General features: G+C 41.3%; 50 protein-coding genes and 2 pseudogenes (2 of these 52 running past the window's edge). 39 read left to right on the top strand and 13 right to left on the bottom strand.

Annotation, left to right across the window (positions count from 1 at the left end; genetic code table 11):
• The 10 genes from nuoH to F967_RS10660 all read left to right on the top strand — a co-directional run.
• Positions 1–498, top strand: partial view of an NADH-quinone oxidoreductase subunit NuoH gene (gene nuoH / locus F967_RS10705; protein WP_004761907.1) — the 3' portion only. It extends 519 nt beyond the left edge of the window; 498 of the gene's 1,017 nt are visible here — the last part of the coding sequence; its start codon lies off the left edge, out of view; its stop codon occupies positions 496–498.
• 18 nt (positions 499–516) lie between these two features.
• Positions 517–1,059 carry an NADH-quinone oxidoreductase subunit NuoI gene (nuoI, locus tag F967_RS10700; protein ID WP_004663751.1) on the top strand — a complete coding sequence of 181 codons (543 nt, stop codon included), beginning with the start codon at positions 517–519 and terminating at the stop codon, positions 1,057–1,059.
• Complete coding sequence (nuoJ, locus tag F967_RS10695; protein ID WP_171063108.1) at positions 1,059–1,577, top strand: NADH-quinone oxidoreductase subunit J; 519 nt, start codon at positions 1,059–1,061, stop codon at positions 1,575–1,577. The genes nuoI and nuoJ overlap by 1 nt, the downstream gene beginning before the upstream one ends.
• Positions 1,577–1,885 carry an NADH-quinone oxidoreductase subunit NuoK gene (gene nuoK / locus F967_RS10690; RefSeq protein ID WP_004638057.1) on the top strand — a complete coding sequence of 103 codons (309 nt, stop codon included), beginning with the start codon at positions 1,577–1,579 and terminating at the stop codon, positions 1,883–1,885. The genes nuoJ and nuoK overlap by 1 nt, the downstream gene beginning before the upstream one ends.
• A complete protein-coding gene (gene nuoL / locus F967_RS10685) occupies positions 1,882–3,777 on the top strand; it encodes an NADH-quinone oxidoreductase subunit L (protein WP_004663747.1) in 1,896 nt (631 codons plus the stop codon). The genes nuoK and nuoL overlap by 4 nt, the downstream gene beginning before the upstream one ends.
• Position 3,778: 1 nt before the next feature.
• Positions 3,779–5,377 (top strand): NADH-quinone oxidoreductase subunit M, encoded by a 1,599-nt coding sequence (nuoM, locus tag F967_RS10680; protein ID WP_004799814.1) that lies wholly within the window; start codon positions 3,779–3,781, stop codon positions 5,375–5,377.
• 3 nt (positions 5,378–5,380) lie between these two features.
• Positions 5,381–6,877, top strand: coding sequence for an NADH-quinone oxidoreductase subunit NuoN (gene nuoN, locus F967_RS10675; protein ID WP_004799812.1), 1,497 nt, complete (start codon positions 5,381–5,383; stop codon positions 6,875–6,877).
• Between the two features lie 107 nt (positions 6,878–6,984).
• A complete protein-coding gene (upp, locus tag F967_RS10670; protein ID WP_004799803.1) occupies positions 6,985–7,620 on the top strand; it encodes a uracil phosphoribosyltransferase in 636 nt (211 codons plus the stop codon).
• A gap of 117 nt (positions 7,621–7,737) precedes the next feature.
• On the top strand, positions 7,738–8,031 hold the full coding sequence (locus F967_RS10665; RefSeq protein WP_004799801.1) for a cold shock domain-containing protein: 294 nt from the start codon (positions 7,738–7,740) through the stop codon (positions 8,029–8,031).
• A gap of 188 nt (positions 8,032–8,219) precedes the next feature.
• Positions 8,220–8,897, top strand: coding sequence for an excalibur calcium-binding domain-containing protein (locus F967_RS10660; RefSeq protein ID WP_004682946.1), 678 nt, complete (start codon positions 8,220–8,222; stop codon positions 8,895–8,897).
• A 13-nt stretch (positions 8,898–8,910) separates the two neighbouring features.
• Here F967_RS10660 and gigC read toward each other — a convergent pair whose 3' ends face one another.
• Entirely contained in the window at positions 8,911–9,795 is an 885-nt protein-coding gene (gigC, locus tag F967_RS10655; protein ID WP_004799799.1) for a LysR family transcriptional regulator GigC, read from the bottom strand.
• A gap of 90 nt (positions 9,796–9,885) precedes the next feature.
• Here gigC and F967_RS10650 point away from each other — a divergent pair, with 90 nt between their 5' ends.
• Positions 9,886–10,647 carry a ferredoxin--NADP reductase gene (locus tag F967_RS10650; protein ID WP_004682945.1) on the top strand — a complete coding sequence of 254 codons (762 nt, stop codon included), beginning with the start codon at positions 9,886–9,888 and terminating at the stop codon, positions 10,645–10,647.
• Positions 10,648–10,669: 22 nt separating this feature from the next.
• Here F967_RS10650 and F967_RS10645 read toward each other — a convergent pair whose 3' ends face one another.
• Positions 10,670–11,092 carry a hypothetical protein gene (locus tag F967_RS10645; RefSeq protein WP_004682944.1) on the bottom strand — a complete coding sequence of 141 codons (423 nt, stop codon included), beginning with the start codon at positions 11,090–11,092 and terminating at the stop codon, positions 10,670–10,672.
• 207 nt (positions 11,093–11,299) lie between these two features.
• Between F967_RS10645 and F967_RS10640 the strand changes: the two genes are divergently transcribed.
• The 3 genes from F967_RS10640 to F967_RS10630 all read left to right on the top strand — a co-directional run bounded on the left by F967_RS10640 (position 11,300) and on the right by F967_RS10630 (position 13,759).
• Positions 11,300–11,500: a hypothetical protein gene (locus F967_RS10640; protein ID WP_004682941.1), complete on the top strand. Its 201-nt coding sequence runs from the start codon at positions 11,300–11,302 to the stop codon at positions 11,498–11,500.
• Positions 11,501–11,728: 228 nt separating this feature from the next.
• Entirely contained in the window at positions 11,729–13,357 is a 1,629-nt protein-coding gene (locus F967_RS10635; protein ID WP_004799797.1) for a mechanosensitive ion channel, read from the top strand.
• A 222-nt stretch (positions 13,358–13,579) separates the two neighbouring features.
• Entirely contained in the window at positions 13,580–13,759 is a 180-nt protein-coding gene (locus tag F967_RS10630) for a hypothetical protein (protein WP_004675071.1), read from the top strand.
• Positions 13,760–13,805: 46 nt separating this feature from the next.
• Here F967_RS10630 and F967_RS10625 read toward each other — a convergent pair whose 3' ends face one another.
• The 3 genes from F967_RS10625 to metG all read right to left on the bottom strand — a co-directional run bounded on the left by F967_RS10625 (position 13,806) and on the right by metG (position 18,088).
• Positions 13,806–15,002 (bottom strand): BaiN/RdsA family NAD(P)/FAD-dependent oxidoreductase, encoded by a 1,197-nt coding sequence (locus tag F967_RS10625; protein ID WP_004799795.1) that lies wholly within the window; start codon positions 15,000–15,002, stop codon positions 13,806–13,808.
• Positions 15,003–15,055: 53 nt separating this feature from the next.
• Positions 15,056–15,928 (bottom strand): 1-aminocyclopropane-1-carboxylate deaminase/D-cysteine desulfhydrase, encoded by an 873-nt coding sequence (locus F967_RS10620; RefSeq protein WP_004799793.1) that lies wholly within the window; start codon positions 15,926–15,928, stop codon positions 15,056–15,058.
• 90 nt (positions 15,929–16,018) lie between these two features.
• The gene (gene metG / locus F967_RS10615) at positions 16,019–18,088 is read right to left on the bottom strand and encodes a methionine--tRNA ligase (RefSeq protein ID WP_004799792.1); all 2,070 of its coding nucleotides are present in this window, start codon (positions 18,086–18,088) and stop codon (positions 16,019–16,021) included.
• Between the two features lie 483 nt (positions 18,089–18,571).
• Between metG and F967_RS10610 the strand changes: the two genes are divergently transcribed.
• The 10 genes from F967_RS10610 to F967_RS10565 all read left to right on the top strand — a co-directional run bounded on the left by F967_RS10610 (position 18,572) and on the right by F967_RS10565 (position 31,353).
• Positions 18,572–19,108 carry a hypothetical protein gene (locus tag F967_RS10610; RefSeq protein ID WP_004799790.1) on the top strand — a complete coding sequence of 179 codons (537 nt, stop codon included), beginning with the start codon at positions 18,572–18,574 and terminating at the stop codon, positions 19,106–19,108.
• 158 nt (positions 19,109–19,266) lie between these two features.
• Complete coding sequence (gene apbC, locus F967_RS10605; RefSeq protein ID WP_004799788.1) at positions 19,267–20,496, top strand: iron-sulfur cluster carrier protein ApbC; 1,230 nt, start codon at positions 19,267–19,269, stop codon at positions 20,494–20,496.
• Between the two features lie 263 nt (positions 20,497–20,759).
• Positions 20,760–21,353, top strand: coding sequence for a LysE family translocator (locus F967_RS10600; protein ID WP_004799787.1), 594 nt, complete (start codon positions 20,760–20,762; stop codon positions 21,351–21,353).
• A gap of 107 nt (positions 21,354–21,460) precedes the next feature.
• Positions 21,461–22,030 carry a dCTP deaminase gene (dcd, locus tag F967_RS10595; RefSeq protein ID WP_004675063.1) on the top strand — a complete coding sequence of 190 codons (570 nt, stop codon included), beginning with the start codon at positions 21,461–21,463 and terminating at the stop codon, positions 22,028–22,030.
• A gap of 340 nt (positions 22,031–22,370) precedes the next feature.
• Complete coding sequence (locus F967_RS10590; protein ID WP_004799785.1) at positions 22,371–24,731, top strand: hypothetical protein; 2,361 nt, start codon at positions 22,371–22,373, stop codon at positions 24,729–24,731.
• Positions 24,732–24,740: 9 nt separating this feature from the next.
• The gene (locus F967_RS10585) at positions 24,741–25,430 is read left to right on the top strand and encodes a hypothetical protein (RefSeq protein ID WP_004799784.1); all 690 of its coding nucleotides are present in this window, start codon (positions 24,741–24,743) and stop codon (positions 25,428–25,430) included.
• A gap of 33 nt (positions 25,431–25,463) precedes the next feature.
• A complete protein-coding gene (locus F967_RS10580) occupies positions 25,464–27,854 on the top strand; it encodes a DUF6160 family protein (RefSeq protein WP_004799783.1) in 2,391 nt (796 codons plus the stop codon).
• Positions 27,855–27,880: 26 nt separating this feature from the next.
• Positions 27,881–29,482: a hypothetical protein gene (locus F967_RS10575; protein WP_004799782.1), complete on the top strand. Its 1,602-nt coding sequence runs from the start codon at positions 27,881–27,883 to the stop codon at positions 29,480–29,482.
• A gap of 127 nt (positions 29,483–29,609) precedes the next feature.
• Positions 29,610–30,647 (top strand): DUF6160 family protein, encoded by a 1,038-nt coding sequence (locus F967_RS10570; protein WP_004799781.1) that lies wholly within the window; start codon positions 29,610–29,612, stop codon positions 30,645–30,647.
• A gap of 103 nt (positions 30,648–30,750) precedes the next feature.
• Positions 30,751–31,353 (top strand): Uma2 family endonuclease, encoded by a 603-nt coding sequence (locus F967_RS10565; protein ID WP_004799780.1) that lies wholly within the window; start codon positions 30,751–30,753, stop codon positions 31,351–31,353.
• 2 nt (positions 31,354–31,355) lie between these two features.
• Here the strand turns inward: F967_RS10565 and F967_RS10560 are convergent, their stop codons facing one another.
• Both F967_RS10560 and F967_RS10555 read right to left on the bottom strand, forming a co-directional pair.
• Positions 31,356–32,282 carry a tRNA dihydrouridine synthase gene (locus F967_RS10560; RefSeq protein ID WP_212749257.1) on the bottom strand — a complete coding sequence of 309 codons (927 nt, stop codon included), beginning with the start codon at positions 32,280–32,282 and terminating at the stop codon, positions 31,356–31,358.
• Positions 32,283–32,359: 77 nt separating this feature from the next.
• The gene (locus F967_RS10555; protein WP_004799778.1) at positions 32,360–33,169 is read right to left on the bottom strand and encodes a cytochrome C assembly family protein; all 810 of its coding nucleotides are present in this window, start codon (positions 33,167–33,169) and stop codon (positions 32,360–32,362) included.
• A gap of 146 nt (positions 33,170–33,315) precedes the next feature.
• Here F967_RS10555 and ffh point away from each other — a divergent pair, with 146 nt between their 5' ends.
• Entirely contained in the window at positions 33,316–34,722 is a 1,407-nt protein-coding gene (gene ffh / locus F967_RS10550; RefSeq protein ID WP_004682913.1) for a signal recognition particle protein, read from the top strand.
• A 294-nt stretch (positions 34,723–35,016) separates the two neighbouring features.
• Here ffh and F967_RS10545 read toward each other — a convergent pair whose 3' ends face one another.
• Both F967_RS10545 and F967_RS10540 read right to left on the bottom strand, forming a co-directional pair.
• Positions 35,017–35,760 carry a pantothenate kinase gene (locus F967_RS10545; protein WP_004799777.1) on the bottom strand — a complete coding sequence of 248 codons (744 nt, stop codon included), beginning with the start codon at positions 35,758–35,760 and terminating at the stop codon, positions 35,017–35,019.
• 14 nt (positions 35,761–35,774) lie between these two features.
• The gene (locus F967_RS10540; protein WP_004799776.1) at positions 35,775–36,551 is read right to left on the bottom strand and encodes a biotin--[acetyl-CoA-carboxylase] ligase; all 777 of its coding nucleotides are present in this window, start codon (positions 36,549–36,551) and stop codon (positions 35,775–35,777) included.
• 6 nt (positions 36,552–36,557) lie between these two features.
• Between F967_RS10540 and F967_RS10535 the strand changes: the two genes are divergently transcribed.
• Positions 36,558–37,358: a sulfite exporter TauE/SafE family protein gene (locus tag F967_RS10535; RefSeq protein WP_004799775.1), complete on the top strand. Its 801-nt coding sequence runs from the start codon at positions 36,558–36,560 to the stop codon at positions 37,356–37,358.
• Between the two features lie 5 nt (positions 37,359–37,363).
• On the opposite strand, the gene F967_RS10530 is transcribed toward F967_RS10535, so the two are convergent.
• Both F967_RS10530 and F967_RS10525 read right to left on the bottom strand, forming a co-directional pair.
• A complete protein-coding gene (locus tag F967_RS10530) occupies positions 37,364–37,906 on the bottom strand; it encodes a GTP-binding protein (RefSeq protein WP_004799774.1) in 543 nt (180 codons plus the stop codon).
• A gap of 14 nt (positions 37,907–37,920) precedes the next feature.
• Positions 37,921–38,887 (bottom strand): annotated as a pseudogene (locus tag F967_RS10525) (hypothetical protein).
• Positions 38,888–39,234: 347 nt separating this feature from the next.
• Here F967_RS10525 and F967_RS10520 point away from each other — a divergent pair.
• The 5 genes from F967_RS10520 to F967_RS10500 all read left to right on the top strand — a co-directional run bounded on the left by F967_RS10520 (position 39,235) and on the right by F967_RS10500 (position 47,017).
• The gene (locus F967_RS10520) at positions 39,235–39,930 is read left to right on the top strand and encodes a GntR family transcriptional regulator (protein ID WP_004675034.1); all 696 of its coding nucleotides are present in this window, start codon (positions 39,235–39,237) and stop codon (positions 39,928–39,930) included.
• A gap of 24 nt (positions 39,931–39,954) precedes the next feature.
• Positions 39,955–43,404 carry a chromosome segregation protein SMC gene (gene smc, locus F967_RS10515; RefSeq protein ID WP_004799771.1) on the top strand — a complete coding sequence of 1,150 codons (3,450 nt, stop codon included), beginning with the start codon at positions 39,955–39,957 and terminating at the stop codon, positions 43,402–43,404.
• 1 nt (position 43,405) lies between these two features.
• A complete protein-coding gene (locus F967_RS10510) occupies positions 43,406–44,398 on the top strand; it encodes a cell division protein ZipA C-terminal FtsZ-binding domain-containing protein (RefSeq protein WP_004799770.1) in 993 nt (330 codons plus the stop codon).
• A gap of 70 nt (positions 44,399–44,468) precedes the next feature.
• Positions 44,469–46,502, top strand: a complete 2,034-nt coding sequence (gene ligA, locus F967_RS10505; protein ID WP_004799769.1) for an NAD-dependent DNA ligase LigA — start codon at positions 44,469–44,471, stop codon at positions 46,500–46,502.
• Positions 46,499–47,017 carry a DUF6155 family protein gene (locus tag F967_RS10500; protein WP_004799768.1) on the top strand — a complete coding sequence of 173 codons (519 nt, stop codon included), beginning with the start codon at positions 46,499–46,501 and terminating at the stop codon, positions 47,015–47,017. Before ligA ends, F967_RS10500 begins: the two co-directional genes overlap by 4 nt.
• A 61-nt stretch (positions 47,018–47,078) precedes the next feature.
• Here F967_RS10500 and F967_RS10495 read toward each other — a convergent pair.
• Positions 47,079–48,134: pseudogene (locus F967_RS10495) on the bottom strand (SDR family oxidoreductase).
• Positions 48,135–48,486: 352 nt separating this feature from the next.
• Between F967_RS10495 and ftn the strand changes: the two are divergent.
• A complete protein-coding gene (ftn, locus tag F967_RS10490) occupies positions 48,487–48,951 on the top strand; it encodes a heteropolymeric bacterioferritin subunit Ftn (protein ID WP_004663600.1) in 465 nt (154 codons plus the stop codon).
• Between the two features lie 54 nt (positions 48,952–49,005).
• Here ftn and F967_RS10485 read toward each other — a convergent pair whose 3' ends face one another.
• A complete protein-coding gene (locus F967_RS10485; RefSeq protein WP_004799765.1) occupies positions 49,006–49,584 on the bottom strand; it encodes a peroxiredoxin in 579 nt (192 codons plus the stop codon).
• Between the two features lie 122 nt (positions 49,585–49,706).
• Here F967_RS10485 and F967_RS10480 point away from each other — a divergent pair, with 122 nt between their 5' ends.
• The 7 genes from F967_RS10480 to F967_RS10450 all read left to right on the top strand — a co-directional run.
• The gene (locus tag F967_RS10480; RefSeq protein WP_004761859.1) at positions 49,707–50,435 is read left to right on the top strand and encodes an alpha/beta hydrolase family protein; all 729 of its coding nucleotides are present in this window, start codon (positions 49,707–49,709) and stop codon (positions 50,433–50,435) included.
• A gap of 312 nt (positions 50,436–50,747) precedes the next feature.
• Positions 50,748–52,043, top strand: coding sequence for an adenosylmethionine--8-amino-7-oxononanoate transaminase (gene bioA / locus F967_RS10475; RefSeq protein WP_004769686.1), 1,296 nt, complete (start codon positions 50,748–50,750; stop codon positions 52,041–52,043).
• Positions 52,030–53,184: an 8-amino-7-oxononanoate synthase gene (locus F967_RS10470; RefSeq protein ID WP_004682888.1), complete on the top strand. Its 1,155-nt coding sequence runs from the start codon at positions 52,030–52,032 to the stop codon at positions 53,182–53,184. Before bioA ends, F967_RS10470 begins: the two co-directional genes overlap by 14 nt.
• On the top strand, positions 53,181–53,933 hold the full coding sequence (bioC, locus tag F967_RS10465) for a malonyl-ACP O-methyltransferase BioC (protein ID WP_004682887.1): 753 nt from the start codon (positions 53,181–53,183) through the stop codon (positions 53,931–53,933). Before F967_RS10470 ends, bioC begins: the two co-directional genes overlap by 4 nt.
• Complete coding sequence (gene bioD, locus F967_RS10460) at positions 53,930–54,571, top strand: dethiobiotin synthase (RefSeq protein WP_004799764.1); 642 nt, start codon at positions 53,930–53,932, stop codon at positions 54,569–54,571. Before bioC ends, bioD begins: the two co-directional genes overlap by 4 nt.
• A gap of 183 nt (positions 54,572–54,754) precedes the next feature.
• On the top strand, positions 54,755–56,551 hold the full coding sequence (locus tag F967_RS10455; RefSeq protein ID WP_004799761.1) for an ABC transporter substrate-binding protein: 1,797 nt from the start codon (positions 54,755–54,757) through the stop codon (positions 56,549–56,551).
• A gap of 11 nt (positions 56,552–56,562) precedes the next feature.
• Positions 56,563–57,671 carry the 5' portion of an ABC transporter substrate-binding protein gene (locus tag F967_RS10450; RefSeq protein ID WP_004799760.1) on the top strand. Its footprint extends 709 nt past the window's final position, so 1,109 of the gene's 1,818 nt are visible here — the first part of the coding sequence; its start codon is at positions 56,563–56,565; its stop codon lies beyond the right edge, outside the window.

Below are 57,671 nucleotides of genomic sequence, written 5' to 3'. Positions count from 1 at the left end.
GTGGTTGCGATTGCAGGCTCATTCAATCTACGTGAAATCGTTGAAGCTCAACGTGATGTTTGGTTTGTTATTCCACAGTTTTTAGGTTTCTTAATCTTTGTGGTTGCAGGCGTTGCGGTGACGCATCGTCACCCGTTTGACCAACCAGAAGCTGAGCAAGAATTGGCTGAGGGTTATCACGTTGAATATGGTGGTATGAAGTGGGGGATGTTCTTCGTTGCGGAATATGTGAACGTGGTTTTAATCTCTGCACTGATCGTAACGTTATTCTTCGGCGGTTGGCTTGCACCATTTAACTTGGAAATTCCATTTGTTCCACCCGTTTTTTGGTTCGTGATTAAAACAGCATTCTTTGTAATGATGTTTGTATTGGCGCGTGGTTCTTTAATGCGTCCACGTTATGACCAAGTGATGAATTTTGGTTGGAAAGTTTGTTTGCCATTGGCGTTGGTCAACTTGTTAGTGACTGGTGCTGTGATTCTGATGAATCAGGCCTAGGACAGCAGGGAGTACAAAATGTATAAAATTCTAGCTGGATTTGGATCGATTGTCCGTTCGTTGTGGATGGTGTTTAGCCATGTAACACGTAAACGCGACACGATTTTATATCCAGAAGTACCAGCTGAACAAATTGTGCCTCCACGCTTTCGTGGTCGTATTATCTTGACGCGCGATCCAGATGGTGAAGAGCGTTGTGTGGCATGTAACCTTTGTGCGGTTGCATGTCCTGTTGGCTGTATTTCATTACAAAAAGCGGAAAAAGAGGATGGACGTTGGTATCCAGAATTTTTCCGTATTAACTTTTCACGCTGCATTTTCTGCGGTATGTGTGAAGAAGCTTGTCCTACAACTGCAATTCAGATGACGCCTGATTTTGAACTTGCTGAATATGTACGCCAAGACTTGGTTTATGAAAAAGAAAACTTATTGATTTCTGGCCCAGGCAAATATCCTGACTATAACTTCTACCGTGTCACTGGTATGGCAGTAAATGGTAAGGAAAAAGGTCAGGCACAAAAAGAAAGTGCGCCAGTTGATGTACGGAGCTTATTACCATGATGTGGCCATTTTATTTGATGGCACTTGTGGCCATCGTATCGACAATACGTGTTGTGACAAATACGAATCCCGTACATGCTCTTTTAAGTTTAATCGTTTCTTTACTTGCTGTTGCTGGTATTTTCATGATCGTGGGTGCGCCTTTTGCTGGTGCACTTGAGATTATTGTTTATGCGGGTGCAATCATGGTGTTGTTCGTCTTCGTGGTCATGATGTTGAACCTTGGACAAGATACCATTGAACAAGAACGTAAATGGTTAACCTCTGATGCATGGGCTTATCCAGCCATGTTGAGCTTTATTTTAGGCTTGATTTTGGTATGGATGTTGGGTGGAGAATACACCACGATTTCTGCACCATTAGGTACAGCAATTGTAGGTCCTAAAGCAGTCGGTCAAGCATTATTTACGCATTATCTATTATTGGTAGAAGTTGCCGCGATGTTATTGCTTGCAGCCTTAGTTGCTGCATATCACCTTGGCAAACGTGAACCAAGTGCAGAAGAGGATAAAGAATAATGGGACACATCCCTTTAGAACATGGTTTGATCGTTGCAACCATCCTTTTTGCACTCGGTTTTTACGGTGTAATGGTGCGACGCAACCTATTATTTATGCTAATGAGCCTTGAAGTGATGATGAATGCTGCTGCATTGGCATTTGTTTTGGCAGGTAGTGTTTGGGCTCAACCAGATGGACAAGTGATGTTCATTTTGATCCTAACGCTTGCTGCTGCCGAGGCGTGTATTGGTCTTGCGATCGTCCTTCAGTTTTATCATCGCTTCCATCACTTGGATGTGGATGCTGCTAGTGAGATGCGCGGATGAGTACATTATATTTAACCGTTTTATTCCCGCTCATTGGTTTTATCCTGTTAGCGGCAGGGCGTAACAAACTGTCTGAAAATGTCGCTGCCATTATTGGTGTCGGTTCAGTGGGTTTATCTGCCTTATTTGCTTTAATCGCTGGCCTTGCCTTTACCAGCAGTGGCCAAACCGTTTTTGTCCAACACTTATGGACGTGGTTCAGTGTTGGTGGTTTTGAGCCAGGCATCAGCTTGCACCTTGATGGCTTGTCATTATTGATGACAGGTATGATTACAGGTGTTGGTTTTCTGATTCATATCTTTGCATCATGGTATATGCGTGGTGAAGAAGATTACGCACGTTTCTTCTCTTATTTCAACTTATTCGTTGCCAGCATGTTGTTGTTGGTACTCGGCGATAACTTGGCGTTATTGTTCTTAGGTTGGGAAGGCGTAGGTCTGTGTTCATACCTCTTGATTGGTTTCTACTACTCAAACCCTGCAAATGGTTGGGCAGCAATCAAAGCATTCACCGTAACCCGTGTAGGTGATGTGTTCTTACTCATTGCATTGTTCTTGCTGTATCAACAGTTTGGTACATTGAATACACAGTACATTGTTGAACATGCAGCGACTGTGATGACGCAAAGCTCATCATTGTCGATTTGGACAGCATTGATGTTGTTCTTGGGTGCGGCAGGTAAATCAGCACAAATTCCATTACAAACTTGGTTAGCGGATGCGATGGCGGGTCCTACACCAGTATCTGCATTGATCCACGCTGCAACAATGGTGACAGCGGGTGTGTACTTATGCTGCCGTATGTTCTCTGTGATGGAAATGGCACCAGAAGTAATGCAGTTCATCTCGATTACAGGTGCAGTAACCTTACTTGTAGCTGGTTTTGCCGCATTGGTGCAAACCGATATCAAACGTATCTTGGCTTACTCAACCATGAGTCAGCTCGGTTATATGTTTATGGCGGTGGGTGCTGAGGCGTATCAAGCTGGTTTATTCCATATGCTTGCTCACGCATTCTTCAAGGCGTTATTGTTCCTTTCTTCAGGTGCAGTGATTCTTGCATGTCATCACGAACAAAACATTTTCAAAATGGGTGGATTACGTAAAAAGATTCCATTTGTATTCTGGTGTTTCGTCATCGGTGGTGGTGCGTTAGCTGCACTTCCAATCGTAACAGTTGGCTTCTTCTCTAAAGATGCCATCTTAGGTGCAGTATATGCACAGTCTACGATCGCAAACCTTCCACTTTATAATACGTTGTATTGGGTGGGTGTAGCGGGTGCATTCTTAACGTCTATCTATACGTTCCGTTTAATCTGGGTGGTATTCTTTGGCGAAGAAAAAACCCATGCACATGCCATTCATGGCGTGACTTACTGGGCACCGCTTGCAATTCTTGCGACCTTATCAACAGGTGTTGGTTATTTCTTGCAAGCACCTGTTGCAAAATTATTGACTGCTGCAAGTATTCCAAGCTTTGTTGTTCCTGAAGCTTTAGAAGAAGCGGTTGCACATGCAGAACATTTAGCAAGTGGTGTTGCCCTTGTTGGTTTAGTTGTTGGTATTTTCTTATTTGCCTTTGCGTATGGTGCGGTTAAATCATTTGCTCAAACATCTTTGGGTTCTGGTTTAGCACATATTTGCCGTACCGCATTTGGTTTTGATGCTTTGTATGACATCGTTTTTGTAAAACCATATTTATTGATTGCGAAAATCTTAGGTCGTGATCCAATTGATGGTTTATGGTTAGTGCTACCTGCACTTGTGAAAGGTGGGAATAGCTTTACAAGTTCGCGTCAAACAGGTTCATTGCGTGAATACGCATCAAGCATGTCACTCGGTGTAGTGGTATTATTGATGATCTTGATCGTGATTCAGGTTGTGGGGAAATAAAATGGAAAATAATTTAATTTTACCCGCACTGATTTTAGTTCCTTTCATTGCTGGTTTTATTTGTTGGTTGGTTGATAAATTTGACCAACATTTGCCACGCTGGATTGCCTTGATTGGTATGCTCATTACCTTTGGTTTGGGTATTGCACTATGGCAAACTGGTACATATAGCTATGAGTTGGGCGGAAAGGTTCCAACCTGGGCAGCTGAATTCCATCTTCCATGGATTCAGACTTTAGGGATTAGTATTCACTTGGCTGTGGATGGCTTATCTTTACTCATGGTTTTACTGACTGCATTACTAGGTGTGATTGCTGTTGGTTGTTCATGGGGTGAAATTCAAAAGAATGTTGGTTTCTTCCACTTAAACCTCCTTTGGAGTTTGGGTGGGGTCATTGGTGTATTTCTTGCAATTGACCTGTTCCTGTTCTTCTTCTTCTGGGAGATGATGTTGGTGCCAGTCTACTTCCTGATTGCACTATGGGGACATTCAGGTTCGAATGGTCGTTCACGTGTTTACGCTGCAACCAAGTTCTTCCTGTATACGCAAATTGCTGGCTTGATCATGTTGATCGGTATCTTAGGCCTGGTGGTCTATGGATACATGATGACAGGTATGATTGGTTTCGATTACAACTATTTATTGGCTGTTGCGAACCACTTGCCGCCTGAAGTTGCCTATGCATTCATGCTGTGTTTCTTCATTGGTTTTGCGGTGAAATTACCAGTATTCCCATTACACGGTTGGTTACCTGATGCGCATGCACAAGCACCAACAGCGGGTTCTGTGGACTTGGCGGGTATTTTGATTAAAACCGCAGCGTATGGTCTGCTTCGTTTTGTGATTCCATTCTTCCCAACAGCATCAGCACAGTTTGCTGATATTGCAATCATTTTGGGTCTGATTGGTATTTTCTACGGTGCATTCTTAGCCTACCAACAAACAGACATGAAACGTCTGCTTGCGTATACGTCTATTTCACACATGGGTTTCATTTTACTTGCAATCTATGCAGGTAATATTCTGACTTTCCAAGGTCTGATGATCATGATGTTGGCACATGGCTTGTCATCTGCTGCATTGTTCATTATGTCTGGTCAGGTCTATGAACGTTTACATACCCGTGATTTACGTTTAATGGGTGGTCTTCGTGGCCAACTGCAATACTTGCCATTCTTCCTGATGTTCTTTGTTGCAGCGCTTGTCGGTGTACCAGGTCTAGGTAACTTTATTGGTGAATTCCTGATTCTTATGGGTTCATTTAAAGCTTTTCCAGCCTTCACCATCATAGCTGCAGTCAGTTTAGTATTTGCAGGTCTTTACGGTCTGATTCTGATTCACAAAGCACTTTTTGGCGAACCAAATGCTGAACAAAAGCAACACTATACGAGCCCACTGAAAGATTTATCACTACGTGAAGTGAGCATTTTGATGATCTGTGTGATCGGTTTACTTTGGTTAGGACTTTACCCACAAACATTCTTGGATGTATCGCATTCAAGCATGCAATGGTTAGTCAATAGTTATATGCCAGTACAAGAAGTTGTCGAAACTGTTCAACAGACTGCGACTCAACTTGAACAAGTGGAGATGCGATAAACCATGAACTTCACACTTTCTTTTTCTGAGCTTATGCCACTTGCCCCTGTGATGATTGTGGCATTGACTGCAGTTGTTGTGATGTTATTGATTGCGATTAAACGTAATCATAATCTGATTGCAACAACGACAGTTGTGGGTCTAAACCTTTCTGTAATTCTAATTGCATATACCATGTTTAGCGGGCACTTTGTCCCTGCGAACGTGATGGGCATGTTTATGGTTGATCCATTTACCATGCTCTACCAATTCCTGATTTTGATTGCTGCTTTGGCTTGTAGCACACTTTCACATGCGTACATTGAAACGTATAAAGATAATCGTGAAGAACTTTATATCTTGTTACTTTGTTCTGTAGCAGGTGCAATGCTATTGGTTGCAAGTTCTCATTACGCTGCTTTCTTTATTAGCTTAGAGTTAATGTCAATTCCTGTGTATGGTATGTTGGCTTATACGCATCAACGTAGCCAATCTTTAGAAGCGGGAATTAAGTATCTTGTACTTTCAGCAACTGCATCTGCGATGTTGTTGATGGGTATGGCATATATCTATGCGTATACAGGTTCATTGTCATTCTATGATTCTGTTCAAACTTTGATGACTGCGATCAAGCAACCAATGGTGCTATTAGGTCTAGGTCTCATTATCTTTGCCGTTGCATTTAAGCTTTCACTTGCACCATTCCATAAATGGACGCCTGATGTGTATGCGGGTGCACCAGCACCTATGGCGACATTCCTGGCAACGGCGGCGAAAGTTGCAACGATTGGTTTGTTTGTACGTTACTTATTAAGTTCTGGTGCAATCTTAGTTGAACCAATAGTGACTGTTTTGACAGTTATTGCTGTGTTATCAATTTTGGTCGGTAACTTACTTGCAGTACGTCAAGTTAACTTAAAACGCATCCTTGGCTATTCATCAATTGCACACTTTGGTTATTTGTTGATTGCTTTGATTAGTATGACGTATGCAAGTTTAGGCAGTGTAACGGTTTATGTGATTACTTATGTATTTACAACAATCGGTGCATTTGGTGCAGTTGCGTTAATGTCTAGTCCATATAACAATGTTGATGAAGCACAAAGTCTTGCAGACTACCGTGGTTTGTTCTGGCGTCGTCCGATCTTGACTGCAACATTGACCGTGATGATGTTGTCATTAGCAGGGATTCCATTAACTGCAGGTTTTATTGGGAAATTCCTTGTGATAATGGCTGCTGTAACAACTCAACATTGGTTCTTGGCTGCAATGGTCGTTGTAGGAAGTGGTATAGGCTTATACTACTACTTACGTGTGATGGTGGTGATGTATATGACACCGCCAGATGTTCCACGTATTGATGCTGATGCACATTGGGGAACTAAAGTTGGTGGTATCATGGTACTCGGTGCCGCATTACTTGTACTACTTCTGGGCATCTATCCAGACCCAATGATCAATTTAGCATTGAAGTCAGAAATTCTTTCTCCATTGCATTTCATGTTGTCTCAACAACAATAATGATTTGATTTGTACAAAAAAGCCTCCAAAAATTGGGGGCTTTTTTAATGAAGAGTAAAAAAACACTCTATAATACTCAAAGATTAATATTAGTTAGGTACTTACTCGTGTCTATTCAGGAAATTCGCCATCCGTTGATTCGCCATAAACTTGGTCTGCTCCGTCGTTCAGACATCAGCACAAAGAACTTCCGTGAATTGGCGCAAGAAGTCACGATGTTACTCACTTATGAAGCAACTAAGGATCTGCCTGTTGTCGATCATGAAATTGATGGTTGGGCAGGTAAAGTTTCGACTCAACGTATCGCAGGCAAGAAAATTACCATTGTTCCTATCTTGCGTGCTGGAATTGGTATGCTTGAAGGCGTACTGAACCTGATTCCAAGTGCCAAAGTGAGTGTCTTGGGTTTAGAGCGTGATGAGGCGACTTTAGAAGTTCGTACTTACTATAAAAAATTAGTACCTGATGTTGCGAATCGCTTAGCGATGATTATTGATCCAATGCTGGCTACGGGTAATTCACTTATTGCGGCAATTGATGTGCTTAAAGCAAGTGGTTGTAAAGATATACGTGTTATGGTTTTGGTTGCTGCACCTGAAGGTGTTGCAAAAGTAGAAGCTGCGCACCCTGATGTACGTATCTATACGGCATCGATTGATCAAGGTTTGAATGAGGATGGCTATATCGTTCCAGGCCTTGGTGATGCGGGTGATAAGATTTTTGGTAGTGTTCAAAAAGATTAATTTTTGAAAATATGCTTAAAAAAGAGACTTAATCCAACCGTACTGTTTTCAGGGGAGGATTTAAAGTCTCTTTTTTTATATACTGAAATACAGTACTTGCAAAATTAGGTGAATGTCATGAAAAAAGAATTTTATCAGGGAAAAGTTAAACAATATAATCCAGACAAAGGGTTTGGTTTTATTGCAACTGCTGAAGGCGAGATCTTTTTTCATATTTCAGATTTTCCTGCATCGGAAGGTGAGCCGAAACGAAATGAAAAAGTAAAATTTGTAGCCCTAGAAAATAATGGAAAATTTAAAGCAGTACAAATTGAACGAATAGATCCGAATCCTGCAAAAACTAAAAAAAATAAAATATTGGCTCACAATGAATCGATTACATCAGAATTGTTATCAAACTTTCGGCGTTAGGAGAATGCATGATGAATCGCTCATCAGCAAATAAAAATACTTGCTTTGGCTTTATCGCTGTCCAACAGCGCAGCATTATTTTTTGTGATGATGTCAAATTTGATATATTACGTTGTGAATTTTTTAGGGTAATGTGATGCTAAAAACTGGAACAATTAAAAAATCTAATAAAGAGTGGGGTTTCCGTTATGCAAAGTGATATTGATATTGTAGTTACTCAAAGTAAGACTTTGGAAGCATTGCTAGAGCAAAAATTTGGTGCTACTGGGCGTGGGTTGCATGAAAAATTAAGTAGTATTGAATATCAGCTTGAAGCTGGGCTGGTGAAGAATATACGTTGGATAGCCACTATGCGTAATAAAGTGGTACATGAAAATTTCCAATTGACCAATCAAAATGACTTTTTAAGAAGTTGTCAGCGTGCTTTAGAGGGCTTACAAAACTCGCAGCATACAACGTCGGAACGTGTAAATTCCTCATCACGAAATTCATATAACACAACACCCAAACGTATCGTATCTCATTCAAGAAGAAAAACTAAACGAAAGAGTGAATCAGGTGGTTTTTTTGGGACAATCATTACAGTCATTATTTTTGGCATAATCGGCTATTTTGTGTATGGTTTTATTCAAGACTTTTTGCATCGTAATGAATTGACAAATCAACCTGTAATACAGGAAACCTTAAAAATAGCAAATACTCAAGCAGTAAGTAGCAATCCCAATCATTTTCAATGTGATGGGCGAACTCACTGTTCTCAAATGCGATCACTTGAAGAGGCACGTTGGTTTGTAAGAAATTGTCCAAATACACAAATGGATGGAAATAATGATGGTGAACCATGTGAAAATGATTCACGTTGGTAAAAAAAGATCAGGCTTAAACCTGATCTTCACAAAACTGCAAGAATGCCTTTAAACCAGGTCCCTGATACTTCTGACGATGTACCAGCATAAACAGGGGACGGGTGAGTTCCCAGAAAGGTGTATCCAGAATGACCAATTGACCTTTTTCTTGAAGCGGTTCAATCGCAAGCCGTGATACACAGGTTATCCCCAGACCATTGGCAACAATTTTCAGGATGGCTTCATTGTGACCTAGGGTAAGGCGAATGTTGGCATCAGGTAGGTCTTTTAATATAGCGTTGTCAAAGACTTCACGTGTGCCTGAACCCTCTTCACGTAAAATCCATTCCACATCATTAAAGTCTGCTGGAGTGAGGGGATGGTTTAACTGGGTTAAGGGATGTTGCGGAGCGCAACACACCGCGAGTTCATCATCACGCCAATGGATGCACTGTAACTGGGGCAAATGGCATGAGCCCTCAATCAGGGCCAGATCAAGCTGAAACTGGTTCACCGACTCAATCATTTGACGGGTATTGCCCACCTGTAACTGTAAATGTGCCTGTGGATGACGCTGTAAAAAATCTGCCATAAGGTCAGGCATCAGGTAGTCGCTTATAGTCAGGGTTGCACCTAGACGGAGATCGATACTTTGTAATTCACCCTTGGCGGCCTGTTCAAACGATTCACAACGACCTAAAATTTCCAGGGCCTGCGGCAACAAAAAACGGCCCAGATCATTTAACTGCAAGCGCTTGCCCAAGCGGTCAAATAACGGTGCGCCAAGACCATCTTCCAAATCGGCCAGGGCCATGCTTGCCGCACTTTGGGTGAGTCGGACAGCATCACTCGCCTTGGTTACAGTTCCCTCTTGAGCGACCGCCACGAAAACAGCCAATTGGCGTAATGTCATGCGCATGTTAAAAGCCTTACCGTTCGAGTTTAAAAGTATTCATGAATTATCTGATCATGCTAACATGAGCTCACTGTTTCGTGCCACGTTCAAATCATGTCAATTGAAAAATTTAGCGTAGAAAAGGTTTTATCTGTACATCGCTGGGCCCACAATCTGTTTAGCTTCACCATGACCCGACCAGCGCATTTTAAATTTACTGCAGGGCAGTTTGCCCGTATTGGTTTAATGGTTGGTGATGAACTGGTGGTGCGTGCTTACTCAGTGGTGTCTTCGCCATTTGATGAAACGCTGGAATTCTTTTCAATTGTCGTTCCCGATGGGGCTTTTACCTCAAACCTGCAACATTTAAAGGTGGGTGATGAGCTGTATCTTGAAAAAATATCTTATGGCTATTTAACGCTGGCACGTTATCAGCAGCCTTTACCACAGGATTTATGGCTGTTGGCAACGGGAACGGGTTTGGCACCATTTTTATCAATGCTGCAAGACTTTGAGACCTGGAATAAATATCAACAAATCAATTTGGTCTACAGTGTTCGTACCGCATCCGAACTGGCCTATGTTGACCGTATTCAGGAAATCGCCAAGCTATTTGGTGAGGGGCATTCAGGCTTTAGATTTATTCCAATTATCACCCGTGATCCAAATGCGGCTTTACATGACCGTTTACCAGTTCTGATTGCAAATGGTGAGCTGGAAAAGGCAGCAGGATCAGAATTGAGTCCAGCAAGCAGCCATGTCATGTTGTGTGGCAATCCACAAATGGTGGAAGATACCAAGGAAGCATTAAAACAGCGTGGCTTGACCATGAACCGCCGTGGTGAGGGGAATATTGCGGTGGAGAATTATTGGTAATATTGGGTGGACTGGATATGTTTTAGTGTACGAACATATCCATAAATTCACGGATTTCCTGAATCGCGGTATCAACATCGGTGGTGAGCCATGTGGGTTCAAACAGTCCTGCATAGTGTTCCAGACGTTCCTGTGGAACAACAAGGCGAACAGGGCATTCTTCCTCAAGCAAACGCCACGGCAGAATCGGAACCTCATTGTCCAGAAAAGCCTGAACATCGCGGATATCCACAATCATCGCATTGATGCATTCAGGAAAAGGCATCACTGAAAGTTCTTCGGTACGGCGGCGGAAATATTCAAGATCGCCCCATTTCAGGGTATAGCTGGGTTTGTTGAACTCAATCAGTCCAATCAAATGCTCATCTCGTGTGTAATGTAGAAAACACTGATGGGTTACATCCGTATCTAGATCAAGTGAGACACTTTGCTGTTGGTAGGACATAAAGCAGAACATTTAGGAATTGAGGGCGCGTAGTATAGCCTATTTTTAGTGTTTTCTAAACCGCGTATATTTTAAACAAAAAATAAGGAAGAAACAGTAGAGTTTTGCAACAGAAACAACGATAGTGCGAAGCTTTTTCACACAATGCAACATAAGCAGTTGCTAAGATAAGAGCCTGAGAAATAAAAATTATGAGGGCTAGCTATCATGCATGATTTTAGTAAGCCACAGCCTCATGTGGCAAGTCAGGAGGAAGTTGCAAAGAAAAGGAAATTACCCATTTACATATTGGTCATTGTGGGGATTTTCCTGATTGCACTTCTTGTTTATATGGTCGCGGATCATTCAGCGAATCCAACTGCACAGGCAATGTTGTCTCATATGCAGTCGGTACTTTTGGATGCCTAGATCATTTATTTTTAGACCAAAACCTGTTGAATTGAAAAAGCTCATTGGTGTGAATCAATGAGCTTTTTTGCAAAATTATGCGGACTTTTTGTTGTATTAGTGCTGCCGTTTATTGATTGTAAAATAGACAAAAATTAAGGTTGAGACATCCATAAGTTATGTTCTTGGTTATAGAGCGATCATGGGTGGTTTGATTAATTTTAAAACACAACATAAGGATAACAACACATGAATGAATATTTTACTGATCCCTCCCTCAGAGGAGGATTCGATGCAATGTATTATTGGGACCAGTTTCACCCAATTTTAGCGGCAATTGTTATCTTACTTTTAGGTTGGATTATTGCATTGATTGTTGCTGCTGGCGTGAAAAAGTTACTCCAGAAACTGAACACCAATCATAGATTGTCTTCTGCCACTGGTCATAAACCAAATATTGAAAACCTGCTTTCCAAACTGGTTTTCTGGTTTGTGATTATCCTTGCCGTTGTCGGGGCATTGAATGTGCTGAACATCAGTGGCGTGAGTGATCCATTCAGCAATATGGTTGGTCGGATTCTGGCCTTTATTCCAAACCTGCTGGCGGCCGTTGCAGTCGGTTTTATTGGCTGGATATTGGCAGGGCTGGTCAAGGCAGGACTAACCAATGTGCTTGCCAGAACGGAAATGGACGAGAAGCTCAGCAATGAGGTGGGTGTAGGCTCACTCAGCAGTAATATTGGTGAAATTTTCTACTGGCTGGTCTTGTTGCTGTTCTTGCCAATTGTGCTGTCTATTCTAGGCCTGACAGGCCTGTTGATTCCTGTACAGAATATGGTGAATGAGGCGGTTGCGTATTTACCGAACCTACTTATAGCAGGTGTCATCATTTTTGTGGGCTACATTCTGGCAAAAATTGTGCGTGGCATTGTCGAAGGGTTGAGTAATAGCCTTGGCTTACAGACACAGGCAGAAAAAATAGGTTTGTTTAAGAACTCCAATGTATCCAAATTTCTGGGTTCGTTTGTTTTTGCCATCATTATTATCACGGCCTTGATTGTGGCATTTGAGGCACTGGGTATAGAGGCAATTTCCCAACCTGCCACAGCAATGCTCAATCAAATCATGTATGCAATTCCACAAATTATTGCTGCTGGTCTGATCTTGATTGTGGCCTATGTAGTTTCCCGTTTTGTTGGACGTTTGGTGGCCGAACTGGTTTCAGGAGCGGGTGTTGATGAAATTCCAATGAAGCTGGATGTGCAACGCTTCCTTGGACAAACCCGTGTTTCAGATATCATCGGTTGCCTGATAGTATTCTTTACCATGCTGTTTGCTGTTTCAGAGGCTGCTGACCGACTTGGTTTGGAACAGATCAGTGTGCTGATTGCAATGTTTATCCAGTTTGGTGCCAGTATCCTGCTTGGTGCGGTAATTCTGGTTGTTGGCTTCTGGCTGGCCAATGTGGTTGCCAATGTGATTCAACGTGGTGAATACAATAGCTCACGCTGGTTGGGCAATCTGGTTCGTATTTTAATTATGGGCTTGGTGATTGCGATGGGCTTAAGGGCAATGGGTATTGCTGACTCTATTGTGAACCTCGCATTTGGCTTAACCCTCGGTTCAGTTGCTGTCGCGTTTGCTCTGGCTTTTGGTCTAGGTGGTCGTCAACCTGCGGAACGTTTGCTCAGTGATCTGTTGGATAAAGCAAAAACTGAGGCAAAACATCCAAATCCGTTGCGTCAAAATGAGATGACGCCAAATAATCCAGTGAGTACAGCAACTCCTGCACCAGCCAATCCAGTGAATCCGATAGCGCCAACACCAATCAATCCAGAGAATCCAAAACCACCGATTCCTCCATATTCGGATGAATAGTAAAAATAATCTTTGATTTTTTTGGTCAATTCGACCACTCTAGGCAGGGTGGTCGTTTTGTTTGTATAGTGGCTAAAATCCCCTCATACTTCGTTATGAAACTTGCCAATAGATTTGCTATTACCTACGTTTCATGCCTAGTCTGATGAAATTTTAGCCTACAACGCAATTCATTTATAAAATATCAACCGCCCCAAAATAAAAAGTCTATAGGAGGATAAAATGAAGAGGCCAAATCGTGTATTCGCACCCATTATTATTGCAGGCATCACTGTAGGCTTTTTGGCCAGTGCGTATAAGTTTGTGGTTGCCAAGTCGGGTTCAGTGAAAGAGAAACCGATTGAAAATACTCAGCAGGCACTTTCCTCAGAGGCAGCAAACTCTTCAGATGAACGAAGTTAAAATATTTCAAGGGTAGTGCAAAACACTATTCTGTACTGCAAAACAGCTAGACAAACTGGGCTGCGGCTTGGGCAGATGACCATGCCCACTGGAAGTTATATCCCCCTAGATGACCTGTCACATCGAGCACTTCACCAATAAAATACAAGCCTTTCTGTTTCTTGCTTTCCATTGTTTTTGAGGATACTTCGCTGGTATCCACTCCTCCAAGCGTGACCTCGGCAGTACGATAGCCCTCCGTTCCCGATGGCTTCACTATAAATGCATGCAGTTGCGCCGCAATCTGTTCAAGTTGAAGATCGCTGATATTTCCAATCGCTGTCTCACTTTGTTCAGCCCAAATCAGTTGCTGTAGTTCCAGCACGATACTTTTTGCAGTAAATTCATTTAACAGGGTACGCAGTAATACCTTAGGCTGTGTTTTTTTCTTTTCCTTAAAAAATTGCACGAAATCCTGACCTGGAAAGAAATCAATGTTGAAGCTTTCCCCTACATGCCAGTAGTTTGAAAGCTGCAATGAGCTTGGGCCACTTAAACCACGATGGGTAAATAGCAGGGCCTCGGTAAATTGATGGAGGTCATTGATTAAGGTGGCATCTAGGGCATTGCCGCTTAGTCGTGTCGTGACTTCCTTAAAATGGTCTGAAAAGGTAAAGGGGACCAGACCTGCACGGGTAGGGAAAACATGATGGCCAAACTGCTGTGCAAGTTCATAGCCAAATCCTGAACCGCCAAGGGTTGGAATGGATAAGCCACCTGTTGCTACAACCAGTGATTCACAATGATAAGTTCCTTGGCTGGTTTCAATGACAAAACCTGAATCAGTCTGGGATTTTGCCTGCTGAACTTCGCAGTGGGTTTGAATTTTGACCTGTTTGGCCTTGTCACATTCTGAGAGTAACATTTCCAGAATTTCCTTGGCCCCGTTCAGGGTAAACAGTTGTCCGTGCTTGCGTTCTTCGTATTCAATGCCATATTCACAGACCAAGCCAATAAAGTCCCAGTTGGTATAACGGCTAAGGGCCGAAATCACGAAATGTGGATTTTCGGAAATATAGTTGGAGGGCTCAACATCCAGATTGGTAAAGTTGCATTTACCTCCCCCTGACATCAGAATTTTTTTACCGATCTTATTGGCCTTTTCCAGTACCACAACCGAACGCCCACGTTTGCCTGCTTCAGCAGCCAACATCAGGCCTGATGCACCCGCACCTAAAACAACAACATCAACCTGATGAACCATGAGTATTACTCGGTAGACGAAAAGCGGGCAATTATAAAAGATTTGTGGGGGTTTTAATATGCTTCAAGCTTTCCCTGCAACCCACCTGTATGAATGGCCAGGATTCGAGTGTGGGCAGGGAAATGACTGTGCTGGATTAAATCAAGAAGTCCCATCATCATTTTAGCGGTGTACACCTGTTCCAAGGGGATATCATATTGTTGTTCAAATTGCTGCATAAATTGCAGCAGTTCAAGCGTGGTTTTGGCATAACCACCACAACAATAGGCATCAGTTAAAGACCAATTGCTTTTATCAGTCCATTGTTGAATGTCATGTTTGAGAAAATCACCTTTTAATGCAGAAAAGCCTAAAACATGCTGTAGCTCTGAGCTGCTTTCAATAATGCCTGCAAGGGTTCCACCTGTACCCACAGCACAACAAATTACGTCATAATTTTCTAAATCATCAGGGGAGAGGATTTCCTGTGTCCCTTGAATGGCAAGGGCATTGCTTCCGCCCTCTGGAATAATAAAGGCTTGAGGGTATTGTTGCTGCAACTGTTGTAGATACTCAGCTTGATGGCGTAAACGATATTTAGTCCGACTGACAAAATTTAACTGCATACCCAAATCATGTGCTGTTTGTAGCGTTGGATTGAATGGTTGCGAAGCCAGTTCTTCACCACGAATCATGCCAATACTTTGAAAACCAAAATGCTGTGCTGCAAAGGCTGTTGCGGCAATATGATTGGAAAATGCACCACCAAAAGTGAGGACTTGAGAAAAACCTTGCTGTTGTGCTGCCAAGAGGTTGTATTTCAGTTTAAAAAACTTGTTGCCCGAAATCTGGGGATGAATCAGATCAAGGCGTTTGATGGTCAGTTGAACAGGCTGGGGAAGCTGCAATGTTTGATAAGGAATGGGAAAGGCAATGTGATCAAACATTTTTTGCGAACGAGAAATGAATTTGACCACATTGTAAATGTATTTGATTGAGAATGTCAGTAGAGGCTTTTCTCATCTCAGATCTAAATCTTAAGACACTTTATCACCCGCTTTAGCCCCAGATTCAGGTGAAATCACCCAAACACCTTCACCATTACCCGCCGCAAGTACCATGCCGTTAGAAATACCAAAACGCATTTTACGCGGTGCAAGGTTAGCCACCATCACCACTAATTTGCCTTTTAAATCTTCTGGCTGATAAAACTCACGAATACCACTAAATACATTGCGTGGTTCAGCTTCACCGACGTTTAAAGTGAGTTGAAGTAATTTATCAGAACCCTCAACGGTTGCTGCTTCTAAAACTTCTGCCACACGAAGATCAATTTTCATAAAATCTTCGATACCAATCGTGCTTGTGTTAAGAGTAGCTTCACCCACTTTTGGCTCAGGCTTTTTCTCGGCTTTCTTCTCTTTTTTCTTCTCGGCTTTTGGCGCTTCTGCCGCAGCAGCCAAAGAATCTTTAGACGCATCTACCATTGCTGCAACTGCTTTAGGATCCACACGCTGCATAAGCGGTTGGAATTGAGCAATTTCATGTGCCACTAAAATCTGCTTGCGAGATTCAAAATCAAAGCTTTCAAGCTGCAAGAATGCCTGAACTTGAGCCGCAAGTGTAGGAAGCACTGGAGCCAAGTAAATCGCAAGTTGACGGAATAAGTTAATACCGACTGAGCAAACATCATGAACTTGTTGTTCTTGACCTTCTTGTTTTGCAAGTGCCCACGGTTTTTTCTCATCAATATATTGATTCGCTTTATCCGCAAGTGCCATGATTTCACGAATTGCAGCAGAAAACTCTCGTGCCTCGTATGCCTTGGCAATCGAATCACCCGCATCAATAAAGCTTTGAACCAGCTCAGGTTCAGCACAGGTACTGGATAAAGTATTATTGAAATTGCTATTAATGAATTTTGCACAACGGCTAGCAATATTCACTACCTTACCAACCAGGTCAGAATTTACTTTCTGAACAAAGTCATCCAGATTCAAGTCTGAATCTTCAACTTTGTCAGAAAGCTTAGACGCAAAGTAATAGCGTAAATATTCAGGGTTTAAATGCTGTAAATAAGTTTCGGCTTTGATGAATGTGCCACGAGACTTCGACATCTTCTGACCATTCACGGTCAGGAAACCATTGACGAATAAACCTGATGGCGTGCGGTAGTTTGCACCCTCAAGCATGGCAGGCCAAAATAGCGCATGGAAATAAACAATGTCTTTACCAATGAAATGGTAGACTTCATTTTGTGAATCTTTTTTCCAGAAATCATCAAAACTTAAATCTGGACGTTTGGTTTTGATATAGTTTTCAAAACTCGACATATAACCAATCGGTGCATCGACCCAAACATAAAAATATTTGTTTGGTGCATCTGGAATTTCAAAACCGAAATAAGGTGCATCACGGGAAATATCCCAGTCAGATAAACCAGCATCGAACCATTCATCCAGCTTATTGGCAATCGAAACAGGTAAACGACCTTGATCACGCGTCCATTTTTGCAAATATTCAGCAAAATTAGGAAGCTTAAAGAAGTAGTGATCTGATGATTTTTCTACAGGCGTTGCGCCACTCAAGGTTGAGCGTGGATTCAATAATTCAGTTGCATTGTAAGTTGTACCGCACACTTCGCATGCATCGCCGTATTGATCTTCGGCTTTACATTTCGGGCATGTGCCTTTAATGAAACGGTCAGACAAGAACATGCCTTTTTCAGGATCGAATAGTTGTGTGACAGGACGAACAGCGATATTGCCTGCTTCACGGTTTTTAATATAAATCTCAGATGCACGTGCTTTGTTTGCATCGCTATGAGTTGAATCATAATGATCGAAATGCACACCAAAACCATCAAAATCACGAATGTGTTCTTTTTGAACATTGGCAATTTGCGCTTCAGGACTGATGCCGTTTGCTTCAGCACGTAACATGATCGCTGTACCATGAGCATCATCCGCACATACGTAAGTCACGTCATGACCCATTGCACGCATCGCACGAACCCAAATATCTGCTTGGATATAACCGAGTAAGTGACCCATATGGATAGGACCATTGGCATAAGGGAGGGCATTGGTGACTAAAATTTTACGCACGGATATTGTTCTCTCATTCGTATTTACAAGGTGGATGATTTTACATGACTTAAGACAGACTTGCACAAGGGAATCGGTGAAATCTTTTTAATCGGATTAGACTGCCTGTGTTAGTTTTAAACTTCATCAAAACTTCACTTTGGCTTCAGTCAAAGTACGTCTATTTAAATGAAAATAAATACGGCATCAAATCGCTGGAGAGAAAAATGCGATCTTGGAATTTAGTCTGTGCATCGTTATTGGCATGTTTTATATGAAATCTTCAAAAAAGAGTTTCAAGCCTAAAATTGACCTGATTCATTGATAGGATTTTTATATCCAAAAATTCAAAAAGTTATCGATCAGCAATGATTTGAAGCTTACTGTATTCCAATTGTTTCAATTTGCAGCAATTCCGCCAAAATTTAACAGAACCTTGTATAACTATAGGCAGAAAACAATTGTGGCTTTCATGACATAGTAATAGTAAGAGGAAATAACATCATGACAAATGATAAAATTGATCAGTTAAAAGATTTCGCTGCAAAAGACCTTGCACAGACTAAGGCGGACCTTCAGCATGCAAAAGATAAAGCCAGTGAATTAGGCAAAGACATTAAACAAAAAGGTCAGGAAACTGTCGAAGATGTTAAAAACTTTGCATCAAAAGACCATGAGCAAACCAAAATTGACTTGCAGCAGGCAAAAGACAGAGCGAGTGAATTGAAACAAAAAGGGGAACAAACTCTGGATGACTTAAAGAGCAATGCAAGTGAAAAGTATGATGAAACTAAGGCAGCTTTATCAAGCAAGGCGGATGAACTAAAAGATAAATTAGCCGATACTCAACAAGCAGCAAAAGAGAAGTTTGATCACTTTAAGGAAGAGGCCAGCCATAAACTTGATGATGCAAAGGCTAAAGCCGCTGAGTTAAAAGATGAGGCTGCTGCAAAACTTGATGAACTGAAAGCTCAGGCGAGTACTAAGCTGGATGATTTAAAGAAAGCGGCAACCGATGCTGTAAATAAACTCAAAGGTTAATCGTTGCTAAAATTCTAAATCATGGACGTTCATATTGAGAGAAGAAAATACGCTATAAAAAATGAGCAATTATCTTCGTAGATGTGAGCGTCTATTCTGCAATACTGCTAAACTAGCCAAACTCAGTGATATGTTGATCTGTTTTTGGAGTAAACAAAATGTCGTGGCTTTCTTCCTTAAAATCTGTTTTTTCACCAGCGCAAGAAGTCAAGGAAGATGACATCCAAACCGTTCTACAAAACTATATCCTCCCCTATTCAGAGAATCGCTTAAAAGACCGTATTAGTCAGGTCAACGTACAAGAGCATGTTTTACAACTGACCATCAATACCTTTCCACAAGAAAAAGACCATTTACAACAGATTCACGATGAGCTTGCCGAAGCCTTGGAAAAGTGTGGGATTCAGGAACTCAATCTTCATATCATCCAGCAAAAACATGCAGCACATGGCGAAGCTGCGCATAGCTGCTCACCCAAGCCTAAAGCGGAAAATAGCAATTTACCGCCAGTCATGGATGCCTCACCTAAACCTGAAACTGATCCGAATAATCCACCAATTCAAAAAGCTGCGCCGCAGCAACGCGATGTGGCAGCCCATCCACGTATCCAGAATGTGATTCTGGTATCGTCGGGTAAAGGTGGGGTGGGTAAATCCACCACTACGGTCAACCTTGCGCTTGCCTTGCAGCAATTGGGTTTAAAAGTTGGGGTCTTGGATGCAGACATTTATGGCCCAAGTATTCCAACCATGCTGGGTAATGCGGGTAGAACCCCCCTGATTGAAAATGAACACTTTGTTCCACTGGATGCTTACGGCATGGCGGTACTTTCGATTGGGCACCTGATTGGGGCGAACAATACCCCAGTGGCTTGGCGAGGACCAAAAGCAACAGGTGCACTGATGCAATTGTTTAATCAAACCTTGTGGCCTGATCTGGATGTGTTGGTGATTGATATGCCACCAGGCACTGGAGACATTCAACTTACGTTGGCACAGCGTATTCCAGTCACAGGTGCCGTCATTGTGACCACACCGCAAAATGTTGCACTTATGGATGCGGTAAAAGGCATTGAATTATTTAATAAAGTGAACATCCCTGTATTGGGTGTGATTGAAAATATGTCCACCCATATCTGCTCTAACTGTGGTCATGAAGAGCAGATTTTTGGTACAGGAGGTGGTGATCAGTTATCTGGGCAATACCATATTCCATTGCTTGGACGCTTGCCTCTGGATGCTAAAATTCGTGAGCATGCAGATAACGGTAAGCCGAGCGTGATTGCACAGGATAGCGCGGCGCAAAGCTATATCAATATTGCCCAAGCTGTAATACAACACATGGAAAAGCTGCCTAAACGCCAAAGAGATGACAAACGAATCTTCTAAAGTAAAAGACCTCTAAATTTAGAGGTCTTTTTTTATAAACCAGAGCTGTTTTACAAACATGATTTAAGCAATACGTTATATTTAACCTATTTAAAATTACCAATTTTTATGCAGTGACTTTAGAGTAAAGTGGACTTGAGATTATAAAAATATAAATAAAACATGTGCTTAAATAATCTGCCGTCATAAGTGCTTACAGTTAAAATTTTGCTATGGATGAGCAATTGGATTAATGTAAAAACATCTTTTAGTGAGGTCATTCAATGATTTCATGGTTTTTTATTGGTTTAGTCATCACCATTTTGCTTACTCCTGGCCCAACCAACACCCTGCTTGCATCTTCAGGTATTCAGGTGGGGTTGCGTAAATCATTATTACTCATTCCAGCAGAGGCAATTGGTTATATCATTGCAATCAGTGCATGGGGAATGCTGATCGGCAAAGTTTCTACTACACTACCTTTATTACCCACTTTTCTTAAATTATTGAGCGCAGGCTATATTGTTTTTCTGGCTGTAAAATTATGGCGTACTGCCGATCAGAAAGTGGCGTTAAACCAACCGACCATTCGCTCGCGTGAGTTATTGTGTGCGACTTTACTCAATCCTAAAGCGTTATTATTTGCCTCAGCTATTTTCCCAGCAGTGGCATGGAACAGCCAGCAAATCTACATGGCGCATATGGGTACATTTGTTGCACTGATTCTCCCGATTGCATTGTTCTGGATTTCTGTTGGTGCAGCCCTCGCCACCAATAAAGTAAAATGGCTGTCGCAATCCAAATTACAACGTACCGCATCAGTTGTCTTGCTCAGCTTCTCAATTCCAATTAGCTACTCAGCACTGATCAATTTATAATATTCCAAGCGCTATCAATGATCGCAGAATAGGGCTGTTATTTCCATTGATGTCATTTTGCGTTAAAGTACCTGCCAATCATTCACTTCGTCTTTGGATAAAAAGTCATGGCAATAAAATCTGATCGTTGGATTCGTGAAATGAGCGAAAAACACGGCATGATTGAACCTTATGCAGAGAATCAAGTTCGTTTCGATGCAAACGGAGAAAAACTGATTTCCTATGGGGTATCCAGCTATGGCTATGATGTCCGCTGCGCACGTGAATTTAAAGTTTTTACCAATGTTCACTCTGCCATTGTCGATCCAAAAAACTTTGATGACAGAAGTTTTATTGATATTGAGTCTGATGTTTGTATTATTCCACCCAACTCTTTCGCACTTGCACGTACCATTGAATATTTCCGTATCCCACGCAATGTATTGACAGTTTGCCTTGGTAAATCGACTTATGCGCGTTGTGGCATTATTGTGAATGTCACGCCGTTAGAGCCTGAGTGGGAAGGTCATGTGACCCTTGAGTTTTCCAATACAACCAATCTGCCAGCACGTATTTATGCAGGTGAGGGTGTGGCGCAAATGCTGTTCTTTGAAAGCGATGAAGTGTGTGAAACATCTTATAAAGACCGTGGTGGTAAATACCAAGGTCAAACAGGTGTGACTTTGCCGAAGACATAGTATTACAATTTGCAACAATCATTTTTCATGCATGATTGTTGCTATTCTTGTTTTGATAATTGATAAATAAAATTATAAGATTCATGCATATAATAAAGGGCTTTTCGGTTAAAATTTATCTTCATTCATCGGAAAATATACCATTCACCTAAATTGTTTTGCATTTGTGTAAATATTCGGCATAATGAAAAATGAGATGACATAGGCAAAATTTGTCTATAGTTTGAGTGATGCTAGGAAGCACGTCTTTAACTCTAAATTTGAGGGTAGATGGAATCACTTAAGAGGGATTTAAGAAAAATAACGCTGGTGCAGAGCATCGTGTAACAGGAAGGTAAAGATGACTACACTTCATACGGTATCATTTCAAAAAACTGTTTTGGCAAGCCTGATTGGTTTATGTTTAAGCCAGTCTGCTTTTGCGTTACAAGAGATCTCTGATGAGGGGTTGAGTAATGCGACAGGCGAGGGAATTGCATTCTTACCTACCGATATGTCAATGCAGTTTAATGGTGCCCACAGTACCACAAGCACGAAAGGAAACTTTAGTGATATTACTGATAATAGTAATCCTGGGGTGGGTTATATTCATCTGATTCCTGTTGGCCCTTTGACTAAGACAGCAATGGATACCAATGGTGATGGTACCGTCAACACCTCTGACCGTGCGGTTGGTAAAGCCGATATTTACTTGTATGGATTGGCTCTGTCTCAATCAAATAAAGCAAGCAATGTTGCATTAACTGATACTGATTGGAATAATCGTTTTGGTAAAAATATTACGTCATGGGGAACACCTGAAAATCCATGGATTTTAAAAGTCCAAACAGCACTGGATGTACCAAACTTTTCTGCGACATCTCCAACAGATACAGGGAAATCAGATGTTCCTTATTTAATGTTGGAAGCACCTCTATATAACACAAGCATACCTTCTGATACTGCAACTGATGCAGCAACGAATGGCTCTGGTGCATATAACTTAAAACTTGGCTTATGGGCGGACGCTTTTGTACGTGACCCAAGCAAAGTAGAGGGGGATGCAAATGAGTTTGCATTAGGGGCAATGTATGGTAGTGCCTCAAATACCAGTCGTGAAAACCGTTTACGCTTACAGGCGATTTGGGATGGTTTTAGCATTAACGGTTCAAATATAAAAATATTCCAGACACTTGGGGGAGCATCTGGTACTAAGGGGATTAGTACCAGTTATAACCAGACATTTGGTATGGCTGGAGTGTTGCGTTTAAATAGTGGTGATTCAACAGGTGCAAGTTCAAGAGCAACCTTTACCAGTGCTATGCGTACGAACGGAAGCTGGGCTATGGATAATAATTCCACAGCTTATGGTAAACCTGTGACCTTTGGTTGTGGCAATAGTGCGAATGCGACTAATTTTGGTGTAGCTCGGTGTGAGTATCGTTACAGATCAAGAACTATTACTGATACAGTAACCAATGGTTCGTGGACTGCACCTATAGCAGCGAATGTTTTGCGTTTAAGTACCAAAGAAACCACAGATGATTCAACCAAATTAACGACTACTCCAGCGATCAATGGTGGTGTGGCTCCAAGTTTTTATGCGCAACCTACATCTGAGACTGCTATAAATAACGATGGTATCTATCTCTATAATCCAAATATCAATTTGGTCTTGGGTACATTGTATCAGCCATTGATGTTGGGTGTGGCGGATGATGGGAAGAACATTAGTCTGGAGATTGCTCGAATCCCCAATAAAGAAAGCATCTATAAAAAGCTATATACTGACTATGATAACCCAAGCAGTACCACATATACAGGTTCAACCTGTAATGTTCATAAATGTGGTGATAATGGTTTAACAGGGTATCAGGGCAACAACGCAACCCACAGTAGCATCACCATTGGTTCAACTGTGTATGATGCGAGTACAAACAGCTTGTCTGCTGAAAAAGGGAATGGCGCTGTCGGGATTTCTTTTGGCGCATTGAAAAATCGTACAGGAATAAATGATACAAGAACGTATAAACAGTGGCAGGATCAGCAGCGTCAAATTAAAACGGATGAATTTAACTGGACAGACACCTATCGTGTGAGAAAATATGATTCTTGGTGTGATGGGATTTTTGGCGATAACTGTAATGCTACGGAAGTTGCACAGAAATACGATCCTTATTCTGGACAAATGAGTTGTGTGAATAATAATTTTGGAGGTACATGGTGTGATCGTAGTGTAGTACATAATGGAACATCACAAGCCATTGGAAATCGTAATGGATATAATGCCAATGTTGTGATTAATAAGGGAGCTTATAGTCAATGGTCATATCGTACTTCGGGTAATGCTGACGTAGGTACGTTTAATGATAATAATGGGGCATACAATGACTTCACAACATATAACTGGAACCAGCAAGCCAATAATCGGGATTATGAGTCAGATCGTGCATTATCTGCGGCAAATATGAACTGGGATTTAACTTCTACAGGTGGTGGATCAGTTCCGCGAACATGTTCGGACTTAAATAGCGCTACCTGTACAGGTTTGGCGAATTGGGCTGATGTTACGGCTAAATCAGCTGGGATTCGTGGTATTTCACCTGACCCTGTACCAACTGTACAAAACTCATTTAAAATGTCCCCATCAAATAACTTTGGTTCAGCAGTGATTGATGGCTTACTTATTCAACATTTAAAAGTGACAACCAAAGGTTTATAGGAGAAGTATATGCGTCAGTTATATCTATTGATCTCTATTACATTGTCCTGTAATGCCTTTGCACAGTTAGAGCAGTTGGATAACTCCGCTTTGCAGCAAGTCAATGCTCAGGCAGGGGCTGATATTTCATTGGTGCTTTCCTTAAACCATACCCCAAACTATCAACTGGATACTAATCTATGTGGTGCAGCACTCAGTGCGGATATTCGGGCTTGCCGTTTGGCGATTTCACTCAATAACCGTAAAAATGCGAGTGGATACAAACAATGGTTGGTGTTTAAAGGGATTCAAGGCACAGTAAATTTACAAAAAATGGGTCTGGATGGGGTTGACCTGAAATATAAAAATAAATCTGGTACAGAAATTGTTAAACCAGCTATTCAATTGAGCTTTTCCAAGAATACCCCTATTTTAATCAGAAATCTGGGTTTTGATACGATGGCGATTGAAACAGATACCGCACTTGAAACTAATAGTGCAAATACACCAGGATACTGGGCATTGACCAGTGGTACCAGCAGTAATGGGCAAACCTACACAGATGGTTACTATGACCAACTTGCTACATCACCAACCGCGGTAGATGGCTATGATTATAAACGGGAAATTGGTTTTACAGGCATGAAAATGCAGGGAAATCTCAGTTTAAACAATAAATTGATGATTTTTAGCTGTGATGGAACACATCCACGTTGTTAAGCCTGAGTAGGATCATATAAGGATATTGAAGCCATGCAAAAACAAAAAAATATTTTCTTACTGAGTATACTGAGTAGCAGCATTTTAATGAGTATGCACTCAGCTCATGCTTTACAGGTCATGACAGATAGTGATTTACGTGCGGTAAATGCTCAGGATGGTGTTCATGCTGAGGTGAGCTATGATGCCTTGCATATAGACCAGATCTATTGGGAAGATAAGGCAGGTAATTCAACGGGTACAGGTCAACAGGATTTACGGGCGACATTAAACGATGTCAATATTACGCGTGGTACACTACCAACAAGTCAGAATCTGGGTGTAATCACCGAGTTAAAGACCACCAGTTCAGGTTCTAAAGTGGGTGTGGACCTAAATGCAAAAGTTACACTGGGTACAATTGAGGTTGCAAATACTAAATTTTGTAAGGCATCAGGTTGTGTTGCAACAGATAAAACACTAGGCAAATTAACGCTCCAGTCAAACGACCAAAATATTATACATTTGACAACAACAGATGGCTTATTTAGTACAACAGCTCAGGGAACATTGGAGCTTGGCTTTAAAAACCTAAATATTGGTTTAACCCAAAAACAGGATGCTTCCACACTAAACACTTTATTAATGCAAAATTTTAATTTTAATTTTAAAGGATTAGGGCAAATCTATGTAGACAATAAAAAAGGTTTGATTCTGGAAACAGGGAGTTCTGGTTATGCAGATTTTTCCAGGGTTGATAGTGATGGCGATGGTAATGTGGACCGTCCAGGTTTAAACCTTGAATTTATGCTGAAAGACAATGCAGGCGTTGAAAAAGGGCTGATTCGGGCAGGTGCAAATGGTCGTATGCTCAATGGTTCTTTGCAATTTCGTGGCGTGGATGATACTGAAGCCGCCATAGTTCTCGGTTTTGCCAATCGGCGAGGAACAGACGTATCGGGAAACCCTAATATTGTTGCTACTACAAATTCCATTGCAGGGAAAACAGGCATGGCATTTCGTTTGACTGGCGATTTTACCAATGATCAAGACAATTTGGGTGACAATGCAACGACATTGGAGTTGGGCGGGGCGGGAAGTTATGCTTATGGTTTACGTTTTGCTAATATTACCCCTTTAGTTACACGTAAGGGAATTGGGGCAGCAGTAACCAATAATACCACTACAGACGCAGCATTGAATCCTGATCGAGCAGGGCTGGATACAGGAAATGTGTATTTTAACTTGGTGGATGCAAGACAAATTGCATTACCCGTCAGTAGCCGTTTAACTTCAGAATATTTAGGGAACAGTGCTAACCCACTGAGTACTTCTGCGGACTTTATTCAAACGATTGCTAAAACTGACCAAAATCAGATCAATCCTTACAGTTTTGTCACCTCTGTCCGAAATATGAACTTTGCCGCACTTTCAAGACGAGGACAATTTATAGCAACTCCTGATGTTACAGATGCTTCAAAATTACCTTCGTCTACTGCCACAAAGTGGGGGCTGGGTTTACCGATTTATAACCTAAATGCCAACTTTGCACTTTATGGAAAAACCAGTGGTGGGGCGGCGGCTGGAGATTATCTTGTCACAAAAAATGCCAGTACAGGTGCAATTACTGTGACACCAATTTCTGGTTCAGAGCGTTTGGGCTTTAGCTTGGCAATGTCAACTGAAGGGGTAAGCTCAGATGGTTTACAGTCAACCTCTATTATTTTAATTGATGGGGGGGATAATACCAATTATAGTGGCGGTGCAAGTAAACCAACGGATTATTATATTGGTTTGCGTAATATTGATATGTTGCTTAATGGCTACGGTAGTATTGGTTTTGAAAATAGTCAGTTTAATGTCAGTTTGCCAAAATTATTAATGGTGATGTCAGCACAATTGGCAGCAGGCTACTTACCTGGTGCGAAATATAAGACATGTGCAACAAATAACGTGTGCTATGCACCATCCAATAACTTTACTTTGCCAAATGATATTTTAGCTGGTTTAAAAATACGTTTAGGCGGTAGTATGAATTTGGCATTGATTCCTCGTATTGCCTTAGCTAACCAGAGTGGTTTGGTTGATGGGGTGAACCGCTTAAATATTGTGGGTATATTCAAATTAGACCCAGAGCAACATAGTAGTATTCAAGTGATGGACCCAGTCGATAAGTCGGCTTTAGGTTTAGATAATATGGTTGGCACTTTGGCTTTTGATAATAACCTGATTGTAAATAAGGACAGTGTTGGTTTTAATTTTGGCTTTAATTTTAATCCAGAAAAGAGCTTGAGTGATGTATTTCGAGTCAAGGATGTCAACTTTTATCCAGCCAAAGACGGTGTGGTGGGGGATGCCAGACGTTTGGGTGAAATGGCGATTACAGGCGGGCGTTTAAACAGTAATATGACGATTAAGCCTCGTGATGGCAATTTTGTTTTTTAAAGGATAATTGGGTCAGGGTGATCAACATGAAAAAACTATATTTATATACATTGATTGCAATCAGCATGAATAATGTGTCTGCTCAGGGGTTAGTAGACTTAACAGATACCCAATTGGCAGAGGAAACAGGCCAGGCTCTATTTAATTTGTCTTATATTGCGCCAACTGATAGTGCAAACCTGATGAATGGTAAAACAATTGGTGGAACGTCAGCAGGTAAAATCGGTTTCTATAAACTGGGTATGGAAGCGGAAATTGAGTTGAATGCCAACATTCGTAAATTACAATTAGGGTGTGGTGGGCGAAACGGACCAGAAAATTGTGATATTGAAATTAATAATTTGGCACTTTCAGGACTACCCAATGGCGGAACATATAATGCAGCAGGAGCAGCTCAAGCGAATGGTGGTTATGATGCTAATGGTGTACCTGTATATAATAGTGATGGGCGGGCTGCAACCAGTGCGAAACTGGTGAATCCTTTTATGGAGTTTGCAATTAAGAACCCCGATAGTGCATCTACTCGTGAAGTATTAGGATTTAGAGCGAGTGCTGAGAAAATTTTTGGTTTGTTAACCGCAGGCACAGATAACTTAAACTATGCGACTACCACAGACGGAATACAAAATTTGAGTGGTTTTATGCGAATTGCGGCAACCAGTGGAACGGTAAATACCAAGGAAGTTTTATTTGGTAATCGGGGTGATCAGCAGTTGGGAGAATATGTTACAGGTGTTACAGGTCCATCTGTGCCAGCAAATAATTATAACATGAACTTGGATTTGAGCATATTGGGAACGTATAAGCGTATTTTTACGAGTCAACCAGGTAATGCAGATAACCACGGTATTACGGTTCCAGCTTTATATGATGTACCTTTTGTCATTGCAAATGAGTTTCAAGTCAACGGTAATCGGCAAAAAGGAGTTGCCGTTAAAAATATTGCTGTACATATTGCTGAGATTCCAATGGGGAAAGTTGCACTTTTAAATCCCGATGGAACAGCCCAACGTGATGGATCAGGAAACCAACTCTTTACTGCAAGTGGTGCAAAAAACCAGTTATATGTAACATTTGACCCTGTTTTAGGTATTGCGAGTAAAGCAAAATTCCAGATGGCAGATGGTTCAAAAGTAACTGATTTAAATTTAGATGTTACTTTCCAGCAAGCTTTAAGTATGATTCATAATATCCCACTCACAGGAAATGGTGGTTATTTATCATTACAAAATCAGGCGTTATTATGGCCTGGAGCCTATACTGCACAAAATCTAGGGATCACAGAATTAAATAATATGACTAAAAGTGACGTGGCTCAGCCAGGATGGTGGATGTCTTTTGCGGATCCTGTGCAATTAGGTAAATTGAAAGCGTCAGAAAGTGTGGATATTAGTGATGCTTTACCACAGGTTGCTGATCTGGTGAGTTTGGGATTACAAAATGACCCTGTCCAAATTGGAACTATGGAAGGTTTAGCAACGTTGGTTAGTACGCCAATTGTAAAACAATTAGTAATCCCTTTAATGGATACGACTACGCAATATCCAGCACAAATTACTTTACAAAATTTAAAATTACAAAATCAGAATGTAACCTCAAACTGTTATGGAACGTTAAAGTTCTGTTAGGTTGAGTTTAATTTAGCTGGGAAACATGATTTTGGGTTATAAAGTTTATCTGATTCAGCATTGAGCTTTATTAAAAATATGCTAAGCTGATGAATATATTTTAAACATTTGTCTATGGATTAGGGCAATGAGTAAAAACAAAAAGATAGGGTGTTTGTCATTTTTGCTATTAAGTCCTTTGACGATGGCAATGCAACCTTTAGATGATCAAAGTCTGTCTACCACTACAGGTCAGGATGGTATAACGATTGGCGTGCAAATACAAAAAATTGATTTTGATCAGGTGGCATTGATTAATACCAATAACTCTACATATACCGATAAATCTGCTTTAGTTATGGCTGCCAGTCCTAGTGCTGCTACTCCAGTAATTGGAGTGGATTTTGTTAAGACTTTTAGTAGTGATGGGTCTATCCAAAATAGCTCAACTGAGTTATTCAAAGCTGCTATAGATACCGATGCTGGTACAGGAACGAATGGTGCTTTTTCAAATATTGCAATTTCTTTAGGAAATGAAGTAAACGGAATACGCATTCGTCCTTTTTCAGTTTATCTTGTTCCTGGTGGGGTGGATGCTATTTCTTCAGTTAGTCCAAATTATTCACAAAAATCGATTTTTAGCTCAGGAACTACGCTGAAATCGACGAATATTAAGGAATTTCTACGCACCAGTGATATTGATATTAAATTTATTTCTGGCAATAAACCTAGCATGAATCTACAACTAGGGGCCGCTCCTCAAGGTCATATGATGATGTTTGGCGGTGCGATTGATTCTATTTGTGGTCCAACAACAGCGAAGCCTGATGGTTGCACCTTTAAATTAATTTCAGGTGCTACAAGTGCTAAATTTGATTTCCAGCTACTTGCTAATGATACTGATACAAATGACCATGTGACTGGACTATCCTTAAAAGGTTTTTATGCAGGTATAGAGGGGAATGCAGGAACTGGTCCAACTGAGTTGGGCGGGTTGGTTTTTGGTAATATTGGAACAAGTGAAAAATTTAATCTTAAGTTAAATAATGTACAATTGGGAAATACAATTCCAACAGTAGATTTGGACTCAAATATATTTAACGGATTACAAAATGGTTCGATGGGAAATTTTGGTATGACTGGAGTGTCAGTTACAAATTTAAAAACTATAATTAGGGGTATGTAGAGACTATGTTGATACCCATTTTCTAAAGCGGCTTCGGTCGCTTTTTTTTATGGCTGAAAAATGCTATATGTTATTTCACAGTACAGATTCACAGGAAATGAGCATGTCACTTGCAAAAAAATATGATTTGATCACTGAACAAGAATACTTAGAGGGTGAATTATTATCTGACATTCGCCACGAATATATTGAGGGTGAAATCTATGCGATGGTTGGTGTGCATAAATATCACAATCTAATTACAGGTGAAATGTTTCGGATATTTGCGAATCATTTACTTGGTAAACCATGTCAACCCTATGCTTCGGACATGAAAGTTAAAATTGATAAAAAATACTTTTATCCAGATGTTATGGTGGATTGTAGTCAAGAAGATATCGACTATTTTGTTGAAAAACCAAGTATTATTGTGGAAGTTTTATCGAAATCAACGCGTCAGCGTGACAAGACCGACAAACGCCTAGCTTATTTCCAGATTCCGACTTTAAAAGAATATGTCATGATTGAACAGGACTTTGTTGAAATTGAATTTTGGTCACGAGATCAAGATAATCTTTGGCAACAGTCGGTTTATTATTTAGGTGATGATATTACCTTTCATTCGATTGGTTTGACTGTTGCAGTTGAAGATATTTACCGTCAGGTTAAAAATGAAGATATGTTGGCATGGTGGGGAAAAAAACAACAGCAACAGCTTGATTTATAAAACTAACGGTGTAATTGTTGTAGAATATCTTCTAGCTGTTTCATTTTTTTCACCTGATTCCAAAGCGCTTGTGCTTCTGGATAGGCTTTGCTCATCATACCCAGCCATTGTTTATAACGCCCAATCATTCCGACTTCGGTCTTAAATTGCCCGCTTAAAAAGCGTTGTTGCAACTCAACCAAATCCTGCCATGACAAAACAGCTCGATCCTGATTTTGACGGATACATAAGGTTAAATCTGGTGTTGTGACTGCACCACGTCCAATCATCAAATCTTGACAATGTGATTGTTGCAAGCATGCTTTGGCATCTGCATTATTCCAGATTTCACCATTGGCAATGACATTGATTTTTAGTGCTTCAGTAATCGGCTGAATTTTTTCCCAGTAGGCGGGTGGGGTATAACCATCGGCTTTGGTCCGTGCATGCACTGTAAGCCAACTTGCGCCAGCATCTTCTACGGCATGCGCATTATCGAGGGTGTGGTTCTCGTCTAAATAACCAAGGCGCATTTTTGCTGAAACGGGAATATGTGCAGGAACAGCATCACGAACAGCTTTTACCAGTTGGTGTACTGTTTCTGGCTCATCCAGTAAGACAGAACCACCACGATGACGGTTGACCGTTTTGGCAGGACAGCCAAAATTTAAATCAATTGCAGGTGCGCCCAATTCCACAACTTTCGCGGCATTAGCGGCCAACATCTCTGGATTATTTCCAAGAAACTGCACATGCACAGGTGTGCCTGCTGCGGTTTTGCCATCAGTTTCTAATTCTGGGCAGAAGCCATAATACACATGGTCTGGCAGAATGCTTTCGGTAATACGAATAAACTCGGTCACGCACCAATCAAAACTGCCAACATGGGTGAGCACATCACGCATGATTGGATCAGTCAGACCTTCCATTGGGGCGAGGATAAGTTTCACGGTCATTACCTAGTAAAGCAAAAACAGCGTTATACGCATTTTAAGATAGGCTGTCCAGTGTTTTAGGATGTCTGAATTTAGCGGCCTAAAATCATTTCTAAAACAAATTTACTGCCGATAAAACCAATTGCAAGCAACACAAAACCTGTAATGGTAAAGCGAATTGCTTTACGTCCGCGCCAACCAAATTTGTAATGCCCAATTAAAAGTGCACCATATAAAAACCATGAAATAATACTAAAGGCGGTTTTATGTGCAAGGTGCTGGGCAAAGAAGTTGTCGATGGTAAAAAAGCCAAAGAGAAGTGCAGCAGTGAGTAAGCCAAAACCTGTGATAATTAAATCAAAGAGTACCGATTCCATCACTTGGAATGGTGGAAGTAGGTTAACCCAAATTCGTCTTTTTTGCTTCTTCTTAAGTTCTCTATCTTGAAACCAAAGCAATACGGAATGAATGGTTGCCATCAGTAAAACAGCATAAGCTGATAAAGAGAGGATGATATGAAGATCTAAACCTAAGCTATGTTGTTCAATCACTTGGTTCGGTTGACTAAAAGCATATCCTAAAATTAAACCAATTGCGGCAACAGGAGTGCCAATTAAATTTAATGGTAAGATTGGTCGAATTAAACTTAAAATTAAACTGAGTGCCAGCATTAGTCCCGAAGTAAAAGAAATCAGGTTAAATACATTATAATTTACTCCCATTGGTGTCATCATGTCCCGATACAGTATAGCGCCGTGCAGGACCACTCCAAAGCTGACAACAAGACCATAGCACCAGAGATTTGGGGTACGTTTTGACATTAGGTGGATAAACAAATACCAAAAGGAACTGGTATATGCAACAAGTGCCAAAATTGTGTAAACCAAGGGGAGACTGATCATGTCAAACCTTTTTGAGGAGGATGAATAATATTCACCATATAAGATATAAATTCGCTTCGAACTACAGTATCCTATAGCATTCTATGCATAAATTTTCTATTTTAAGAAAGATTTTTTGCAACTAGCCATTTTAAGCGGATTTCGCAATGTTTGATACCTTAACAGAACGACTCACACAGAGTTTAAGAAATGTTACTGGCTCAGGGCAGCTGACCGAAGACAATATTAAAGATACCTTACGTGAAGTACGTATGGCACTTCTTGAAGCCGATGTGGCGTTACCTGTAACTCGTGAGTTTATTGCGAAAGTTAAGGAAGAGGCGCTTGGGCAGGAAGTGATGACTCAGCTTTCCCCAGGTCAGGCATTTGTCAAGATTGTCTATGATGAACTCACCAAGATGATGGGTGAGGCCAACGAGACTTTAGATTTAAGCGCAAAGCCGCCTGTGGTGGTGTTACTTGCAGGTTTGCAAGGTGCAGGTAAAACAACAACTGCCGCAAAATTAGCGCGTTTTCTGAAAGAGCGCCAAAAGAAAAAAGTAATGACGGTTTCTGCTGATGTCTATCGTCCAGCGGCAATTAAGCAGTTAGAAACAGTATCGAATGAAGTTGGCGTGGGTTTCATTCCATCAGAAGCATCTGAAAAGCCAATTGATATTGTGAATCGTGCCATTGAACAAGCTAAAATCCAGTTTGCTGATGTTTTAATTGTCGATACCGCAGGACGTCTGCATGTCGATGAAGACATGATGGATGAAATCAAGGAATTGCACGCAGCGGTTAAGCCAACAGAGACCCTGTTTGTGGTTGATGCAATGACAGGTCAGGATGCAGCCAATACAGCCAAGGCGTTTAATGATGCTCTGGCTTTAACGGGCGTGATTCTTACTAAAACGGATGGTGATGCACGTGGTGGTGCTGCACTTTCTGTTCGTGCGATTACAGGTAAACCGATCAAGTTCTTAGGTATCGGTGAAAAACTAGATGCACTTGAGCCATTCCATCCAGATCGTGTTGCACAACGTATCTTGGGTATGGGTGACGTACTTTCTTTGGTCGAAGAAGTTGAACGCAAAATCGACAAAGAAAAAGCCGAAAAAATGGCGAAAAAACTGCAAAAAGGCGGAACTTTCAATTTTGAAGATATGCTGATGCAGTTTGAGCAAATGAGCAAGATGGGCGGTATGATGAGCTTTCTGGACAAGCTACCAGGTATGAGCAATTCGGGAATTCAGGATGCGATTGCACAGGCAAACCCTGAAAAGCAGGTTAAGCGTATGGAAGCCATTATCCAGTCCATGACCGTTAAAGAGCGCCGTAATCCAGACCTGATCAATGCCAGCCGTAAAAAGCGTATTGCCGCAGGTTGTGGTATGGATGTTGCCGAAGTGAATAAACTGATGAAGCAACAGGCGCAAATGGCAAAAATGATGAAGAAGTTTGCCAATCCATCGGGTATGAGCAAAATGTTGAAATCACTTGGCAATATGCAGAAACAGTTTGGTGGTGGCAATATGGGACCATTATTTGGCAACAATGAACCAAAGAAATAATCGTTTTCAGTTTTGAAAAGGCGCTTAAGGCGCCTTTTTATTTTTTAGTTTAAATCAATAAGTGTATAAATTTAATACAAAAAATTAACATTAGATAAAATCCCAACATAAGAGTATTGGTGCTAAATATTTGTTTTATATTGGGAAATATTATTAATTATGTCGCATTTTTCTAAAAATAAAGTGTTTATCATACATTGTGAACATGCCGATCCAGACCAGCATTGGTGTGGCTGGCTGGAAGAATAACTTAAAAATCTGAATGTGGCTTAAGCGGCATATATTACAGACGCTTCAAAGCCTACTTAAAGTGGAACTGAGCTGAACATAGTGTTTTAAACCCTTTAGCAATAAATCAGGTTCAACCTGCGGCTGGTAATGTCCCAAAAATTTGGCAAACAAGTTGGCATCACCGCCTGTTAAGATCAGGTGTTTAGGAGAGTGATGCATAATCTGGTCAATGGTGCTGATCAGGCCCAACAGAATCCCATGATGGACAGCATCAACTGTGTTGTGTCCAGGCTTTAGATTATCAAAAGCGGAATCAGGAATTTTAATACCTTTGGTATTTTGAATGAGTGAATCTCGTTGCAAATACAGGTTTGGCAAAATATAGCCACCTAAATGTTGTAACCCCTCAACCAGATCAATGGTTAATGCTGTACCACAGCCGATCACACAAAAATTTTCGTTCGGTTTTGCCACCGCCAAGACCTGTAACCAGCGGTCAATCCCAAGTTGGCTTGGCACATCATAGCCGCATTGCAGGCCAGCATATTCTGCATGAACCTTTGCAAAGATAATCGGAATATCCAGAACAGCCAGAATCATTTGAATACGCTGGTTGTTTTCTGCATCCAGCACTGAGGAAATACCCACCCGACTGAACTGTTGATGGCGAAAATGCTGGATCAAACCTAGGAGTAAATCTGCGGGGGACTGTAGATGAAGTTCAGCCGCGTGCTCAAGCACCTGGTCATTTTCAGTGACCCAGTATTTTAGCCGTGTATTGCCAATATCAAGCCATAAACTTTTCATAAGATAACGATTTCTCAAATTTCAGCCAGACGTAGGCGACCTTGATAAAACTGCTGTGCTTGATCAGTTTTAATGATGACAGCACCATCATTCGAGATACCCTGAAAACGTCCCTGAAGCTTGCCTTGGGCATGTTCAAATTCCACCTGCTGATTTAGCCAAATGGCATGATGGTTAAAACGTTCAGCCAGATTGTAGCTGCCATGTTCAAACCATTGTGCTGCCTGCTGGATGGCAGTATACAGTTCGGCAATCAAGTTCAGACGCTCGATTTGATGCAAACCCAGCCTATGCAATGAGGTGATGGGCTGGTCTGCATTCTCAACAGGTGGCGTATTCAGATTGATGCCAACCCCAACAATGGCTTGATTCACGGAGAGTGGCTCTACCAAAATCCCACCCCATTTGCCTTGGGGGCTATACAAGTCATTTGGCCATTTAACCTGTAGGTTTAAGCCTTGCAAGCTTGGTATTTGTAGAATATTCAATGCAACTTCAAGAGCGAGGCGACCATCCAGTGCTGTCTTGCTTTGAATCAGTGTGCTTAAATAAACGTTCCCTTCAGGAGAGACCCATTGTCGCTGGTGCTGACCACGACCCTGAGTCTGCTGTGCGCTGCATACCAATCCTGTGCTAATGCCTTTTTGTGCAATTTCACGCATATCATCATTGGTCGATGTGGTGGTGGTTTTTAATAAAACCACTTCGGGAAACTGATTTTTTGCGTTGAGTAATTGCTGTAACTGGCAGATTGCGAAATCATCCATCATTTTTACAAGTAGAGTGGTCATGTGTTTATGGAGTTAATCATATATTTGCTGATTGGCGCAATTGCTGGATTTACTGCAGGTTTGTTTGGGGTGGGTGGTGGCCTAATTATTGTGCCAATTTTATATATCGTCTTTACTCAAATGAATTATGACGCGAATGTGATTATGCATGTTGCCGTGGGGACATCCCTAGCCACCATTATTGTGACCTCAATCAGCTCAGTGATGGCACATCATAAAAAAGGTGCGGTGTTGTGGCAGGTGTTCCGTAATTTGGCGCCAGGATTGGTGCTGGGCTCATTTATGGGGGCTGGAATTGCCGATCTTATGTCAGGCCAGCATTTGCAACTAGTGATCGGTGTTTTTGCGGTATGGATGGCGTATAAGATGTTTAGAGGCGCACATGTGCTTGTTGATGCAAATCGTCATTTGCCATCAGCACCCTTGCAGTTTGTTGCAGGTGGGGGAATTGGGGTGGCTTCTGCCATTTTTGGGATTGGCGGCGGCAGTTTAACCGTACCTTACCTGAACCGTCATGGCGTGGTGATGCAAAAGGCGGTGGCAACTTCGGCAGCCTGTGGCCTGCCGATTGCCGTGGCTGGGGCCTTAGGTTTTATGTGGTTTGGTGCCAAAGAGCAGATTGATGTTCCAAATACCATTGGCTATGTGCATATCTATGCTTTTCTTGGGATCAGTGTGATGAGTTTTATCACGGCTAAATTTGGTGCCAAAGTCGCACATCGCCTATCTCCCGCAATGTTGAAAAAATGCTTTGCAGGTTTACTGGTAGTGGTTGGCTGTTATTTCATTTATAAAGGGCTGATGTAGGCCCTTTAATTCACCAGTCCATAATGCACTTCAACGTTTGCAATCAGGGTTTCAACCAGAAGCAAGACATCATCCTGTTGCCGTGCATCGACAAAGAACAGTGGGTAGTTCAGTTCCCTCGCTTTCAGCCAATCTCGATAGATGGACAGGGTACGTTCTGGCTTACGGTCAACATGGGTAATGGCAATCACAATATTGTTGCCAAAAGGCTGGAATGCCTGTACATACTGCTCTAGGTCAATTAGTGGATTTTCTGCGGTGTGGTCAATCATGACAATGGTTCCAATCGCACCCTTACAAATCACCGCCCAGATAAAATCAAAACGGTCCTGTCCTGGCGTGCCGTATAAACCGACCTTTACTCCATCTTCCAGTGTCAGCTCGCCATAATCAATGCCCACCGTGGTGAGTAGCTTTTCATGGGATTCGGTATCGGTATTCAGTGCCTCGGTACTCAATACCTCAATTTCTGATAACGTTTGGATGGCGGTCGACTTCCCTGAACCCATGGTTCCGCCAAAGACAATTTTATATTGATGTAAAATCATAAGTTTGTCCCTGATCAAAAGCCTAAACGGTTACGCAAGCGGCCAAACAGCTTTTGCATAAAATGTTGTTCAGTCTCATTTTGCTGGATTTGGGGCCTATATTTTGCTTCCCGATCCTTGATGAGTTTTCCGAAATTTGTACCCAGACAGGCAGCAACGAAATGTCTTACTCTCTGTTCAGGTAGCTTGAGCTGGGCTGCAACGGTCTCAATCTTTGCACCTTGGGCAAAACAGGCTGACATTCGCAAAATGTCCTGACGATCAATCCTGTTTTTTGGCTGTGGCCAAATTTCTAAATAGAAACTTGATGCAGAGGGGGGGGTAAAGTTCATTAAAATCTTTTGATGCCCAAAGTAAATGCCACAACCATTGTTTTAAATCTTGTTGTGGAGTCTCTGTGATCCAAAGTTGGTCATTTTGTGTGGCGTAGGTGTAATTTAAGCTTGCATCTGTATGTAATGTTTTTAGCATCGGATTTTGCCAAACCCATTCGTTACGAGGGTCTGCAATTGCAACTAAACCATTGTGATCAAATAACTGAATTTTGCCATTTTTAGGATTGAGGATTTCTTGTAGAACTTCCCCGATTTGTTTTCGATGAATTGTAGTATTCGTTGCTTGAGGTGGGGATACTTTCTCTATCGTAGCATTTTTAGCTAAGCGCTCATTTAGCCATTGATGTAGTGATTGAAGATGATTCAATGGTAGATATAGAATGTCATCTTCGATTGAACTATTTTTATCAGCATTATTGGCAATTTGTAGAACATTAATATGGTTATTTTGGATTAAGCTTTTGATATTCGGTGAATCAAAAAAGATATGATTGATCATCAAAATATCGAGATGAGGTTCAGCAATATTGCTCCAGTTCACCTTGACATGATTGGGAACCGCTGTCTGAATCTGTTCTTTTAATTCATTCAATGTCCTGATACTTAACCCAAAAATTGCGATATTGACAGCCTGATGAAGACTCATAATGCTACTCATAATTGCTGAGCAATTCAGTAAAATTAATAAAAACGTGCTAGTGTTTGTGGAATATATTGTTTTATGTGATTAATATCAATAAATTTTTTGTAAATAAATTAATTTTCAGATATTCGGTTAGCGCAATTTCGTAAGCTTAACTCATTGATCTTAAACATAAGGAATTTAAATTTTTAACCAAATATTTCCTTAAAATATTGTTTTTATCATTCGATTGACTTAAAAAGCAATAAAATTGTTAGACAATGATATAGAATTTATACAACGAAATCAGTTAAAACAAAAAAGCTCAAACAGCATTGAACAATGCGTATAACAAAGATAGCGAGGGGCTCATGAATCTCGAAGAGGCTGATAGTCTTTCTGAACAGATTGCAAAATACATTAGTGAACAAATTATTAGCGGCGAGCTGGTTGAAGGCGAACGTATTCAGGAGCTGCGCATTGCGAAAGAGTTGGATGTCAGCCGTGGCTCTGTCCGTGAAGCATTGTTGCTGCTGGAACGTACCTATTTAATTGAAATTTTTCCACGCCGTGGCGCAATTGTCTCTGAAATGTCGGCCCAGCAGGTCAAGGCACTGTTTGACACCAATGTGATGGTGTTGGGCCATATTGTGCAGCGGATTAGTGAGACCTGGCGGGTCAATGAGGCAGAACAGCTACAGGCCTTGTTAGACCAACTGATGGAGTTTGTCCGTGCTGGGGATATTGAGAAGTTTTATGATGCTATCTTTAAATATCTGGCTGAACAGCATGAGATGGTGGCGAATCCCTACATGATGCAGTTCTACAAGGAACTGTTGCCATCGTTACGCCGTAGCTATTTTTTAACCTTAAACACCTCACGTCGCGAGCTACAGGAGTCGTTTACCCTGTTCAAGCTGGTGATTGATGCTATTTTGATCCGAAAATCACAACAAGCCGCTTTATTTATGGAAGATTTTTGTCGACACTTGCGCAACCTTGTGTTGGAATCTCTAACACGAATGAAACAGATTGAATTGGCTTGGGCAAGACGCTCACGCCGCTAATTTTTTAGGTCAAAACACGGCGTTATGCGTTTAAGCAGTTTAAAACTTTCAGGCTTTAAATCTTTTGCCGATAGTACCACTTTAAATTTTAAGGCCAATCGTACTGCGGTCGTTGGCCCAAACGGTTGCGGAAAATCGAATGTGATTGATGCCATTCGCTGGGTGATGGGCGAATCTAATGCACGTCAGTTGCGTGGTGGTAGCATGCAGGATGTGATTTTTACAGGAACATCCAAGCGTAAACCTGTCGGTCTTGCCAGTGTAGAGCTTCGTTTCGATAATACATATGGAAAATTAGGTGGCGCTTATAATGCCTATAACGAGCTTGCGGTGCGTCGTCAGGTTACACGTGAAGGTAAATCAGAATATTTCTTGAATGGCACACGATGCCGCCGTCGTGATATTACCGATATTTTTCTAGGAACGGGTCTAGGGCCACGTTCTTATGCAGTCATTGAACAGGGCATGATTAACCGTCTGGTTGATGCCAAGCCTGAAGAAATGCGAGTGTTTATTGAAGAAGCTGCTGGTGTATCTCGCTATCAAGCACGTCGTCGTGAAACCTTACAGCATCTGGAACATACCGAACAAAACCTGGCACGTTTGGAAGATATTGCGGCAGAACTAAAATCACAGCTCAGAACCTTGAAGCGTCAGTCTGAAGCAGCAATTCAATACAAAACTTTAGAAAGCCAAATCCGAATCTTAAAAATCGAAATCCTTTCGTTCCAAGCCAATCAAAGTCAAAAGCTACAACAAGAATATACGGTTGAAATGACCACGTTAGGCGAAAAATTTAAGTTGGTTCGTTCAGAGTCACATAGCATTGAGCATGATCTTGAAGCGACAAGTGCCTTATTCCAGCGGTTGATTCAGCAGTCTTCACCGTTGCAACAGGAGTGGCAACAGGCTGAGAAGAAACTGGCTGAATTGAAAATGACGCTGGAGCAGAAGCAGAGTTTATTCCAGCAGAACAGCAGCAGCTTGGTTCAGCTTGAGCAGCAAAAACTACAAACCAAGGAACGTTTGCAGTTATCCGAGTTGCAGGTTGAAACCTTAACCACGCAGTTTGATGAGCAAAATGAGAAATTGCTTGAGCTGGAACAGCAGACCCAAGCCGCCGAGCAAAATTTTACCGATGTTCAGGCACAGCAAAAGCAGGCACAACAGCAATTTGATCAACTTAAAACCCAAGTTGAAAAGCAGCAACAACAAAAGCTGCAAATGGCGGCACAGATTGAGCAACTAAGCAAAAATGTACTGCGGATTGAACAGCAAAAGCAGACCTTACAAACACAAAGCAGCCAGATTCGTGCTCAGGTTCAGGATGATGAGCAGGCGCAACTGGAACAATTACAGCAGCAGTTGCAACAAGAGATTGTTGAGCTGGAAACAGCAATTGAACAGCTACAGCAAAATCTACAAAGCCAGGAGGATCAGCAACATTTAAACAAGACTGATGCACAGAGTTTAAAAACAGAGATTCAGGTGTTATTGGCTGAACAAAAGAACCTGAATCAATTGGTGGCAAAGCAGAGTCCCAAACAGAACCAAGATATCGTTCGATTAATGCAAAACTTGCGTTTAACTGCTCAAGCTAAAGTGCATGCATGCATTATTGAGAAGTTCTTAGCCAAGTGGTTGCAAGCGCATTTGATTGAGAAAGATCAAGCCTTTCAAGAAGGTATCGCACGACAGTTAAAGTCATCACAACAGCAGCCTGTTCAAATTGTAGAGCTTACTTGTTTGAGTGAGTGGATCGAGGTGCCACAATCTTCTTTATGGACAAATGTAGCTGTGGCAGAAGATTTAGCCACAGCATTGCGATATCAAGTGCATCTCCAGCAAGCACAATCGATTTTAACGCTGGATGGTTATCATGTCGGTGCGGACTGGGTTATTGCGTTGCACTACGATGAAGAGAGCCAGACTGCACAAGGGATGCTCAGTCATCAAGTGCGCTTAGAGGAAATCGAACAACAACTTGCAGAAATACAGCCACAATTACTTGAGTTAGAAAACCAATTTTCTTTTCAACAACAAACTTTGCAGCAACATCAACAACATTTACAGCAACAGCAACAAAGCCAAAAACAAAAGCAAAAAGAATTACAACAACTGGATGTGCAAATTGCCAAACTGCAAAGTACTGCACAGGCATTTGTATTACAACAGCAGCAATTGGCCGATCAACTGAAACAACTGGATGTGCAGCTTGAAGAAGATGCCATGCAGCGGGATGATCTGGAAATTGACCTGCATGCTTTAGCAATTAAATTGGAAGCAGTGTTACCCAACTATAAAACTTTACAGTTTCAGGTCGAAAATCTAAATGAACAATTGGATGAGCAACAACAACAGCTGACCCAACAGCAGCAGCAACGTGAAAATCTGCGCCGTCAGACCTCTCAAGCCAATCAGCAAATTGAGTTGTTAGAAAAAGATATCTCATTCCTGAAAACGCAGTATCGACAAATCATTGAGCAGATTGAGCAGGCGAAGAAATTTGTTGACCCAATTCAACTGGAATTGCCAGATCTTGAATCACAGTTTAAGGCGCAATTTCAACAAACCGAAAAACTGCAAAAAACCTGGAATGAATGGCAACTTGAACTCAATCAGGTACAGGAAAAGCAGCAGCAACTGACTGAACAACGCCATCAAGCACAGCAAAAAGATGAGCAGGTGCGTGAACAGTTGGAACAAAAGCGCTTGGCTTGGCAGGCAGCAAAATCAGATCGTGAACATTATCTGGAACAGCTGAAAGAACTCAATGCGGAAGCTTTATCTGACCTGACGATAGAAATGAAAGATCATCAGCAAAAACTTGAAAAAGCCCAGCAACAATTTGAGAAAATCGGTGCTGTGAATTTGGCAGCCTCACAAGAATACGAAGAAGTGTCGCAGCGTTTTGATGAGTTGAACCATCAGATGCAAGATCTACAAAATACGGTTGATCAGCTCAAGGATGCCATGAAGAGTATTGATCAGCAAACACGAAAGCTGTTTATGACCACTTTTGACCAGGTCAATCAAGAGCTGCAACTGTTGTTTCCGAAAGTGTTTAATGGTGGTGAGGCGACCCTCAGCCTTGAGGATGACTGGCAGTCGGGTGTGAAATTAATGGCGCGTCCGCCAGGTAAACGTAACAGTTCTCTGGCATTATTGTCAGGTGGTGAAAAGGCCCTAACGGCATTGGCGTTGGTGTTTGCTATCTTTAGGCTGAACCCTGCGCCTTTCTGTGTATTGGATGAAGTTGATGCACCACTGGATGACGCCAACGTACAGCGGTATTGTAATTTGGTAAAAGAGCTTTCTGAACAAGTGCAATTCATTTACATTACACATAATAAATTGGCAATGACAATGGCAACTGATTTACTTGGAGTGACCATGCCAGAGCCAGGCACATCAAAATTAGTGACTGTGGATTTAGAACAGGCAAAAGAATACGGGTTAGTTGCGGAGTCCTAGTATGGAAATGAATACAATAATAGGCATTGTTGTCGCCGTTGTGATTATGCTCGTTGGTTTGATCATGATTTTAAGAAAACCAAAACCAGTTGAGCTTTCACTAGAAGCAGATCTTCATGTTAACCCTGAAAGTCAGCAACCTGTGATTCCTCGTCATGTACGGGATCAGATTTTGCAAAATGATGTGGTTACCGCTGCAACCAACCGTGTTGAACCAAGTTTTAACACGGCACCGATTGAAGCAAAAGCGCCAGTTGAAATAGCTACTGCGGAAAATATTGTAAAAGCGACTGAAACTGATGTTGTGATTGAACCTGAGCCAGTTGTTAAGCTCACTTCGGATGCAAATAAACAAGAGACAGTGCTAGAATCGCAGTCTCAAGACGAAGTTGAAGCGCTTTTAGCAACGCCAGAAAAAGCTCAGGATGAGAAAGCTGAAACACAGCTCAGCTTAAACCCAAATATTGAAACAGTTGAGATTGCTGAGTTTGATGGCGAAAGTAATATTCTGGATGTGCATTTGCATGAACAGCAACGCTATGATGATGAAAGTGCTTTGGCAACAGCAGAGCAAATTATTGCTTTGAATGTTTATCCAAATCCACGTCGTGCCTTGTCGGGTGATAAAGCATTAAAGGTATTGCTGAAATATGGCCTGCGTTTTGGCGAAATGTCATGTTTCCATCGTTATGAAAATACCGATGAGCCAAGTGCCCTTATGTTTTCGGTACTGCGTGTGACCGATAATGGCCCAGCGGGCTTTGATCTGGAAACATTGTCTGCGGAACAGGTGCAGGGTCTGGCATTTTTCCTTGCATTACCAAACAGCAAGGCCGTGACAGGCTATGACATGATGACCAGCATTGCAGGCTTAATTGCGCGTGAGATTGATGGTAAAGTTTACGATGAAAACAATCTTGAATTCACGCCGCAGTTGAAAGAGCATTGGCGTCATCATGTGATTGATTATCGTCCAAATCAAGCAACGGTTTAATCAATCTTTTATAATAAATTCAGTAAAGATTATAGGGCGGTTTTCCGCCCTTTTATATGGTGAAATTTAAATGGAACACAACTCAGTTATTGAGCAAATGCGTCAGTTAATTCAACTGATTGCAAAACATAATCATGCTTATTATGTAATGGATCAACCTTGCATTTCTGATAGTGAATATGACCATTTATTTCATCAACTGAAAGCCTTAGAACAACAATATCCAGAATGCATTCAGGCGGATACACCGACCAATAAAGTTGGTGGTCAAGCTTTGTCAAAATTTGCAAGCGTGACCCATGCAGTGCCAATGTTGTCATTGGGCAATGTGTTTAATCAGGAAGATCTGTTTGCCTTTGCCCGTCGTATTGATGAACGTTTACCCAATCAAAAAGTCCAGTATGACGTTGAACTTAAACTCGATGGCTTAGCGATTTCACTGTGGTATGAAAATGGTGTCTTGGTTCGTGGCGTGACCCGTGGTGATGGTGAGACAGGCGAGGATATTACCCAGAATGTTAAAACCATTCGAAATTTGCCGAAAGTATTATCAAGTCAGCATCAAGCCATTCCAGAGTTTCTGGAAGTTCGTGGTGAAGTATTGATGCCAAAGCAAGGCTTTGAAAAACTCAATGCCGATCAGCAAGCCAAAGGCGATAAGACCTTTGCTAATCCACGGAATGCAGCAGCAGGAAGTTTGCGCCAACTCGATCCAAATATCGCAGCTTCACGTCCATTGGCGTTCTATGCTTATGGTATTGCGCAATGTCAGCCCAATCATGGCCTTGAGACCATGCATGACAGCCTGCACTGGTTAACCAAATTTGGTTTTGAAATCGCAGAACGTCAATTTCTCTGTGCCTCGATTGAGGAGGTACAGCAACGCTATGAACAAATCCAACAAGAACGTCCAGATCTTAAAGTTGAAATTGATGGTATGGTGATTAAGGTCGACAGTCTTAAACAGCAACAACAATTGGGCTTTTTAAGTCGTGAACCACGCTGGGCAATCGCTTATAAATTCCCCGCACAAGCGGCACTGACCAAAGTCGAAAACATTGACTGGCAAGTGGGACGTACTGGTACGCTTACTCCTGTCGCGCGTTTAACACCTGTCTTTGTTGGTGGTGTAACGGTATCTAATGTGACCTTACACAATATTGGTGAAATCCATCGTTTAGATGTGCGTATTGGCGATACCGTTAGTGTCTACCGTACTGGCGATGTGATTCCAAAAGTTGAGAAAGTTTGGGTTGAGTTCCGACCTGCCAATGCGGAGATCGTCCATCTCCCGACGAATTGTCCAGTCTGTGAATCACCTGTAGTGATGCCAGAAGGTGAGGCCTTGGCACGTTGTTCAGGTGGCCTGTATTGTGCAGCACAACGGATTGAAGCCATTCGTCACTTTGTTTCGCGTAAAGCCTTGGATATTGAGGGCTTGGGTGATCGTTGGGTAGAGTCACTTCTGCATCTCGATTTACTTAAAGATGTGGCTGATATTTACCATTTACATGAACATCGTGACACCTTATTGACCATCGAGAAAATGGGTGAAAAATCCGTTCAGAACTTGATTGATGCCATCGAAGCGAGCAAGAAAACTACCTTGGCACGTTTTATTTATGGCTTAGGTATTCGTGGTGTAGGTGAAACTACAGCACGCATGTTAGCCAATACTTTCCAAACTTTGGATGCTTTGAAAGCTGCCGATGTTGAAGCACTTAAGAAAACGCCTGATGTCGGTGATATTACAGCAGAATGGATTGCTGACTTTTTCCAAGCACCACATAACATTGAAGTACTCGATCGTTTATTGGCAGCAGGAATTCATTGGGATGCACCGACAGCTCCAACACGTCAACCATTGAATGGTGAAAGCTGGGTAGTGACAGGTACACTGGAAAGTATGGGGCGTGATGAGGCGACACAAAAGTTACAAGCTTTGGGTGCACGCGTCAGTGGTAGTGTTTCCAGTAAAACCAAATGTGTGGTGGCTGGTGAAAAAGCAGGAAGCAAGTTGGATAAAGCGCAGAAACTGGACATTCGGGTAATGAATGAACAAGAGTTTCTGGATTTCTTGGCGCAGTACGGAGGTGTTGAATGAGTATTAAAGCATTGAAAACCCATCTGGTCACAAAACCTGAAAAAGAATTGCTTCAAGAAATTGTTAAACTATATCAACAGTTTTCAGTAGTCAGAGATTTTTATGATTCACAGATAAGTGCAGAGGGGACAAATGACGTACTCTCTAAATATAAAAAAATAATTCAGGATGAATTTTTGCCCAAACATGGATTTGGCGATGCAAGGTTATCTGTCGCACGAAAAGCGGTTATGGACTTTAAAAAACTCAATGGATTAAATATACATCTAGTTGATCTTGCAATCTATTATGTTGAAATTGGAGTAAAATTTACCAACATGTATGGTGATATCAATGAGCCATTTTATAATAGCATGGAGTCAATGTTTGCTCAGGCAATGAAATGGATGAAGCAGCTCAATGTAGAAAGTCAATTTCAACAAAGAGCAGCAAAAATTTGTCACGATACAGATAATATTGGCTGGGGGTTTCATGATGGACTATGTGAAATTTATAGTGATTATTTTGATGATTAATACTTGAAAGTATAAGAAAAAAGCCTATTCAAACCGATGTGGTTGAATAGGCTTTTTATTGTTAAATATATTTTTTCACAATCCCATCATCAAGCAATTGCTGGAAATGTTCACATACACTTTCACGAATATCGTGATATTGAATACCTAGCTCATTCACACTACGTTGTGAATTAAAGTAGATTGGATAACCCATATTCAGTTTTACAAATTGACGGGAATGCCCAAATATGGGTGCAACTAAAGAAAATGCTGTCTTAGGCACAGTAAAATGTGGGAAAGGGTATCTGTAGCCAAACTTTTTCGTTAATGCCTGGCCCATTTCTAGTAGGCTTAATGTGCCACCACAAATGATATAGCGACCTTGTGCTTTAGGATTGAGTGCCGCAGCAACATGTGCATCGGCAACGTCACGAACATCAACAATGCCGTTCCACATTGGTGGTACACCAAACAGAGTGGTACCATTGCCAAACTGTTGTAGTACTTCAATACTGCCAGACTGACTTGCATCAGTGAGTGATGGTCCCATCACCAGTGCAGGGTTGATACAGACAAGACTCCAGCGATTTTGTTGCTCTGCCATTTCTCAGGCTTTACGTTCTGCGGCAACTTTCGAGTAGGGGTATGGTTGATGGGTTTCACTGCTGGTATTGTTCCAGTGGCTTTCATCAAACTCATTATTCGCGGTATTTTGAATCTCCACCGCATCGCCATAAGTTGAGGCAATACTTGAGGTCAGCACCACACGTTTGACTGATTCAGTGCGATTGACACTGTCCAGTACATTTTCTGTTCCTTTTACCGCAGGCTCAATGATGTCTTTTACTGCATCCTTATAGTTGGTCACAACAAAAGGCGAGGCGGTATGGATCACGATTTCACAGCCTTGCATGGCTTCATCAAAAGAACCAGATTCAAGTAAATCGGCTTTAAAAAACTGAATTTGTCCTGATGATTTATCTGCTAGATCATACAGGTGCTGAATTTTATTTTTCTTAGATGGATCTCGAACCGTAGCATGAACGTTATAGCCCTGATTCAACAGTCGTTCAATAATCCAGCCCGCAATATAACCCGTAGCACCCGTGACCAAGATTGGCTTACTTTTATCCATTTTATTTCCGCATTGTGTTTTTGTGATTGATGTTATTTACCGAATTTTGTGTAAACAAACAACAGCCGAGCAGTCATTTTTTAATGTTTTTTGATCAAAATTGCAGTGGAATAAGAAGCATTGCTAACCGTTACAAAAAACTAAATAAAGGATTTTGATTAAATTCATTGAGTTGTGAAGCTATGCCCAATGTGCAAAGGCTTATTTTAATTAGATAAATTGGGCGAATTAAAACTGTAAATGCGTATGTTTCTCATTTTAATTTTATAAAAATCATAAACTTACATACTTTTGGTTTTGCAATTATTGTGTAAATTGACCATAATGTTGTCATTCGATAGGAGTAAGTATTATGCGTGGCAATCCAGAAGTCATCGACTATTTAAATATGCTCATTGGCGGTGAATTGGCTGCTCGTGATCAATATTTAATCCATTCCCGTATGTATGAAGATTGGGGCTTGAGCAAGATTTACGAGCGTATTGACCATGAAATGCAAGAAGAAGCTTCACATGCTGATTCAATCATTCGCCGTGTTTTATTTTTGGGTGCTCAACCTAATATGAATCGTGAAGACATCAATGTGGGTACAGATGTCGTAAGTTGTTTAAAAGCTGATTTAGCACTTGAATACCATGTGCGTGAAAAACTAGCGACAGGCATTAAGCTTTGTGAAGATAAAGGTGATTACATCAGTCGTGATATGTTGCGTCAGCAGCTTTCGGACACAGAAGAAGATCATACCTATTGGTTAGAAAAACAATTGCGTTTAATTGAATTAATTGGTTTGCAAAATTATATTCAATCGCAAATTTAAGATTTACGAATGAATAAAAAAACTCAGCAGATGCTGAGTTTTTTTATTTATGAATTATTTTTTAGTTTGGGCTTCTTTTAAATCTTTTAATACTTGATCAGCATGCGTTTGCGTATTCACACTCGTGTAGTGATACATAATTGCACCTTGAGGATTAATCAAGAAACTCTCACGTTTAGCAATTTTTGTAACCCCGAAGTTTCTAACAATGCCAAATTTTCCAGCAAGTTCGCCTTTTTCATCTGCCAAAATTGGGAAAGGTAAACCGAGCTTTTGTGAAAATTTCTGATGTGATGCAATATCATCCAAGCTCACACCCAAAACTACTGCATTCGACTTTAAGAATTGAGGATAAAGTGATTTAAATTGATTCGCTTCTTGAGTACATCCAGCGGTGTTATCTTTTGGGTAGAAATACAGCACAATCCACTTGCCTTTGTATTGGCTGAGGGTATGCCATTGACCTTTCTGGTCTTGCAACTTGAAATCAGGCGCGGATTGTCCCACCCATTGCTTTTGAGCGGTATCTTGTTTGGAGAATAATGTGCTTTGTGCTGTGGTTAGGATTGCTGTACTGAGCAAAACAAGAGAACTGCATAGAATAAGGACTTTAGATTTTATTGTATTCATCATTTTGGGTCTCAATGCATCGTAAGGTAGGATAGTGTATATTTTAGCAAATTGAATTGTGTCAGCTAGAAAAAATAACCAATCTATGCGATGTTTTATACAAAGTAGTTGATCAGTGTAAAGGGATGCATTTGTCTAAAAAGATTCTACTCATTACTGGATGGGGCGGTGGTGCCGAATTATTAAAACCTTTACATGAGGCTTTAGAACAAAACGGACATAGCGTTGAGCGGCTTAATATCTTTAATGCCCTCGATGATGAAGTCTTACAACAGCACGTTGAGCGGGCAGTCAAGTTTGATATGATTGTGGGATGGTCACTGGGTGGTCAACTGGCAACGATATTAGTGAATCAAATCCAGCAACAATACAATGAGCAGAAAGCTTTAATCACTTTAGCATCGAATCCATGTTTTGTGGCTCAAGCAGATTGGATGACTGCCATGCCTGTTGAAAGCTTTATGCAATTTAAACAATCATTTGAACAGGATGCGATTACCACCTTAAAACGTTTTGGCTTATTGGTCTGTCAAGGTACAAGTTCAGCAAAAAAAGACTTTTTAGCCATGCAGAGATTGATTCGTCCACAACCGATTGCATTGCTTAGACAAGGTTTAAAGTTGCTAGAGCAATTAAATCTGGTTGAGATGTATAAAAATTATCAAGGTAGGCAGTTACATGTGTTTGCGGAATATGATGCTTTAGTTCCTTACCAAGTTGTGCGAAAAATTAAAGATTTGGCTGCAAAGAATTTATCTGTTATTTCTGTTGAAAGTGCTTCTCATGGTTTTCCATGTTTTATGGTGGAGCAGACTGTGCAGATAATTGAAGATTTTATTCAGCCGATTGTTTAATCTTGCGGTGGAATGAAAGTTATCGCAATTTATTTTAGATTTTGACAAGTTTAAGATAAAAAGCTGTTGAGATTTATTGAACGTTCTAATCATTATTGAAATTTACTTTTAATATTCGCTATCGTGGAGGCGACATGGATGTCGCCGTTAGGCTGTGGCATCAAGGATGTGCCATCAGCCTAACAAAAGATTTTTGCTTACTTTTCATCTTTGAAAAGTAAGTACAGCTGAAGGCTTATCCTGAAATTGGGTGAGTACTCGGAATGACACTGTAGAGCACATCGTTAAATATTGAATTTACAGAGGTAAAGGATGACAGACCCATTTGATTTAGAACATATATGGCATCCCTATACTTCAATGTTAAATCCACTACCAAGCTTTAAAGTCAAACGTGCTTACGGTGCAACAATTGAATTAGAAGATGGTCGAACTTTGGTTGATGGCATGTCGTCATGGTGGTGTGCGATTCATGGCTATAACCATCCTGAACTGAACCAAGCGGTTACAGATCAATTGCAGAGCATGGCGCATATCATGTTCGGTGGTCTAACCCATGAACCTGCAATTGGATTGGGCAAATTATTATTAAAAATTACGCCGCCGAGTTTAGATAAAATTTTCTATGCTGACTCAGGTTCGGTTTCAGTTGAAGTGGCTTTAAAAATGGCAGTGCAGTATTGGGCTGCATTGAATCAACCTGAGAAAACCAATTTTATTACTACACGATCTGGCTATCATGGTGATACTTGGAATGCGATGTCTGTGTGTGATCCAGTCACAGGGATGCATCAGATTTTTGGTAGCAGTTTACCGAATCGAATCTTTGTACCCGCGCCACAAAGTCGCTTCGATGGTGAATGGGATCCACAAGATATTCAAGAGCTCAAACAGCAGATCGAACAGCATCATCAGAGTATTGCCGCATTGATTATCGAGCCAATTGTTCAGGGTGCAGGTGGGATGCGTTTTTATCATCCTGAATATTTACGTCAGGCCAAAGCTTTATGTAAGCAATACAATTTATTGCTGATCTTTGATGAGATTGCGACAGGTTTTGGACGTACAGGTAAAATGTTTGCTTGGGAACATGCGCAAGTTGAGCCAGACATCATGTGTATTGGTAAAGGCTTAACAGGTGGTTATATGACTTTGTCTGCAACATTAACGACTAAACAAGTGGCTGAAACCATTAGTCGTGGCGAAGCAGGCGTATTTATGCATGGCCCAACCTTTATGGCGAATCCATTGGCTTGTGCTGTTGCTTTAAGAAGTACCCAATTATTGGTTGAGCAAGATTGGCAGAGCAATATTCAACGTATTGAAAAGATCCTTGTTGAGCAATTAAGTGATTTAGTAGAACTTGATCATGTTGCAGATGTACGTGTATTAGGTGCGATTGGAGTGGTTGAATTAACCTCTAGTGTTGATATGAAAACCTTGCAGCAACAGTTCGTTGAACGGGGTATTTGGGTGCGACCATTTGGAAAATTGGTCTATGTGATGCCGCCGTATGTGATCACAGATGAGGAACTCCATTATTTATTAGCACAGATGAGTGAAGTGGTAAAAAATATGCAAGGAGCGCATAGCAATGTCCTTGCTTGATCATTATGCCGAGCAGCTTGACCAGCTTAAACAGCAAGGTAATTTTCGTCAATTTACTGCAAATCAACAGCAGGGAAAATGGATTACCATCCAAGATCGAACCATGTTGAACCTAGCATCCAATGATTATTTAGGCTTGGCCGCTGATTTAAGTTTAAGAGAAGAATTTCTCGATACGCTGAAAATTGAACGGGCGCTCTTTAGTTCATCTTCGTCACGCTTGCTCACGGGTAATTTTGCAGAATATGAACAATTTGAAAATAGCCTAAGCAAGACTTTCGGTCGTGCTGCATTGCTTTTCAATAGTGGCTATCACATGAATATCGGTATTTTGCCTGCATTAGCGGATAGCAAAACTATTATTCTTGCCGATAAACTGGTGCATGCTAGTATGATTGATGGCATTCGATTATCGAATGCTCAATATGTGCGTTATCGTCATAATGATTTGCAGCATCTGGAACAATTATTGCAAAAGTATCATCAAGATGAGCAAATTGAACGCATTATTGTGGTGACTGAAAGTATCTTTAGTATGGATGGTGATGAGACTGATCTAGCAGCATTGGCACAGTTAAAACAGCGATTTGCTAAAACCATGTTGTATGTTGATGAAGCACATGCGATCGGTGTCAGGGGGGGGCAAGGTCTGGGCTGTGCTGAACAATATGGCGTATTGGATCAGATTGATTTCTTGGTTGGAACCTTTGGTAAGGCAATTGCTTCTGTGGGCGGCTATATCATTTGTGATTCAATCATGCGTGATTATCTAATCAATAAAATGCGCCCACTGATTTTTAGTACTGCTTTGCCTCCAATCTCGATGGCATGGTCAGATTTTATTTTTAATAAAGTGCTGAACATGCAGCAACAGCGTCAGCACTTGGCTGAGATCAGTCAATATTTACAGCAAGCGGTGATTGCAAAAGGTTTTTCGAGTCCATCCAGCAGTCATATCATTCCAATTATCTTGGGTGAAAGCCAAGCGGCCATTGAAAAAGCACGCTATGTACAACAACAAGGCTTTTATGCCATGCCAGTACGCCCACCAACGGTGCCACAAAATAGCTCACGTCTTCGTATCTCGCTCACCGCTTTGGTGCAAAAAAATGAACTGCAACAACTAGTGGAGTGTTTGTGAGCATCGATAAAGCACTGGTTGCCCAACGTTTTGCCAAAGCAGGGCAAAGCTATGTCGAACATGCTGTGGTACAGAAACAGATTAGTGCACAGTTATTTGAATATCTTAAAGTGTATTGTCCGCAGAACTTAGCCTCTGTGCTTGAGATTGGCTGTGGTTCAGGCAATCTAACGCATTTATTTCAGACTCATTTTCAGTTTGAACAGCTATTCTTAAATGATTTATATGCTGATGTTGAACAGCATTTTTCAACGATTCAAAATATAGCTTGGTTGATCGGAGATATTGAACAGCTGACTTTACCACAGTCCTTAGATGCAGTGATTTCTAGTTCAGCATTACAGTGGATGACTGATCTACCTAAGTTATTGCACCGAATTCATGATGCTTTAAAACCGAAAGGCTATTTGGGTTTCTCTACATTTGGTGAAAATAATTTAATTGAAATCAAAAAGCTGACTGGGCAAGGCTTAAATTATTATTCCAGTGAAGTACTGAAACAGAAACTTGAAGAAAGTGGCTTTGAGATTGTGTTTATAGAAGAAGAGCAAAAACATCTATATTTTGATCATCCAAAATCTGTATTGCAGCATTTAAAAGCGACGGGGGTGACTGCAACAGCAAAATCGCATCGCTGGACCAAGCAATCGTTACAGCAGTTTTATTCAGATTATCAACAGTTTCATGATGAGCAAGGTTTCCGTCTGACTTATCATCCGATTTATGTGATTGCACGGAGAATAGCATGAGTGCAGCAATTTATTTTGTCAGCGGTATTGATACAGAAATTGGGAAAACTTATGCCACTGGTTATCTCGCCAAACTTTGGACTGAACAAGGGCAGCGTGTTATCACCCAGAAGTTGGTACAAACTGGGAATGTAGATAGTTCAGAAGATATTGAAAAGCATCGTGAAATTATGGGCAGTGGCTGGTTTCAGGAAGATCATGAAAAATTGACCATGCCTGAAATTTTTAGCTATCCTGCCTCGCCACATTTAGCTACACGTTTGGATGGGCGTGAGTTAGATTTTGCCAAGATCGAAGCTGCAACTAAAGAGCTTGCTCAGCGTTTTGATGTAGTATTGTTAGAGGGTGCGGGCGGTTTGATGGTGCCTTTAACCACAGAGTTGTTGACTATTGATTATATTGCTGAACATCAATTTCCTGTGATTCTGGTCACTTCTGGACGTTTGGGTAGTATTAATCATACTTTATTGAGTCTGGAAGCTTTAAATCATCGTGGTTTGAGTTTGCATGCTTTGGTGTATAACTTAAAGGATGAGTCGAAAGATCCGCTTATTTCGAAAGATACCGCTGATTATTTAAAAGCTTATTTGGCAAAGCATTTTCCAGAAGCAGAATGGATTGAGCTGCAAAAGTTTTAATTCTGACAATGAAATAAAATAACAACTTATTTTGATAAAACAATATTATATTTTAATCAAATGTTGAAAACATTAATTCATTGATTCTTTTGTAAAAATATAGAATGATGGAGTCCATAAAAGCAAATTCATCAATACACCTGAATACTGGCGAAAAGCTGGATATGGATTAAAAATCAGGATATGAGCATTATATTGAAGCCTCATTTTTTTAAAGCCGCCTTAATTGCTGCCATGGTTGCAGGAATGCCAATCAGCCATGCAAAAAGCCCTGCCCAAGCCGACAAGGTGCTGCGGGTGGCATTTCCTGCACCTGATGATGGTTTTGATATGGTCAAAACCTCAAATTTTTATAGTGGTAATATTGCCGATGTAATTTTTGAAAGATTGCTTCAATATGATTACTTGGCAAATCCAGTCAAGCTAGTGCCTGCAACAGCTCAGAGCTTGCCAGTGATCAAAAAAAATGGACAGGTCTACACCTTTAAAATCAAGCCAGGCATCTACTTTACCGATGATCCTGCATTTAAAGGCAAGCGACGGGAACTGGTCGCTGAGGATTATGTCTATGCGGTCAAGCGTATTCTTGATCCAAAGAATCATGCGCCGTCTTTTTCCTTTATTGACAATAAATTGCTTGGTGCAAATGCGCTGGTGGAGCAAGCCAACAAGACAGGAAAATTTGATTACGATGCACCGATTGAGGGAGTAAAAGCCCTCGACAAATACACCATTCAATTTACCCTGACCCAGCCTGATTATAATTTCCCCTATATTCTTGCCTATAGCACCTTTGGCGCAACGGCTCGGGAAGTAGTTGAATACTATAAAGATCGTATCGGGATGCACCCTGTTGGCACAGGGCCTTATATGCTGGGTAAATATGTACCGCGCAGTAAAATCGAGCTGGTCGCTAATCCTGATTATCGTGGTTTTATCTGGAATTTTAAATCTACAGGCACGGCTTTGGATAATCAACTGGTCAAGCAAATGAGTGGTAAACACATGCCACAAATTGGCAAAGTGACGGTCAGTATTATTGAAGAAGAACAATCACGCTGGCTGGCATTTCAGTCCAAACAACTTGATTTTGATAGCTTAACGGCTAATGCTATTGCCAAAGCTTTAGATCAAAACAATCAACTGAATGCGGAGATGCAGAAAAAGGGCATTCGCCTGTATGCCAATAAGGAAGCAGAAGTCACCTACACCATGTTTAATATGCGTGATCCTGTGGTCGGTGGCAGCAGTCTGGATAAAATTGCGTTAAGACGGTCGATTGCCATGTCATTGAATATGAATGAATATATTCGTATTCTGCGTAAGGGGCAGGCGGTTAAGGCCGAAATGCTGGTGCCTGCTGGCGTGAATGGTCATAACCCGAATTATCGCAGTAGCATTGGTTATAACCCTGTCTTGGCAAATAAGTTGCTGGATCATTTTGGCTATAAAAAGGCGGCAGATGGTTATCGCACGTTCCCAAATGGCAAGCCTTTAATCCTTAAAATTAATACCGAAAGTAGTTCATCTGCTGTGATTTATTCAGAACTGTGGAAAAAGGGGCTGGATGCGATTGGGATTCGGGCAGATTTTAAGGTCAGTAATTTTGCTGACAACCTCAAGGCTGCTTTTCAATGTCAATATATGATGTGGGGCGGTGCGTGGCACGCCGATTATCCAGAGGGAGAAAATTTTGCTCAACTGCTTTATGGGGCGAATGTTGGTCGAGGCAATTTATCCTGTTATCAATCCATAGCCTATGATGCGCTGTATCAAAATGCAATGAAATTACCGCCTGATCAACGTATGCCGTTTTATGAAAAAATGAGCCGACAAATTGAAGCGGACAATCCGTGGGTGCTACAGGATACCCGTAACCGTAACTGGGTCATTCAGCCTGAAATTCAGGGCTTTAAGGCACATCCGATTATGAGTACCAATTGGCAATATCTGGATATTGTTCCAACACAAAAGAAATAATGTGAACACGTATGAAGCAGAATTTTAAAATTTCATTGCAGCAGTATGGGATGGCGGTCTTGCTTGGCACAATCTCGATTGGCATAAGCAATGGCACAATGGCAAAAAGTCCAGCCAATCCAAACAAGGTGCTGCGCTATGCCTTTCCTGTGGCGGAAACAGGTTTTGATCCTGCCGCAGTTCAGGATTTGTATTCAGCGCATGTACTGTATTCCATTTTCGATACCTTATATACCTATGATTATCTGGCTTCACCCGCCAAGCTGGTTCCTAATGCTGCGGCTGCCTTGCCAGAAGTCAGTGCCGATGGCTTGACCTATACCATCCATCTTAAAAAAGGTATTTATTTTTCTCCAGACCCTGTGTTTAAGGGGAAACCACGAGAACTCACCGCAGCAGATTATGCTTATTCCTTTAAGCGGTTGCTTGATCCGCAACTGCATTCACCCAGTAGCTGGTTATTTGACGGACGCATCGTAGGAATGGACAGTGCCATCCAGCAAGCGAATAAAACGGGAAAATTCAATTATGATCAGCCGATTGCAGGCTTGCAAACGCCTGATCGTTATACGCTGGTGATTCGCCTGACTGAACCAAATCATAATTTTCCGATGTTGCTGGCACATCAGCCAACAGGGGCAGTCGCCCGTGAAGTGATTGAACATTATCGGGACAAGGCTGGTTTTGTCATGGGGCATCCGATTGGCACAGGGCCTTATTTATTGTCCCGCTGGACACCTGCTTCACGGATTATTTTAAAAGCCAATCCTGACTATCGTGGCTTTGTCTGGGATTTTAAGGCCAGCAATCCAGACGATCAGAAAATTGTCCAGCAAATGCAAGGCAAGAAAATGCCACAGATTGGTGTGGTGGATATTCAGGTGATTGAGGAAGCACAGTCGGGGTGGTTGTCGTTTCAGAAAGATGGACTGGATTTATTGACCTTAACAGGAGATTTGCCTGCTCAGGCACTCAAAGATAGTAAGTTAAAAGCTGAATTTGAGCAAAAGGGTATTCAGCTTTCCCGAATTTCTGATCCCTCGATTGATTATTTATACTGGAATATGCAAAACCCTATGGTCGGTGGATTGAGTAAGGAAAAAATTGCCTTACGCCGTGC

It is taken from the genome of Acinetobacter sp. CIP 102637, from assembly GCF_000368425.1.
GTDB classification, from domain to species: Bacteria; Pseudomonadota; Gammaproteobacteria; order Pseudomonadales; family Moraxellaceae; genus Acinetobacter; species Acinetobacter parvus.
The sequence above is the reverse complement of the archived record's forward strand: the minus strand, read 5'-3'. Positions and strand labels throughout refer to the sequence as shown.

Coding starts and splice junctions, on each gene's coding strand:
- F967_RS10540 (WP_004799776.1), bottom strand. CDS start 36,551: ATGACCACTCTACTTGTAAAAATGATGGATGATTTCGCAATCTGCCAG.
- F967_RS10470 (WP_004682888.1), top strand. CDS start 52,030: ATGTCCTTGCTTGATCATTATGCCGAGCAGCTTGACCAGCTTAAACAG.
- apbC (WP_004799788.1), top strand. CDS start 19,267: ATGTCGTGGCTTTCTTCCTTAAAATCTGTTTTTTCACCAGCGCAAGAA.
- F967_RS10565 (WP_004799780.1), top strand. CDS start 30,751: ATGTCACTTGCAAAAAAATATGATTTGATCACTGAACAAGAATACTTA.
- F967_RS10640 (WP_004682941.1), top strand. CDS start 11,300: ATGCATGATTTTAGTAAGCCACAGCCTCATGTGGCAAGTCAGGAGGAA.
- F967_RS10645 (WP_004682944.1), bottom strand. CDS start 11,092: ATGTCCTACCAACAGCAAAGTGTCTCACTTGATCTAGATACGGATGTA.
- F967_RS10590 (WP_004799785.1), top strand. CDS start 22,371: ATGACTACACTTCATACGGTATCATTTCAAAAAACTGTTTTGGCAAGC.
- bioD (WP_004799764.1), top strand. CDS start 53,930: ATGAGTGCAGCAATTTATTTTGTCAGCGGTATTGATACAGAAATTGGG.
- F967_RS10575 (WP_004799782.1), top strand. CDS start 27,881: ATGAAAAAACTATATTTATATACATTGATTGCAATCAGCATGAATAAT.
- F967_RS10610 (WP_004799790.1), top strand. CDS start 18,572: ATGACAAATGATAAAATTGATCAGTTAAAAGATTTCGCTGCAAAAGAC.
- nuoJ (WP_171063108.1), top strand. CDS start 1,059: ATGTGGCCATTTTATTTGATGGCACTTGTGGCCATCGTATCGACAATA.
- F967_RS10480 (WP_004761859.1), top strand. CDS start 49,707: ATGCATTTGTCTAAAAAGATTCTACTCATTACTGGATGGGGCGGTGGT.
- F967_RS10660 (WP_004682946.1), top strand. CDS start 8,220: ATGCAAAGTGATATTGATATTGTAGTTACTCAAAGTAAGACTTTGGAA.
- F967_RS10555 (WP_004799778.1), bottom strand. CDS start 33,169: ATGATCAGTCTCCCCTTGGTTTACACAATTTTGGCACTTGTTGCATAT.
- F967_RS10545 (WP_004799777.1), bottom strand. CDS start 35,760: ATGAAAAGTTTATGGCTTGATATTGGCAATACACGGCTAAAATACTGG.
- F967_RS10535 (WP_004799775.1), top strand. CDS start 36,558: ATGGAGTTAATCATATATTTGCTGATTGGCGCAATTGCTGGATTTACT.
- nuoM (WP_004799814.1), top strand. CDS start 3,779: ATGGAAAATAATTTAATTTTACCCGCACTGATTTTAGTTCCTTTCATT.
- F967_RS10625 (WP_004799795.1), bottom strand. CDS start 15,002: ATGGTTCATCAGGTTGATGTTGTTGTTTTAGGTGCGGGTGCATCAGGC.
- F967_RS10510 (WP_004799770.1), top strand. CDS start 43,406: ATGGAAATGAATACAATAATAGGCATTGTTGTCGCCGTTGTGATTATG.
- F967_RS10635 (WP_004799797.1), top strand. CDS start 11,729: ATGAATGAATATTTTACTGATCCCTCCCTCAGAGGAGGATTCGATGCA.
- nuoL (WP_004663747.1), top strand. CDS start 1,882: ATGAGTACATTATATTTAACCGTTTTATTCCCGCTCATTGGTTTTATC.
- bioA (WP_004769686.1), top strand. CDS start 50,748: ATGACAGACCCATTTGATTTAGAACATATATGGCATCCCTATACTTCA.
- F967_RS10600 (WP_004799787.1), top strand. CDS start 20,760: ATGATTTCATGGTTTTTTATTGGTTTAGTCATCACCATTTTGCTTACT.
- F967_RS10585 (WP_004799784.1), top strand. CDS start 24,741: ATGCGTCAGTTATATCTATTGATCTCTATTACATTGTCCTGTAATGCC.
- gigC (WP_004799799.1), bottom strand. CDS start 9,795: ATGCGCATGACATTACGCCAATTGGCTGTTTTCGTGGCGGTCGCTCAA.
- F967_RS10500 (WP_004799768.1), top strand. CDS start 46,499: ATGAGTATTAAAGCATTGAAAACCCATCTGGTCACAAAACCTGAAAAA.
- F967_RS10570 (WP_004799781.1), top strand. CDS start 29,610: ATGAGTAAAAACAAAAAGATAGGGTGTTTGTCATTTTTGCTATTAAGT.
- nuoI (WP_004663751.1), top strand. CDS start 517: ATGTATAAAATTCTAGCTGGATTTGGATCGATTGTCCGTTCGTTGTGG.
- F967_RS10580 (WP_004799783.1), top strand. CDS start 25,464: ATGCAAAAACAAAAAAATATTTTCTTACTGAGTATACTGAGTAGCAGC.
- F967_RS10530 (WP_004799774.1), bottom strand. CDS start 37,906: ATGATTTTACATCAATATAAAATTGTCTTTGGCGGAACCATGGGTTCA.
- F967_RS10650 (WP_004682945.1), top strand. CDS start 9,886: ATGTCAATTGAAAAATTTAGCGTAGAAAAGGTTTTATCTGTACATCGC.
- dcd (WP_004675063.1), top strand. CDS start 21,461: ATGGCAATAAAATCTGATCGTTGGATTCGTGAAATGAGCGAAAAACAC.
- ligA (WP_004799769.1), top strand. CDS start 44,469: ATGGAACACAACTCAGTTATTGAGCAAATGCGTCAGTTAATTCAACTG.
- F967_RS10485 (WP_004799765.1), bottom strand. CDS start 49,584: ATGATGAATACAATAAAATCTAAAGTCCTTATTCTATGCAGTTCTCTT.
- F967_RS10520 (WP_004675034.1), top strand. CDS start 39,235: ATGAATCTCGAAGAGGCTGATAGTCTTTCTGAACAGATTGCAAAATAC.
- F967_RS10620 (WP_004799793.1), bottom strand. CDS start 15,928: ATGTTTGATCACATTGCCTTTCCCATTCCTTATCAAACATTGCAGCTT.
- F967_RS10630 (WP_004675071.1), top strand. CDS start 13,580: ATGAAGAGGCCAAATCGTGTATTCGCACCCATTATTATTGCAGGCATC.
- ftn (WP_004663600.1), top strand. CDS start 48,487: ATGCGTGGCAATCCAGAAGTCATCGACTATTTAAATATGCTCATTGGC.
- F967_RS10665 (WP_004799801.1), top strand. CDS start 7,738: ATGAAAAAAGAATTTTATCAGGGAAAAGTTAAACAATATAATCCAGAC.
- nuoN (WP_004799812.1), top strand. CDS start 5,381: ATGAACTTCACACTTTCTTTTTCTGAGCTTATGCCACTTGCCCCTGTG.
- F967_RS10455 (WP_004799761.1), top strand. CDS start 54,755: ATGAGCATTATATTGAAGCCTCATTTTTTTAAAGCCGCCTTAATTGCT.
- nuoK (WP_004638057.1), top strand. CDS start 1,577: ATGGGACACATCCCTTTAGAACATGGTTTGATCGTTGCAACCATCCTT.
- smc (WP_004799771.1), top strand. CDS start 39,955: ATGCGTTTAAGCAGTTTAAAACTTTCAGGCTTTAAATCTTTTGCCGAT.
- ffh (WP_004682913.1), top strand. CDS start 33,316: ATGTTTGATACCTTAACAGAACGACTCACACAGAGTTTAAGAAATGTT.